44 protein-coding genes (2 of these 44 running past the window's edge) are annotated in these 57,671 nt (G+C 42.4%); 21 read left to right on the plus strand and 23 right to left on the minus strand.

The genetic code is table 11. From position 1 onward, the window contains the following. From AHMF7616_RS08620 to AHMF7616_RS08630, 3 genes are all read left to right on the plus strand, one after another. Nucleotides 1-171 carry the end of a TonB-dependent receptor gene (locus AHMF7616_RS08620; RefSeq protein WP_115372521.1) on the plus strand. It extends 2,187 nt beyond the left edge of the window, so only the last 171 of its 2,358 coding nucleotides appear in the window; its start codon lies off the left edge, out of view; its stop codon occupies nt 169-171. 2 nt (nt 172-173) lie between these two features. Further along, on the plus strand, nt 174-1,109 hold the full coding sequence (locus tag AHMF7616_RS08625) for a DUF4249 family protein (RefSeq protein ID WP_115372522.1): 936 nt from the start codon (nt 174-176) through the stop codon (nt 1,107-1,109). Between the two features lie 411 nt (nt 1,110-1,520). Next, entirely contained in the window at nt 1,521-1,787 is a 267-nt protein-coding gene (locus tag AHMF7616_RS08630; protein ID WP_115372523.1) for a hypothetical protein, read from the plus strand. A 111-nt stretch (nt 1,788-1,898) separates the two neighbouring features. Here AHMF7616_RS08630 and AHMF7616_RS08635 read toward each other — a convergent pair whose 3' ends face one another. Together AHMF7616_RS08635 and AHMF7616_RS08645 are read right to left on the minus strand one after the other, a co-directional pair. Further along, the gene (locus AHMF7616_RS08635) at nt 1,899-2,483 is read right to left on the minus strand and encodes a riboflavin synthase (RefSeq protein WP_115372524.1); all 585 of its coding nucleotides are present in this window, start codon (nt 2,481-2,483) and stop codon (nt 1,899-1,901) included. A 591-nt stretch (nt 2,484-3,074) separates the two neighbouring features. After that, a complete protein-coding gene (locus AHMF7616_RS08645; RefSeq protein ID WP_233507414.1) occupies nt 3,075-4,514 on the minus strand; it encodes a sugar transferase in 1,440 nt (479 codons plus the stop codon). Nucleotides 4,515-4,726: 212 nt separating this feature from the next. Between AHMF7616_RS08645 and AHMF7616_RS08650 the strand changes: the two genes are divergently transcribed. The 3 genes from AHMF7616_RS08650 (at nt 4,727) to AHMF7616_RS08660 (ending at nt 6,702) form a co-directional block, all read left to right on the plus strand. Beyond that, nucleotides 4,727-5,380, plus strand: coding sequence for a protein-L-isoaspartate(D-aspartate) O-methyltransferase (locus AHMF7616_RS08650; RefSeq protein WP_115372526.1), 654 nt, complete (start codon nt 4,727-4,729; stop codon nt 5,378-5,380). A 167-nt stretch (nt 5,381-5,547) separates the two neighbouring features. After that, nucleotides 5,548-6,087 carry an acyl-CoA thioesterase gene (locus AHMF7616_RS08655; RefSeq protein ID WP_115372527.1) on the plus strand — a complete coding sequence of 180 codons (540 nt, stop codon included), beginning with the start codon at nt 5,548-5,550 and terminating at the stop codon, nt 6,085-6,087. A 57-nt stretch (nt 6,088-6,144) separates the two neighbouring features. Next, nucleotides 6,145-6,702, plus strand: coding sequence for a hypothetical protein (locus AHMF7616_RS08660; RefSeq protein ID WP_115372528.1), 558 nt, complete (start codon nt 6,145-6,147; stop codon nt 6,700-6,702). 136 nt (nt 6,703-6,838) lie between these two features. Here AHMF7616_RS08660 and AHMF7616_RS08665 read toward each other — a convergent pair whose 3' ends face one another. From AHMF7616_RS08665 to alaS, 3 genes are all read right to left on the minus strand, one after another. Next, nucleotides 6,839-7,963: a TlpA disulfide reductase family protein gene (locus tag AHMF7616_RS08665; protein ID WP_115372529.1), complete on the minus strand. Its 1,125-nt coding sequence runs from the start codon at nt 7,961-7,963 to the stop codon at nt 6,839-6,841. A 64-nt stretch (nt 7,964-8,027) separates the two neighbouring features. Then, entirely contained in the window at nt 8,028-9,485 is a 1,458-nt protein-coding gene (gatB, locus tag AHMF7616_RS08670) for an Asp-tRNA(Asn)/Glu-tRNA(Gln) amidotransferase subunit GatB (protein WP_115372530.1), read from the minus strand. 408 nt (nt 9,486-9,893) lie between these two features. Further along, a complete protein-coding gene (gene alaS / locus AHMF7616_RS08675) occupies nt 9,894-12,536 on the minus strand; it encodes an alanine--tRNA ligase (protein ID WP_115372531.1) in 2,643 nt (880 codons plus the stop codon). 287 nt (nt 12,537-12,823) lie between these two features. On the opposite strand from alaS, the gene AHMF7616_RS08680 reads away from it, so the two are divergent. Continuing rightward, nucleotides 12,824-13,162 carry a MerR family transcriptional regulator gene (locus AHMF7616_RS08680; protein ID WP_115372532.1) on the plus strand — a complete coding sequence of 113 codons (339 nt, stop codon included), beginning with the start codon at nt 12,824-12,826 and terminating at the stop codon, nt 13,160-13,162. A 574-nt stretch (nt 13,163-13,736) separates the two neighbouring features. On the opposite strand, the gene AHMF7616_RS08685 is transcribed toward AHMF7616_RS08680, so the two are convergent. After that, nucleotides 13,737-13,934 (minus strand): hypothetical protein, encoded by a 198-nt coding sequence (locus AHMF7616_RS08685; protein ID WP_115372533.1) that lies wholly within the window; start codon nt 13,932-13,934, stop codon nt 13,737-13,739. Nucleotides 13,935-14,269: 335 nt separating this feature from the next. Here AHMF7616_RS08685 and AHMF7616_RS08690 point away from each other — a divergent pair, with 335 nt between their 5' ends. Beyond that, the gene (locus AHMF7616_RS08690) at nt 14,270-14,476 is read left to right on the plus strand and encodes a hypothetical protein (RefSeq protein WP_115372534.1); all 207 of its coding nucleotides are present in this window, start codon (nt 14,270-14,272) and stop codon (nt 14,474-14,476) included. A gap of 56 nt (nt 14,477-14,532) precedes the next feature. Here the strand turns inward: AHMF7616_RS08690 and AHMF7616_RS08695 are convergent, their stop codons facing one another. After that, nucleotides 14,533-14,832 carry an ATP-binding protein gene (locus tag AHMF7616_RS08695; RefSeq protein WP_115372535.1) on the minus strand — a complete coding sequence of 100 codons (300 nt, stop codon included), beginning with the start codon at nt 14,830-14,832 and terminating at the stop codon, nt 14,533-14,535. Nucleotides 14,833-15,303: 471 nt separating this feature from the next. On the opposite strand from AHMF7616_RS08695, the gene dprA reads away from it, so the two are divergent. The 3 genes from dprA to AHMF7616_RS08710 all read left to right on the plus strand — a co-directional run bounded on the left by dprA (nt 15,304) and on the right by AHMF7616_RS08710 (nt 18,723). Beyond that, complete coding sequence (gene dprA / locus AHMF7616_RS08700; protein ID WP_317047592.1) at nt 15,304-16,464, plus strand: DNA-processing protein DprA; 1,161 nt, start codon at nt 15,304-15,306, stop codon at nt 16,462-16,464. A gap of 149 nt (nt 16,465-16,613) precedes the next feature. Beyond that, the gene (locus tag AHMF7616_RS08705; protein ID WP_115372536.1) at nt 16,614-17,453 is read left to right on the plus strand and encodes an aminotransferase class IV; all 840 of its coding nucleotides are present in this window, start codon (nt 16,614-16,616) and stop codon (nt 17,451-17,453) included. 82 nt (nt 17,454-17,535) lie between these two features. Continuing rightward, the gene (locus tag AHMF7616_RS08710; protein ID WP_115372537.1) at nt 17,536-18,723 is read left to right on the plus strand and encodes a class I SAM-dependent rRNA methyltransferase; all 1,188 of its coding nucleotides are present in this window, start codon (nt 17,536-17,538) and stop codon (nt 18,721-18,723) included. A gap of 748 nt (nt 18,724-19,471) precedes the next feature. Here the strand turns inward: AHMF7616_RS08710 and AHMF7616_RS08715 are convergent. Further along, entirely contained in the window at nt 19,472-24,232 is a 4,761-nt protein-coding gene (locus AHMF7616_RS08715) for a CheR family methyltransferase (RefSeq protein ID WP_115372538.1), read from the minus strand. Nucleotides 24,233-24,516: 284 nt separating this feature from the next. Here AHMF7616_RS08715 and AHMF7616_RS08720 point away from each other — a divergent pair, with 284 nt between their 5' ends. Next, nucleotides 24,517-25,575 carry a chemotaxis protein CheB gene (locus AHMF7616_RS08720; protein ID WP_115372539.1) on the plus strand — a complete coding sequence of 353 codons (1,059 nt, stop codon included), beginning with the start codon at nt 24,517-24,519 and terminating at the stop codon, nt 25,573-25,575. Between the two features lie 523 nt (nt 25,576-26,098). On the opposite strand, the gene AHMF7616_RS08725 is transcribed toward AHMF7616_RS08720, so the two are convergent. Then, nucleotides 26,099-26,563 (minus strand): SRPBCC family protein, encoded by a 465-nt coding sequence (locus AHMF7616_RS08725; RefSeq protein WP_115372540.1) that lies wholly within the window; start codon nt 26,561-26,563, stop codon nt 26,099-26,101. Nucleotides 26,564-26,851: 288 nt separating this feature from the next. Here AHMF7616_RS08725 and AHMF7616_RS08730 point away from each other — a divergent pair, with 288 nt between their 5' ends. Both AHMF7616_RS08730 and AHMF7616_RS08735 read left to right on the plus strand, forming a co-directional pair. Then, complete coding sequence (locus tag AHMF7616_RS08730; protein ID WP_115372541.1) at nt 26,852-27,544, plus strand: DUF421 domain-containing protein; 693 nt, start codon at nt 26,852-26,854, stop codon at nt 27,542-27,544. A 17-nt stretch (nt 27,545-27,561) separates the two neighbouring features. Then, a complete protein-coding gene (locus tag AHMF7616_RS08735; RefSeq protein ID WP_115372542.1) occupies nt 27,562-28,254 on the plus strand; it encodes a DUF421 domain-containing protein in 693 nt (230 codons plus the stop codon). A gap of 169 nt (nt 28,255-28,423) precedes the next feature. Here the strand turns inward: AHMF7616_RS08735 and AHMF7616_RS08740 are convergent, their stop codons facing one another. The 4 genes from AHMF7616_RS08740 to AHMF7616_RS08755 form a co-directional block, all read right to left on the minus strand. After that, on the minus strand, nt 28,424-29,689 hold the full coding sequence (locus AHMF7616_RS08740; RefSeq protein ID WP_115372543.1) for a polysaccharide lyase family 20 protein: 1,266 nt from the start codon (nt 29,687-29,689) through the stop codon (nt 28,424-28,426). Nucleotides 29,690-30,746: 1,057 nt separating this feature from the next. Beyond that, on the minus strand, nt 30,747-31,874 hold the full coding sequence (locus AHMF7616_RS08745) for an MFS transporter (protein WP_115372544.1): 1,128 nt from the start codon (nt 31,872-31,874) through the stop codon (nt 30,747-30,749). A gap of 12 nt (nt 31,875-31,886) precedes the next feature. Continuing rightward, the gene (locus tag AHMF7616_RS08750) at nt 31,887-32,681 is read right to left on the minus strand and encodes a thymidylate synthase (RefSeq protein ID WP_115375516.1); all 795 of its coding nucleotides are present in this window, start codon (nt 32,679-32,681) and stop codon (nt 31,887-31,889) included. Between the two features lie 317 nt (nt 32,682-32,998). After that, on the minus strand, nt 32,999-33,262 hold the full coding sequence (locus tag AHMF7616_RS08755) for a hypothetical protein (protein ID WP_115372545.1): 264 nt from the start codon (nt 33,260-33,262) through the stop codon (nt 32,999-33,001). A 105-nt stretch (nt 33,263-33,367) separates the two neighbouring features. Here AHMF7616_RS08755 and AHMF7616_RS08760 point away from each other — a divergent pair, with 105 nt between their 5' ends. After that, on the plus strand, nt 33,368-35,662 hold the full coding sequence (locus AHMF7616_RS08760) for an efflux RND transporter permease subunit (RefSeq protein WP_115372546.1): 2,295 nt from the start codon (nt 33,368-33,370) through the stop codon (nt 35,660-35,662). A gap of 53 nt (nt 35,663-35,715) precedes the next feature. Here the strand turns inward: AHMF7616_RS08760 and AHMF7616_RS27455 are convergent, their stop codons facing one another. After that, nucleotides 35,716-35,844 carry a hypothetical protein gene (locus tag AHMF7616_RS27455; RefSeq protein ID WP_262511715.1) on the minus strand — a complete coding sequence of 43 codons (129 nt, stop codon included), beginning with the start codon at nt 35,842-35,844 and terminating at the stop codon, nt 35,716-35,718. 41 nt (nt 35,845-35,885) lie between these two features. Here AHMF7616_RS27455 and AHMF7616_RS08765 point away from each other — a divergent pair, with 41 nt between their 5' ends. From AHMF7616_RS08765 to AHMF7616_RS08775, 3 genes are all read left to right on the plus strand, one after another. After that, nucleotides 35,886-36,443 (plus strand): hypothetical protein, encoded by a 558-nt coding sequence (locus AHMF7616_RS08765; protein WP_115372547.1) that lies wholly within the window; start codon nt 35,886-35,888, stop codon nt 36,441-36,443. 171 nt (nt 36,444-36,614) lie between these two features. Then, nucleotides 36,615-38,576: an AAA domain-containing protein gene (locus tag AHMF7616_RS08770; RefSeq protein WP_115372548.1), complete on the plus strand. Its 1,962-nt coding sequence runs from the start codon at nt 36,615-36,617 to the stop codon at nt 38,574-38,576. Nucleotides 38,577-38,649: 73 nt separating this feature from the next. Next, nucleotides 38,650-39,162 (plus strand): FKBP-type peptidyl-prolyl cis-trans isomerase, encoded by a 513-nt coding sequence (locus AHMF7616_RS08775; protein ID WP_115372549.1) that lies wholly within the window; start codon nt 38,650-38,652, stop codon nt 39,160-39,162. A gap of 242 nt (nt 39,163-39,404) precedes the next feature. On the opposite strand, the gene AHMF7616_RS08780 is transcribed toward AHMF7616_RS08775, so the two are convergent. After that, nucleotides 39,405-40,028: an acyl carrier protein phosphodiesterase gene (locus tag AHMF7616_RS08780; protein ID WP_115372550.1), complete on the minus strand. Its 624-nt coding sequence runs from the start codon at nt 40,026-40,028 to the stop codon at nt 39,405-39,407. A 170-nt stretch (nt 40,029-40,198) separates the two neighbouring features. On the opposite strand from AHMF7616_RS08780, the gene AHMF7616_RS08785 reads away from it, so the two are divergent. Both AHMF7616_RS08785 and AHMF7616_RS08790 read left to right on the plus strand, forming a co-directional pair. After that, nucleotides 40,199-40,693 carry a pyridoxamine 5'-phosphate oxidase family protein gene (locus AHMF7616_RS08785; protein WP_115375517.1) on the plus strand — a complete coding sequence of 165 codons (495 nt, stop codon included), beginning with the start codon at nt 40,199-40,201 and terminating at the stop codon, nt 40,691-40,693. A gap of 189 nt (nt 40,694-40,882) precedes the next feature. Beyond that, entirely contained in the window at nt 40,883-41,602 is a 720-nt protein-coding gene (locus AHMF7616_RS08790) for a spheroidene monooxygenase (protein WP_233507415.1), read from the plus strand. 118 nt (nt 41,603-41,720) lie between these two features. Here the strand turns inward: AHMF7616_RS08790 and AHMF7616_RS08795 are convergent, their stop codons facing one another. The 6 genes from AHMF7616_RS08795 to AHMF7616_RS08820 form a co-directional block, all read right to left on the minus strand. Beyond that, complete coding sequence (locus AHMF7616_RS08795) at nt 41,721-42,020, minus strand: SH3 domain-containing protein (protein WP_147275634.1); 300 nt, start codon at nt 42,018-42,020, stop codon at nt 41,721-41,723. Nucleotides 42,021-42,426: 406 nt separating this feature from the next. Next, nucleotides 42,427-43,101, minus strand: coding sequence for a hypothetical protein (locus tag AHMF7616_RS08800; protein WP_147275635.1), 675 nt, complete (start codon nt 43,099-43,101; stop codon nt 42,427-42,429). 229 nt (nt 43,102-43,330) lie between these two features. Next, nucleotides 43,331-43,888 carry a hypothetical protein gene (locus AHMF7616_RS08805; RefSeq protein ID WP_115372553.1) on the minus strand — a complete coding sequence of 186 codons (558 nt, stop codon included), beginning with the start codon at nt 43,886-43,888 and terminating at the stop codon, nt 43,331-43,333. Between the two features lie 106 nt (nt 43,889-43,994). Continuing rightward, nucleotides 43,995-46,328 (minus strand): penicillin-binding protein 1A, encoded by a 2,334-nt coding sequence (locus tag AHMF7616_RS08810; protein ID WP_115372554.1) that lies wholly within the window; start codon nt 46,326-46,328, stop codon nt 43,995-43,997. A gap of 675 nt (nt 46,329-47,003) precedes the next feature. After that, nucleotides 47,004-49,259, minus strand: a complete 2,256-nt coding sequence (locus AHMF7616_RS08815) for a DUF7133 domain-containing protein (protein ID WP_115372555.1) — start codon at nt 49,257-49,259, stop codon at nt 47,004-47,006. Nucleotides 49,260-49,926: 667 nt separating this feature from the next. Then, entirely contained in the window at nt 49,927-51,624 is a 1,698-nt protein-coding gene (locus AHMF7616_RS08820; protein ID WP_115372556.1) for an alginate lyase family protein, read from the minus strand. A 426-nt stretch (nt 51,625-52,050) separates the two neighbouring features. Between AHMF7616_RS08820 and leuS the strand changes: the two genes are divergently transcribed. Next, entirely contained in the window at nt 52,051-54,819 is a 2,769-nt protein-coding gene (gene leuS / locus AHMF7616_RS08825) for a leucine--tRNA ligase (RefSeq protein WP_115372557.1), read from the plus strand. Nucleotides 54,820-54,909: 90 nt separating this feature from the next. On the opposite strand, the gene AHMF7616_RS08830 is transcribed toward leuS, so the two are convergent. After that, nucleotides 54,910-56,619 carry a PAS domain-containing hybrid sensor histidine kinase/response regulator gene (locus AHMF7616_RS08830; RefSeq protein WP_115372558.1) on the minus strand — a complete coding sequence of 570 codons (1,710 nt, stop codon included), beginning with the start codon at nt 56,617-56,619 and terminating at the stop codon, nt 54,910-54,912. 34 nt (nt 56,620-56,653) lie between these two features. After that, nucleotides 56,654-57,671, minus strand: partial view of a bifunctional aminotransferase class I/II-fold pyridoxal phosphate-dependent enzyme/GNAT family N-acetyltransferase gene (locus AHMF7616_RS08835; protein WP_115372559.1) — the 3' portion only. The gene runs 1,424 nt beyond the window's last position; the window shows 1,018 of its 2,442 coding nt (coding positions 1,425-2,442); the start codon falls outside the window, past its right edge; the stop codon is at nt 56,654-56,656.

Here is a 57,671-nt window from a genome sequence, read left to right on the forward strand (position 1 = left end):
CAAACCAGCTGGACTTTTGCCGTTTATAATGCCTACGGCCGGCATAATCCTTTCTTTTATTACATCGATAACGAGGGAAGCCCTTACGCCGATTCTTTAACCATGCAGGCTAAAAAAGTAAGTGTGTTTCCTTTTCCAATACCCTCGGTAACTTGGAATTTTAGTTTCTGAACATGAAGTTTTTTTTAAATTTTTGGTTAAATCTAAGCTGTAGTTTATTGCTGATTAGTTGCGAAGAAGATATTGCCATTGATTTGGCCGCGGGCGAAGAAAAATTTGTGGTGCAGGGCCATATCGAGCAAAATGCGCCACCGTATGTTATTTTGAGCCGCAGTATTCCGGTATTTGGTTCGGCCGTAACCGAGGCATTTGTAAATGCTATTGTGCACCGGGCTGCCATTACAATACGGTCTGCCGGTAGGGTTTACCCTTTGCAAGAAGTGCTGCTCACTAGCTTACCCACTGACCAGCAACAAATTATTAGTGAACAGTTTGGCTTTCCTCTGCCCATTGAAACCAATTCGCCGCTAGCGAAAGTAACCGTTTATACTTCTCCGGATTTAAAAGGCGAAATTGGAAATACCTACCACCTGCAAATTACCGCGGAAGGTAAGACCTTAAGTGCCACTACCACCATACCCACTCCTACGCCGGTAGATTCTTTGTGGTTTCGGCCGCATCCTAATCCTAAAAACGATAGCTTGGTAACGTTGTGGTACCGGTACCCGGATCCCGATACGTTAGGTAATAACGTCCGGTTTTTTACCAGCCGGCCATCCGAACCGTTTTACCCCGGCTACCAGGCTTCGGTGTTAACCGATGAATTTGTAAATGGCCGCACTATTGAATTTCCTTTAGAACGGGGTTACCCGAAATCCGCGAAAGTAGACCTGGAAACCTACAGTTATTTTAAAAAAGGCGATACGGTGCGTTTAAAATGGGCCGCGATCGACTACCAACATTACCAATTCTGGTTTACGCTGGAGGCCGACCGGGCCAGCAATGGTAATCCCTTCGGCTTTCCGACTACCGTGCGCTCTAATGTTACCGGTGGCTTAGGAATATGGGGCGGTTACGGGGTAAGCCGGCATACGGTAATCAGCCGCTAATTGGTTGCAGGTTGGAAAGTTGCAGGTTACAGGTTACAGGTTGCAAATTACAGGTTGGAAGGTTATAAAGTTGAAAGGTTGGAAGGTTGGAAATAATCGGATTCGTTGTGCTTAGAGTTAGCGCAGCGTTCTAAGTACTTTTGGTGCAGCCAATCTCTGATTGGCGTTTACACGAACTCTCCGTATAACGAAGTAATATTTTCAAGATTACGCAAATCATAAATGGCTGTCCGGATAATACTAAGAGCCTGATTTTTTAAATTTTATTATTCGAACAACGAGCAACCAATAACGAACTCCGCAGGTTTGCATTTGGGCAATACTTTACACGGGTTATCTTAAACTTTTTTAAAAAAATAAACCTTACCTTAACTAGCCCGCGTATGGGTAATATCACCAATAAATAAACTTATGAGCGAAACAAAAAAAACCACTAACCGCAAAGAAATTGAAAAATGGGCCGAGCAACACGGCGGCGTTCCGTCTATAATAAAAGGTACCGAAGATGATGGAAAAGGTGACGGCGTCCTGCGCATCCATTTCCCAAAGAAAAGCAAAGATAACGACAGTTTCGAGGAAATTAGTTGGGACGAATTCTTCAAAGAATTTGAGGCTAAAAAGTTAGCCATCCTCCTCAGCGAAGACAGCAACTTCAGCAAACTCGTAAAGCGCGACTAATCAAAGCGAATCATTCATTAATATACGACAAATCCGGCGGATGTAAAACCGCCGGATTTTACTTGTAAAGCGTTGTTTTAAATTTTTTTATTTCTGCTACCTTATCCGGGGCTATTTGCCTAAAAGTTTAGCTACGTATTTACCAATAATATCAAACTCCAGGTTTACGGTGCTGCCGGCCCGCACATTTTGCAGATTAGTGTGCTCATAAGTATACGGGATAATGGCTACCGAAAATTGATTACGCTGCGAATTAACTACTGTTAAACTAATCCCATTCACGCAAATAGAACCTTTTTCCACGATAATATTGCCCGCAGTAGTATCGTATGCAAAGGTATACAGCCAACTCCCGTTCTGATCAACTACCGCTAAGCAAGTACCTATCTGATCTACGTGGCCCTGTACTACGTGCCCGTCGAAGCGGCCATTGGCTTGCATGCAGCGTTCCAGATTTACCAAGTCGCCGGGGTGTAAGCTATTTAGATTGGTTTTCTGTAAGGTTTCCTGGATAGCCGTTACAGTGTATTCCTGGTTTTGAATAGCCACCACGGTTAAACAAACGCCATTGTGCGACACACTTTGGTCGATCTTTAACTCCGGGGTAATCTCCGCCTGTATGGTAAAATGTTTATTCGTATTTTCTGCCCGGATGCTTTTTACACGTCCGAGGGTTTCGATGATGCCGGTGAACACAATTGTATATTTTAAATTGAATTATTTTAACTACTATAATTAACTAAAACTAAATATCTAATTCGATGCATTAGATTTTCGACAGTTGCTAAAACACACTAATACCAAACAGTATCAATATCAATAAACTTATTAATAATATGATTCCTGAAATTTTAATATAAGTAATTAAAGTAAGTTTAACTCCTTCCGAAATTTCTTTATTGTCAGGATTGTTTTTATTGCCATAATTAGTTGCTAAATAGAGGCCACCGAAGATTAAAGGTATAGCAAATATAGTTATCTTAAAAAATGTAAAATCTGCACTATTAGATATTTTCCAATTCCATTTAGATAAGCCTTGTATAAAACTACAGACCAACAATATCAATGATCCATTAAAAGTGAGATCGTGTGTTTTATTCCTCATAGAGTATTAGTGAAATTAATCTATTTGAAATATAAATCTATCATTCTCTTTATAAAATAATGTTGTTAATAAAACGAACTTGTAATCTTAGAATACACCTTATAAAGCTAGATTATTATAAACACATTGATTAACTTACTAATTCATCCATAACCTGCAACTTGTCACCTGCAACTTTCAATTTATTTCCCCCGGCCTTCCACAATCACTTTAATGGTATACAACAGCACCCGGAAATCCATGGCCAGCGACATGTTTTCGATGTATAAGATGTCGTATTTTAAGCGTTTTACCATTTCCTCTACGTTTTGCGCATAGCCAAATTTTACTAAACCCAACGAAGTAATTCCGGGGCGCACCCGCAATAAGTGTTTGTATTGCGGAGCCGCCAGTACAATTTGGTCGATAAAATATTGCCGTTCCGGCCGCGGGCCCACCAACGACATTTCTCCTACCAGCACATTATAAAACTGCGGCAATTCGTCGAGGCGTACTTTGCGCATAAAACGGCCCCAAGGGGTTACGCGGGGGTCCAGGTCCGAAGAAAGGGCCGGGCCGTTGGTTTCGGCATCGGCAAACATGCTCCGAAACTTATAAATGTAAAAAGGGCGGCCGCTCTTGCCAATGCGTTCCTGGCGGTAAATAATATTACCCGGCGACGATAATTTTACCAATAAGGCAATTATAAAATACACCCAGCAGAAAAAAAGCATAAAAAATAAAGAAACAGCAATGTCCGCAGCTCGTTTCAAGATTTCCTGCCAGACCGGCATTAAGTCTTGTTTTACTTCAATCAGCGGCGTACCGAATAAGTGATTTACCTTAACGGAGCCCAGTAAAATCTGGTAAACATCGGGCAATATGCTGATGCGTACATTTTCGCCTTCGAGTAAACTTAAAATTTCGGTAATTTTTTCGTGCTCCTGTGGTTCAATGGCAATAATTACTTCTTCGATCTGGTGTAATTTAATTAAATCAGCAATAGCGCGGTAAGGACCCAAATTGCATAATTCGTCTTCGTAAAAATGGCCGAAAGAATCAAACACGTGCACAAAACCTTTTATTTGTAAGCCTAAGTGGCGGTTGTTTTTTTCCAGTTCTTTGTAAACATCCCGGGCATTGCTGTTGGAGCCAATAATTAAGGTATTAAAATAAACTTTGCCTTGTTTTACTAAATTCTGGTTGTGGGTAATGGCTAGGGTTTTACATAAAGCCGAGGTAAAAAAATGAACAAATAAATAGGTGGCAATGGTTTTATAATAAGCCTGGTAATTATAAACGCCTTCATCGTCCAGGAGTAATACAAAAAAAATAATAACACCCCCAACGAACGAAATTTGCGCCAGGTTTAAGATTTCCTTCACCCGGGATTTGCGAAATACTTCGCGGTACTGACCCGTTAAAGCGTACAATAAAGTCCAGAAAGAAGCAATAATGGCGGCATTACTCAGCAAGGACCACGGGAGATGAATCACTCCTTCCTCCAGAATAATTTTGCGGAGAATAAAAAACAGAACCCAAGCCAAAAAAGCGGCTATGAAGTCGGTGAATACAAAAGTTATCTTGTTTACTTTACGCACAAACAGCGTTTTAAAAAAATGGTAGCCGTAAATGAAAGGCACTTACAACGCGGTAGCTAGCACAGATGCCAAGGGTAAAATTTGATAATACCGTTAACCTCATTTTTTATATCTAACCAGATTCCTAATTTCGCGGTTTAATTGCTTAAGAAATAAAGCCAAACCTGCAGAAGTGCCTTTTAAAATCTTGTTTTCAAAATTAACGGTAATTTCTTAACCGGAAAAAGAATTATTTATTTACTAATTTTTAACGCATGCATACAGATACGTACCGGCACAAAGGAATGCGCAAAGTTCTGGTAAAACTCCTGAAAGAAAAAGGAATTACAGACGAGCGGGTTTTACAAGCCATTGCCAAAGTGCCCCGGCATTTTTTCTTTGAAAAAATGTTTCTGGAACATGCCTATCAGGATAAAGCTTTTCCGATTGGGGAGGGCCAAACCATTTCGCAGCCGTATACGGTGGCTTACCAAACCGAATTATTACAATTAAACTCCCACGACAAGGTTCTAGAAATTGGCACGGGGTCGGGTTACCAATGTTGCATTTTGCTCGAGATAACGCCCTACGTGTATACCATTGAATACAACCAGGTTTTATTTCAGAAAGCATTGCAATTTTTTAAAAAAAACAACTTAAACCCACATACTTTCTGCGGCGACGGCTCGGAAGGTTTGCCCCAGGAGGCTCCTTTCGATAAAATTCTGGTAACCGCGGGGGCACCTGTTATTCCCAAAAGTTTACTGGCGCAATTAAAAGTAGGCGGGGCTTTAGTTATTCCGGTCGGCGATGAACAAAGCCAGAAAATGGTGCGCGTCGTGCGGGAAACCAGCGATGAATTTACCCGCGAAGTATTTAATAATTTTAAATTTGTGCCCCTATTGGGCAAATCAGGCTGGAATAAGTAAGGTTTTGGAGTTATGAGTTTCAAGTTATGAATTAAGAGTTATACGTTCTCTGATCTCTAAATATAATAATTGTAGGTAACTGCTAAATGGTACTTGGTAAATGGTAAATGCCAAGGGGTAAATGGTACTTGTTAAAATTAGGTATATTTGCGGCATAAATCGTATGTATGGCAAACCGGAAACAGAAGAGCGTTAAAGAATCATTTACTACCATGACGGAATTGGTATTGCCCAATGATACCAATACCATGAATAATTTAATGGGCGGTCGGCTGATGCACTGGTTAGATATTGTTTCGGCCATTTCGGCCCAAAAACATTCTAACCGCATTGTGGTAACGGCTTCCGTGGATAATATTTCTTTTAAGCAAAGCATCAAATTAGGCAATGTTATCACCATGGAAGCCCAGGTAACCCGTTCTTTTAATACCTCCATGGAGGTACACGTAAATGTGTGGGCCGAAGATATTCCATCCGGAACCAAAACAAAAAGCAACGAAGCTTTTCTTACTTTTGTGGCATTAGATCAAACGGGTTCCCCTATTGATGTGCCGGAAGCTTTGCCCGAAACAGATAAAGAAATTAGTTTGTACGAGGGTGCTTTGCGCCGCCGCCAGCTGCGCTTAGTTTTGGCGGGCCGCATGAAACCGCACGAAGCCAAAGAATTAAAATCTATTTTTAACCTGGATGAAAAAGTACCGGAATAAAATTAGTTTCAGATTACAAGTTGCCGGTATTGTTCATTATCCCGTACTTTTAATGTTATGGCATTTAACCCATCAGTTTTAGCTTTTTATCAACAGCTTTATACCGAGCATTTATTTATTTTACCTGAACCGGAACTGGAATTGGCGCAAATTACTCCCTTGGTTGCTCCTGAAGTAATTAGCCCGGAAGAAATAGATCGCTTGGGCAGTATTGCTCTTACTCCTAAATACCCGGTTCTGGGCGAAAATAAAAAAGGTTTAGTGTTGCTGGTGTCCTTGCCGGAAGCAGCCTTTCGGGCTTTGCCGAAGAATGAATTTTTAATTAAAGTATTAGGAGCAATCCGGTATACACCTTCTGACGTGGGCTACGTAAATGCCTTACAGGTTAAACCCGTAAACATTCACGAACTTAGTAAAGAGATAAATGTAAACCATTTACTCGTGTTCGGTAAAAATATCCTGGATATGACGGCCGATTCCCGGGTGGGCTACTACAAACCGGCTAGCATCGGCCGCACTCCTTTGTTGGTAGTGGAAGAACTGGAAGCTATTGAGCTGGACGTAAACAAAAAAAAGCAGCTCTGGGCCGCTTTACAACAAATGTTTCTGAAGTAAAAAGGAGTTCAGAAATATTTAAATTAATAATACTTAATTCAGCAAAAATTAAAAGACCATTTGGAGCACCAGATGGTCTTTTCGTTTGAATATTCAAAAATTAAAAAACAGGAACAATTAGCCTTATTTTTTTAGCTTAGTTTAACAATTCGGCTACTTTCGCTTCCAACTCGGGGCCGCGTAAGTTGCGGGCAATAATTTTACCTTCCCGGTCCAGCAATACCGTTTGCGGAATAGCCTGTATGTTATACAGTTGCGCGGCAGCACTTTCCCAGCCTTTTAGATCCGAAACGTGTGGCCAGGTAAGTTGATCTTTTTGGATGGCACCCAGCCATTTTTCGCGGGAGTTATCCAGCGAAACCCCAAAAATCTCGAACCCTTTGGCTTTGTATTTATTATACATCCGGACCACGTTGGGGTTTTCCTGACGACAAGGCCCGCACCACGACGCCCAAAAGTCTACTAGCACGTATTTGCCTTTTAAGGAAGATAAGGACAGCGATTTACCATCGGGCGTTGGCAAAGTAATATCGGGGGCAGCTTTGCCCACCGCCAGCGTTTTAAGCGGTTCCAGCTTTTTGACTAATGCTTTGGTGTACTGCGATTCGGGCAGGTTTTTGTTAAACAAAGTCGCCATGCTATCGGCAAAAGCTAAATCGGATTCCGGATTTAACAAGTTTAAGGTAGCAAAAGCCGAAACTGCGGTTTTCTGGTGCTGCCGGATAAAGCTCTTAATCATGGAGGCATTGCTTTTTTGCATGCTCATGTAAGCTCCCTGGATAACTTTAATAGAATCTTCGTTATTGGATTCGTTAGCCTTCGTGGAACGTTGCTGCAACTGCATGCCAGCCGTCTGCATTTTATCTAGCTTATCGGTGAGTTGCTTAAACAACTGCGCTTCTTCCGATCCTTTAATGGCGTAGGTCTTCCGCAAATCTTTGGCATCGGCTTCTACTTGTATTTCTTTATTGTCCAGCATTAATAAAAGCATGTTCTGGTCAGTTAAAGAAATGCGGTATACGGTGGGCTCATTCACTTTACCTTCGAAGGTAAATGAACCATCGTTGAGCACGGTAGCCGTATCTTTATAAACAAATTGCTGCTCCCCTAGCTCGCTCAAATATACTTTACCCGAACTTTGGTTATTTAATTTGCCGTAAATTTTATAGCTGCCACTATCTACCCCGTTTTTAGAACCTATTTTATTACAAGCTCCTAAAAAGGCCAGCGGCACAGCCAGCACTAACACTACTTTTTTCATCTCTAATTTTTTTAAATTTTTTACTGGTCGGCATTAAAATTTATAACCTGGTAAAAAACAAAACTTACACTTTGGCTAAGCTTTCCTGCAACAATTTATTTACGGCTTTTGGGTCGGCTTTGCCTTTGGTTAATTTCATAATTTCGCCCATAAACATGCCCACTAAGGCAGTTTTACCGGCTTTATATTCCGCTACTTTTTTCGGATTACCCGTCAGAACCTGGTTGATAAAGTCCTGTAACTGATCACTATTAGACTCCTGGATTAAGTTGAGTTCCTCTGCAATGCTTAACGCCGATTTGGCCGGATTTTGTATGAGCTCCGGGAAAATAGTGCGGCTCGCCGCCGTATGGTTTACTTTACCGGTATCTACCAAACTAATCAATTCGGCGAGTTGTGGCGGTTGCAGCGGAAAATCACTGATGTGCAAGGCCAGCTCATTTATGTACGATTTCACCGGACCCATCATCCAATTGGAAGCGGCTTTGTAATTGGTAGTATGCTGGCACAATTGATCGAAGTACAAAGCAATTTCTTTTTGATCCGTTAATACGTTGGCATCGTATTCCGGTAATTTGTAGTCGCGGGTAAAACGTTCGTACAACTCGTGCGGCAAGCTCGGCATTTCGGCTTTAATAGCCGCCAGCATTTCTTCCGAAACTATAACCGGGGTTAAATCCGGCTCCGGAAAATACCGGTAATCGTTCATGGTTTCTTTGGAGCGTTGTCCGCTGGTAGTGCCGGTTACCGCATCAAAACCCCGCGTTTCCGACTCAATCACTTCGCCGCGTTCCAACATTTCAATTTGCCGGTCTATTTCGTGTTCAATGGCGCGTTGCACATTCCGGAAAGAGTTCATGTTTTTTACCTCTACCTTGGTGCCGAACTGCTTGGCGCCTTTCAACATCACCGACACGTTGGCATCGCAGCGGAGCGAACCTTCTTCCATGTTGCCGTCGCAGATATCCAGGTACCGCACCAGTTTTTTAATTTCAGTCAGGTAATTATACGCTTCTTCGGAAGTATGAATATCGGGTTCCGATACAATCTCGATGAGGGGAACCCCGGCCCGGTTTAAATCGATTAACGATTCGGTTTCGCCGGCTAAGTGCATGGATTTGCCCGCGTCTTCTTCCATGTGAATGCGGGTAATGCCCACGCGCTTTTCGCCTAGGCTGGTTTGAATCCAAACAAACCCTTCCCGACAGATTGGGGTTTTATCCTGGGTTATCTGGTAGCCTTTCGGTAAATCGGGGTAAAAGTAATTTTTACGGGCGAAAATATTCTGGCGGGTAATCTGGCAATTGGTAGCCAAACCCATTTTTATAGCATAATCCACGGCTTTGGCATTGGCCCGCGGCAAAGTACCCGGGTGCCCCAAAGTAATCACGCTGATATTGGTATTGGGCAAAGTGCCGTACTCCGTAGAATCAGAAGCAAACATTTTACTTTCCGTCAGCAATTGCGCGTGTACTTCCAAACCAATGATCGGCTGGTATTTATCTCGAATATTCTCTTCCATTTGTTTTGTTGGATACTGGTATCAAAACACCAGTATCAGGATTGTTTGGATTAATGCCTTTTTTTAAAAATTTAACTGTGTTCTTTTAAGTAGATAAATTTTGGGACCACCTAATTATTTAAACTGCTTTCTAATGAGCTGGTACAACTACTACGATCCACTCGCTTGTCATTCAGCGGCAAGCTAATTGGCAACAGAGCTCGTATCAAAAATTTAGCAGGCCTTTTCTTTTGTTCAAAAGCTATTTACAACAATTAGAACTCTTATTCAATTCCCTTAACTTAGTATCTTACCGGATTTCAATGATCATCAAAAGGAAACTTATGGCGGGGTAGCTCAATAGTTTCCTTTTGAATGACACCGGTTGTAGTTGGAACCAAGAGCCACTGAACACTTCGTTGAACTAGCTTAGTTTTGCAATTGCGCCTTAAGAAGCTCTGCCGCTTTAACTGGTATTGCGCTTAATCCGGCAATGTCTTTGCCGCCGGCGGTAGCGTAAAACGGTTGACCACCGCCGCCGCCTTTTATTTCTTTCGCCAATTCTTTCACCAAACTAATTGCGTTCATTTTTCGGTCCGATACCAAATTATCCGACAACATGACCGCGAGCTGGGGTTTGTGGTCAATTTCAGCGGCTAATATCAGGCATAAGTTTTCGGGTAAAGCATTTCGACTATCAAAGGCTAATTTTTTTAAATAATCCGCTGAGCTCACCTCTACTTTTTCGGCAATGAGTTTAACGCCGTTTATTTCCTGAACTTTAGTCAATAGAAAATCTTTTAAAACGGTAAGTTGCTTTAATTCAAATTGTTCCAGCTGCTTTCTTAAAGTGTTATTTTCAGTCGTTAACTTTTCAATAGCAGCCGCTAAATTGGTTTGAACACCTAAAGCTTCTTTTACTGCGTCTAGCTGAGCAAGTTGCTGGTTGATATAATCCTGGGCATAACCGGCAGTGTAAGCCTCAATGCGGCGAACTCCGGCAGCCACCGAACTTTCCGAAATTATTTTTAATATACCAATTTCGCCGGTGTTGGGCACGTGGGTTCCTCCGCAAAGCTCCACGGAATAATCTTTATCAAATGTAATCACCCGCACAAACTCCCCGTATTTTTCGCCGAACAAAGCCGTAGCGCCGAGTTGTTTAGCTTCAGCGATCGGAACGTTGCGTTTTTCGTCCAGCGCAATGCTTTGACGGACGTGTTGGTTTACGATAGATTCAATGTCACGCAACTGATCGTCGGTAACTTTGGTAAAGTGCGAAAAGTCGAAACGCAGTAATTTCTCATTCACCAAAGATCCTTTTTGGGCCACGTGGCTGCCTAATACTTCTCGCAAAGCGGCGTGTAATAAGTGCGTAGCGGAGTGATTTTTTTGAATTAAACGCCGGCGTTCTTCGTCAATCCGGGCCAGCAAAGGCGCTTCTAAATTCAGTGGTAAATCAGTGGTGATATGAATAATTAAATCGTTTTCTTTTTTGGTATCCAGCACTTTTACTTTACTCAAGTCTGATTCCAGGAAACCACTATCGCCTACCTGGCCGCCACTTTCGGCGTAGAAAGGCGTGCGGTCGAGCACTAACTGGTATTCTGTCTTATTCTTCGCTTTAACTTGGCGGTATTTTACCAGACGCGCTTCCGTAGATACCGCATCGTAGCCAATAAACTCGGTGGGCACATCTTCGCTCACCAAAACCCAATCGCCTTGTTCGGTTTGGGCGGCGTTGCGGGAGCGGGTTTTCTGCGCCAACATTTCGGCCTCAAAACCAGCTTCGTCTACGGTAAAGCCTTTTTCTTTGGCAATTAAAGCCGTTAAATCAGCCGGAAAACCAAAGGTATCATACAGTTCAAAAGCGGTTTTTCCGTCAATGCGGTTCTGGTTAGCCACAAAGGATTCGTTTAAAGCATCTAAGCGTTTCAACCCATTTTCCAGCGTGCGCAGAAAAGCCAGTTCTTCTTCTTCAATCACGCGCTGCACAAACGCTTGCTGGGCTTTTAACTCTGGAAACACATTCGCTAACTGGTCGGCCAGCACCGGCACCATCTGGTAGAGGAAAGGCTTCTTAAAATTTAAAAAAGTAAAGGCGTACCGTACCGCCCGGCGTAAAATACGCCGGATCACGTAACCGGCTTTATTGTTCGATGGTAGCTGCCCATCGGCAATGGCAAAGGCAATAGCCCGGATATGATCCGAAAGTACCCGGATAGCAATATCGGTTTTCTCGTTTTCACCGTAGATTACGTCGGCTTGTTCGGCCACAAATTGAATAAGCGGCTGAAAAACATCGGTATCGTAATTGGATTGTTTGCCTTGGATGGCCATGCACAAACGCTCGAAGCCCATGCCCGTATCTACGTGTTGCGCAGGCAGTTTTACCAATGAGCCATCGGCCAACCGGTTAAATTCGATGAATACGTTGTTCCAGATTTCTACTACTTGCGGGTGGTCGTTGTTTACGAGTGCCTTGCCGGGAATTTGGGCTACTTCTTCGGGGCGGCGCAAATCAATGTGAATTTCGGAACTCGGGCCACAAGGACCGGTATCGCCCATTTCCCAGAAGTTGTCTTTCTTAGAACCAAACAAAATGCGGTCTTCGCCGCCTAATATTTTCTTCCAGATTTTAAAAGCTTCACTGTCTTCGGGTAAGCCGTCTTTTTCGTCGCCGCCAAACACGCTCACGTACAGGCGTTCTTTCGGCAAGCTATATACTTCGGTGAGCAGTTCCCAGGCCCAGGGTAAAGCATCTTTTTTAAAATAATCGCCAAACGACCAGTTGCCCAGCATCTCGAACATGGTGTGGTGGTAGGTATCGTATCCTACTTCTTCCAGGTCGTTGTGTTTACCCGAAACGCGCAAACATTTCTGCGTATCGGTTACGCGGGGCCAGGGTGCTTGTTTATTGCCTAAAAAATAATCTTTAAACTGGTTCATGCCGGCGTTCGTGAACATGAGTGTAGGATCATCTTTCACCACAATGGGGGCCGACGGAACAACATGATGGTTTTTAGAAGCAAAAAAATCAAGAAACTTTTGTCTGATCTCCGAAGAATTCATTTATATTCTTTAAGTATTAATGCAGGTTTAAGATTTGATCAGGTTGTTTATCAGCAAAAAATAATTCAAATTCGCTAATAAGAACCGAACCGAACTTAGTCCGTAGAACGGGATTGGGCAAAAGTAGTATTTTTTAAAATTATTCGGTAACCTTATTCTTATTTTATCCTCCTCGTAATCTGCTACTGATTTTTTAATAAAGTGCAGCTAATTCGAGGAATAACCAGCTAGACTTCGGTAAGCAGAACAAAATAGAAAAGGTGGCCCGCGATTAACTAACCGAGATTATGCCTTTTAAGGAAAAAGAAATAGAGAAACAGTACCATAGTATCGGCGAAGTAGCCGCGATGTTTCAAGTGGCGCCTTCCCTCATTCGTTTTTGGGAATCTGAGTTTGAGGTGTTAAAGCCTAAAAAAAGCAAGAAAGGCAATCGTCTTTTTTCCAAAGCCGATATCGAGAATTTACGCATGGTTTACCATTTAGTAAAAGAACGCGGTTATACCATTCAAGGAGCCCGCGAAGTACTTAAAAACCGGTCGGTACAAACCAAAGACAAAATGGAAATTGTCAAATCTTTAGAGAAAATTCGGGAATTTTTGGTAAGCTTGAAAAGTGAGCTAAAATAACTGGCTTCAGTCTATCTGGTTAAAGATAAAAATGCAAGCTTTTACCCGCCAAAATAGATTTTAAAAGCAAAAAGCCATTATAATTGTTTGCCTTCATTTTAATCTTTTATTAAAGTTTAACAAAGATTATTTTTTAAATATTTAGGTTTTCAAGCTGCTCAATTGCTCTATTAAAGCTTTTGCGTTAACACTACAAAGCGTTGTATATCAGTTTATTGCTAGGCCCATTTAATCAATTTCAGAAAAAATCAAACCATAAAAACCAGCGTTCCAATACTTCATTTTAAAACAGAACTTTAAATACGTACCGCTGATTACATTTTTCAATCATAATATTGCCTAAAGACCCCGCTCCCAGGTATTACGAACATGGAACCTCTTGCTAGAGATTTTTTAAATTTTCTTCCTGCGGGTTCCCTTTACCGGCCTTAGTTCTTATTAGAATTAACTTTTAAGAAGCCGGTGCTTAAAAGAATTTTACTTTGAGCGCCATAATGTTTTTCGGTACCAGGCATTTGATAAAATACAGAAGGGCTAGCATAATGGCCGCCCTTCTGTATTTTAATCTGGTAAATTACTTTTGCCTACCCAGAATTACGCCATATACCACCAAGCCGGCTGCTCCGGCAAAAGCCAGGTATTGCTTGTTACGCGTAGAAAGCGATTTGTAAAAATCTAAACCAAATTTACTCGGGTTCTTAAAAGCTTCCATTAACGCATTTGGGTTTTTCAGAAGCTCTTTAATATTATACTGATTTTGGGCGGTTTCCATAGTTTTATTTATAAGAATTTGGTTCTGCTTACGTGAATGCGGTGCGTACGTTTTTAAAAATGCCGGAATAATAATTCCTCTCGGGTAAAAATTTTACCGGTAATTTTCTAACCTGGTTTTTCAAAAAATTAAAAATAGGTACAATTACGCGGTACTTTTACTGATTTTCCTGAAAATAATTTTGCTCTGTTTATGTAACATCTTAAAAATCAGGATGTTATTTTAAAAACAAATTATTTTGAAGTACCCCAGCCTTTGAGATAAATACGGAAAAACTATATTACTAGCATCTGTGGCGTATAAAGTTCGTAATTTCTTTATTATAGCGGGTATTTATGAAGAGTGGACTCTTAGATTATATATTTAGCCAGGTAGATTTTCATACCCTTAACCGGCAACAAGTAAAGGAATATCTCGCTTATTTAAACGAGATTATTAATAAAGATATGTCCGCGGACGATCGGCATAAGTTTTTAAAATGTAAAGTAGATTTGAATAAACGCCTATTGGAGTTAGATATAAAAAATTTAGGAAAAACGTGAACCAGCCTTATTGCTGAAGCAGGATTTTGATTTAAAACGTTGTTCCGGTATTCTCCTCACGCGTAAACCACATTTTGCCCTGGTGCCATTCCACAATAGTTATAATAATCGGCGTGCCTAAACCAACGGACGGCTCCCCTTGTATATCGGGGCCGGCGGGCCCGGGTAAATTTATTCAATAGCGTATCGTGGTACTTGGCCGGTATGCCAATGCCCGTATCGGCTACAGTTATTAAAACATTGTCGGGTTTTTGTTCCAGGTTAACTGTTATTTCGCCGTTGCAGGGCGTAAACTTAAGGAGTTTTAATAGGGATTGCGGATTATTCCGGACACTGCGCTGTGTTTTCTGCCACATCCTTTTGAAGGCAGCATTTAAAAAACTAAAGCCTATGGCCGTTAGATCGTAAGCGAAAATAACCTGGTCCGAGCTTTTAATAAAAGCTTCTATTTAAATACTTACTGAAGGAGATAGTGTCATAAATCACAAGAAGGCGCATACTCCAGGAGCCGTTCTGAGGCATGATTTTACGAATATTAGGTAAAATCAGGTATATAAAGGCCGATAAAACCCGTGCTTATCGGGGCTTTATGGCGCTAAATACCAATTGGGCATAGTAGTTTCAGATTCTTATGTACTCTTAAAAGCCTAATGATTACTTAACGACCCACTTAACACAGTTTTTTTTAATTTTTTATAAGAAAGTAAGGCGGAGCTCCTTAATTTTAAGTTTAAATGAATGCTAGTTGCTATAATAATTGGATATACGAGTAGTGGGCGTGTTCATTTGTTTAGCTTAGCTTTTAAATTGCCGTTTATTCGTAACCCTTGGCGAATACGTACATTTGTTTTTTAAATTTAATTTTTGCGCTGTTGTTGTCAGATTCATTGTTATACGAAGTGGCCCTGGGTTTGCTGCCGGGCGTAGGAGATTTGCTAACCCGGCAGTTGATTAGCTATTGCGGTTCGGCTAAAGCTGTTTTTACCACTCCCAAAGGAAAATTATTAAAAATTCCGGGTATTGGGCCATTGTTTGTGCAAAACTTTAACCCTACGCCGGCCCTGCAACAAGCCGAAGCTACATTAAAACTGGCCGATCAGCAGCAGGTACAATTATTATTTTATACTCATCCCCAATACCCGGCCCGTTTAAAGCAAATGGCCGATGCACCTTGTTTATTGTTTTACAAAGGCAGCGCCGACTTAAATCATCCGAAAATAATAAGCATTGTGGGCACCCGCCAGGCAACGGATTACGGCAGACGCATTACCGAAAAAATAGTATCGGATTTAAAAAAGCACCACCCCGTTATTGTAAGTGGCCTGGCTTACGGCATTGATATTTTTGCGCACCGGGCGGCGGTTGCAGAAGGCTTGCCTACTTTGGGTATTATGGCCAGCGGCATAGATATAATTTACCCAGCTACGCACCGCAAAACAGCCGAAAAAATGCTCGAAAACGGCGGCTTAATCACCGAAAATACTTTTGGCACCAAACCCGATGCGCCCCGATTCCCGGCTCGTAACCGGATTATTGCCGGCCTCGGCGATTGCACCATTATTGTGGAAGCCGCGATTAAAGGCGGTGCCCTGATAACCGCTGATATAGCGCACAGTTATAACAAAGACGTAATGGCCGTACCTGGCCCCATTGACGGCAAAGTTTCGGAGGGCTGCAATCATTTAATTAAATCGAACAAAGCGGCGATATATACCGAGCTCCGGGATTTAGAAGAATTGCTGAACTGGGATAACGCCTTAGCCGCACCTGTATCGAAGCCCAGCAAAGCCCCTTTGTATAATTCCGCCGAATTTGAGCCGGAAGAATGGCAAATTATTCAGCTACTTTTATCCTCAAAAGAAGAATTAATGGATAATATTGCCTGGAAAGTGCAAGTTCCGGTAAGCCGCTTGGCTTCGGTATTATTAACCCTGGAGTTTAAAGGCGTGGTAAAATCCTTGCCGGGCAAAAAGTTTGCTTTGGTGTAATGAGGCTATACATTTAAACTTTTAAAAGCTTAAAAGTTTGGAAAGTTGGGTAGAATAATATTATCCTAAATAGCTGCCATTCAGCAGGTAACTTTTAACTACGCAGCATTCCGGTTATTTTTAATAGCAAGTTTTTTTAAATTTTACGCATGCACCTGCTTTACAATTGGCACTTAATCCGGGAAGAAGACTTAATTATACCTTATAGCAACCGGGCTTTCCAGTACAACGATGGACTTTTTGATACGCTCGTAATGGAGCAAGGTAAGATCCGGTTTCTAACAGATCACTTGGCGCGAATACAGCAAGCCATGCAGGTGTTACAGTTAATCTTACCGGAACCTTTCCGAAATGCAGAAATTTTAGCAGCTTACCTCACCCAACTGGGCGAACAGAATAATTTAAAAAATAAGTTAGTGCGGGTAAAAATACATATTTGGCGTGCGCCCGGCGGCTTGTTTACCCCGGAACAAAACGCAGCGGAATGTTTAATTTCGGCACAAGCCCAGAACCCAGTGGCCGTGGTTATTGCGCAAGCTGGTTTTGCTACTACCGTTCAAAATAACTTTTCAGCGGTATCTTTTTTTAAAGGGCCTTTTGCCACTAAATACGTGCTGGCCAGTCTCGAAAAAAAACAAAGAATGCTGGACGAACTTATTTTGTTGGATGCGCAAGGCCATGTTTCGGAAGCTTTAGTCGCCAATGTTTTCTGGGTGAAAAGCCAGGTTATATTTACTCCCGCGCTCCAAACCGGCTGCATTGCGGGTATAACCCGGAAAAATATACTGCGCCTCGCCGCTGATCAAGAAATAGAGGTACAAGAAGGCTTTTATGCGGCCACGGATTTAGAAGCGGCGGAAGTTGTTTTTACTTCTAATGTAACGGGTTTGCGCCCGATAGCCGCTATGGGTTCAAAAAAGTTTATGCTGGATCATGAATTAATAACCAGGCTACAGGCAGTTCTTTTCCCGGCCACCAATCCCTCCTGATTGGTCTGTTTGCCCGATAGTACTTATTTCCCGCGGAAACTGGTACCTTTGCGGTTTATTCATACAAGCAATTTTTAGCAACATGACCGATCGGATTCAGATTATTTTACACGCCGGTAAAGAACAATCTCTCAAAAGATTTCACCCTTGGGTATTTTCGGGAGCCATAAAAAAAATGACCGGCGTACCCCAGGATGGCGATACGGTGGAAGTGTATTCGAGCCGGAACGAGTTTCTGGGCGTGGGTCATTACCAAAAAGGTTCGATTACGGTCCGGGTTATTTCTTTTGAACCTACTCTAACGGACGCTACTTTCTGGCGCCGGAAAATACAGCAAGCGTATAATTACCGGCAAGTTTTAGGGTTTATAGATAACCCACACACGAACGTGTACCGCCTGGTTTTTGCCGAAGGCGATGGTTTACCCGGGTTAATTATTGATGTGTACGGCGATACCGCGGTCATGCAAGCCCACAGTTTGGGCATATACCGGGCCCTGGCGCTTATCGCGCAAGCATTACAGGAGGTGTACGGCCAAAGCTTAAAAAACATTTACGATAAAAGTGCCGAAACGCTGCACTTACAAGATACTGGAGCGCCGCTCAACAGCTATTTGCTCGGCAGCGGCGAAGAAGCCCGCATAGTAACCGAAAATGCGAATTCTTTCTTCGTAGACTGGATTACCGGCCAGAAAACCGGCTTTTTTATTGACCAACGGGAGAACCGGCAATTACTGGCTACTTACGCCGCAGGCAAATCGGTACTGAATACTTTTTGTTATACCGGCGGTTTTTCGGTGTACGCTCTAAATGCGGGGGCTACCCTGGTGCATTCCGTAGATAGCTCCAAAAAAGCCATTGAACTCACCGACCGCAATGCCGCTTTAAATCACGCCGGTGCCCGCCACGCTTCTTTTGCGGTAGATACGTTTAGTTTTTTTAAAAATCAACCGCAGCCCTACGATATTATCATCCTGGACCCGCCCGCTTTCGCCAAGCACCACAACGTGCGCCACAATGCGGTTATGGGTTACAAACGCCTGAATGCCGAAGCCTTAAAGCAAATTAAACCCGGTGGCATTCTGTTTACTTTTTCCTGTTCCCAGGCCGTTGACCGATATTTATTTAATAATACCATTATGGCCGCCGCCATTGAAGCCGGCCGCAATATTAAAATCATGCACCACCTCTCCCAGCCCGCCGACCACCCGGTTTCTATGTATCATCCCGAAGGAGAATACCTGAAAGGGTTGGTTTTGTTTGTGGAGTAGTTGCATCTGGTAGACTCCTGTAGTTAGTAGTTTTTTTAAAAGTGTTTCCTGGCCTTACTGGCTGATCTTCGGGTCCTTATTAAGGCTCCCTGTTCAGGTACTATTTAACTGGTTAGCTACACGTTTGCCGGCACCGGCAACCCCTCCACCTTCCGGGCACCTCCCCTAAAAACAGGGAAGGTGATGCCAGCATAGCTTCTTACTTTCTTTTTTCGCTCGCTAATAGGTTTACTTTCCACCCGAAAGAATGTATTATGCCATAAGTCCGTTTAACTTTCTTAATGAATATGTTTAGGTGAGATTAATTCGTGTAATGGGGTTGTTATTTGTAAAAACTTTCGTTTCGGATAGGAAAGCTTTTTTAAAAATTAATGCTCAATAATCTTACATCTTTGTAGATAAATTTTCCTACTGATTTTAACAACTCTTAATTATTAAAAGCCGAAACCAAAAGTAAACGATACTATTTTGGCAGTGGAGGGCATCGTGTGTTTCCTTGCTCAGCTTAGCATTTCTGTAGCAGCAAAAAAGGAAAATAGAAGCTATAGCCGCATCTCCTCCCCTGTTTTTAGGGGAGGTGCCCTTTAGGGCGGTGGGGTGAAACAGGAATTGCTCCAAAGATCTACTTATAAAGCCAGGAAACTCTTTGCGCTAGCTACTGTTTCCAAATCAGTAAAGAGCATTAAAAAAGCGATCATGAAAGATTCTCATCATTGCTTTTTTTAATTATTAAACAACGAGCAACGCCTTATTTATGTTTGTTGGCAGGAATAATAATGGTGAACCGGCTGCCCTGGCCAGGTTCCGAATCGATATTCATGCTGCCATCTACCAGTACCAGGCGGTTCCGGATGCTGCTCAGGCCTAGACCGCCCAGGCCTACTTTTTGTACCTCAAAACCTTCGCCGTTATCTTCTACACGCAATACTAATTTCGACTTTTGTTTTACCACCTGAATATTGGCTTCGGTAGCCTGCGCGTGTTTTAAGATGTTGTTAAGTAATTCTTGGCTTATTCGGAACAAGGCCGTTTCCAGAACATCATCGAGCCGTTCTTTTAAACCGATTACCTCGCATTGCACCTGCAGTTTAGAAGAAGATACGCGTTTACAAATTTCGCCCAAGGCAGCTTCCAAACCAAAATCCCGAAGGATAGATGGCATTAATTCAAAAGAAAGTTGCCGGGTTTCCTTAATCGCATCGTCGAGCAAATCATCTACTACGCGTTTTAATTCTTTATTATGGGCGCTTTCTAATTGTAAATCTGCTATTTTTAATTTGGTGGCATATAGCAATTGGCCCAGCCCGTTGTGCAACGATTCCGAAATCCGTTTCCGTTCGGTTTCCTGCGTTTCCAGAATGGCATTTAAAACAGCTTTCTGTTGGTGCAAACGTAAGTTTATGCGTTCATCTTCCAGGCGTTTGCGCTCGGTAATGTCATGAATAGTACTTAGGCCGCCAATTACCTCGCCTTTATCGTTAAACAGCGGAATGGTGCTGGTTTCGAAATAGCCCTCGCGCAAACCATACGGATGATCGTGCAAAACGGTTTTTTCGCCATTTAAAGCCTTGTGAATAGCCCTACCCTCATCATTAAAGTGGTATTCCGGGAATAAATCAAAAATGTTTTTACCAATTACTTCTTCTTTTAAAATGCCGTTGAGCACTTCCATCATCATATTCCAGGAAGTAATGCAGGCGTTTTTATCAAAGGCCACAATGCCGTCGATGCTGTTGTCGAGCAAATTTTCCGAAAATTCTTTTTCGGATTTTAGTTGCTGCTCCCACATAATACTCTCGGTTACATCCTGGGCAATCCCTACAACCTGCCGCGACTGGTTATTTTCGTCGTGCAAGAAAACCATAGCCCGGTCGCGAAACCACCGGATTTCTCCGGCGGCATCTATTACCCGGTAAAAGATTTCTTTGATTTCTTTTCCGACCAGCGAATGGAAATTTTTAAAAAAATCCTGCACCTGCGGTAAATCTTCGGGATGCACCAATCTAAAAAGCGAAAATTCGCTGGTATCCAGAAAGGTGTTAGGATCATAGCCCAACATTTCGGCTAAATTGCGGTTTAAAAACACGTTGTTGTTTTGGGCCAGGTCATACACGTAAATAAAGTCGGGCGAAGTTTCGGTTATTTGCCGGATAAAGTGGCGGTTTTCTTCCAGCTCCTGTATCAGCACTTTTTGCTCATGAATATCGGTAGCAGTACCAATCCAAAGCGTTATTGCACCTTCTTCATTTTTAATGGGCACGGCGTAATTTAAGTGCCAGCGGTAAGTGTTATCGTGGCGGCACAGCAGCGTTTCTACCCGGTACGTTTCGCCGGTTTGCAATGACTTGCGGTAGGCACTGATTACTTGCTCCCGGTAATCCGGGTGAAGGGCCTGGGTCCAGCCCCAGCCAATGGATTGTTCCAGGGTAAGGCCGGTATATTGGTGCCAGTTTTGGTTGTAAGAATTAGCATAACCATCGGGTAAGGTGGTCCAGGTGGGCAACGGTATAGCTTCGGAGAGTAACCGGAACCGTTCGGCACTTTCGCGGATTTCGTCGGCTTGTTGCACTAATTGGTGCTCGGCCTGTTTGCGCTCTGTAATGTTTTCGAGGGTTAACACCAAACCATCGTTTAATTTTACCGCTATCAAATGAAACCAGTACGTGTGGCCTTCGTGGTCTTGCTCTACTTCCAGTTCCAGTGGTTGTTGGGTTTCTACTATCTGCACCAATCTATCAAACAGTTCGATCCGCAACATTCCCGGAAACTCCCGCCGGAAACGTTTACCGATTACCTCTGCTTCGGGCCGGTTTAAAAATTCCTGGGCTTTGGCATTGACCATCGTCCATTCAAAATCTACGATGTGGTCGCTGCTCCCGCGTACGGCTTTAAAGACCTGAATCATGCTCATCGAAGAATCCAGAATGCCGGTTTGCAGCAAATGCAGGTTTTTCAGTTCGTTTATTTTTACAAAAAGAATAATGGCCCCGTCTATTTTACCGGTTTGGGTAATGTAAGGCAGAATGCGCATTTGGTACCAAATGCCTTCTTTATCCTGCACTTCTTTTTCGATGGTAGCGGGGCTGGCAATTACCCGCCGGATATCTTCTACCAGGCCATCGTATTTCAGGTTATTCGAAATTTGGTAAATGGAGCGCCCGATATCGCTTTCGATGAGGTTAATCTGTTGGGTAGCCGCCGGCGTGTATTTCCGGATTTCAAGGTTTAAATCCACGAAAATCTGGCTGATGTTGGTGCTCCGGAAGTAATTATTCAGATCGTCGTCGAGCTCCATGAGTACTTTAATTTTGTACTGGTGCTCGGCGTTAATGGTGTGCAGTTCTTCGTTTAACGATTGCAGTTCTTCGTTGGTGCTTTGCAGCTCTTCGTTCGAGGAGAGCAGCTCTTCGTTGGTGCTTTGCAGTTCTTCGTTGGCCGTTTCGAGTTCTTCTACTACCAGTTGCAAATCTTCTTTGGTGTGCTGCAATTCCATTTCCAGTTCAGAAACGCGGCCTTCGTTTTCCTGTTCGTACCAATAGCGCTCCGGATCCTCAATGGTTAAGGGTTCCGATTTTTCTTCGCTCAGCAGCACCAGTACAAATTTTTGCTGCAGCCTTTTGTCATCCAGATAGGGTTTAATGACTACATCCAGCCGGCGCAGCAAACCCTTATCGCGCACCTGTACCCCTTTCATACTTATTTTTTCTTTATCCCGTACCGCTTTCCGCAGCAGCGTACCCAGATTCAGGGCCAGGTCGGGGGGCACCATTTTGAGCAAGTTCATGGTCAGGGCCTTATCGGGTAGTGTCAGGTATTTATTATAGTCGCCGGCCCCGTGAATCACGTCAAAGTTCTGGTTAACGTACACGGCGGCGTACCCGAGTTCTTCCAGAATGGTTTCGTTCAGCGTCTCGGCTACCAAGTGGGTAAGCGCAACTTTGGGGCTTAGCTCGCGGCTATGCCGGGGAAAGTCGAGCTGGTAATTACTGCGGCCCACGCTAGTCGAAAAATTTTCGAGCCCCAAAGGGCGCGCTGGTTCTACGTTGCGGAATATTTTCCATTTTTTATTTACCTCCACAAAATTTTTCAGGTCGCCCACACTCTCGCTGGAACCTAAAAACAGGTAGCCGCCTTCTTGCAGAGCATAATGAAACTTGGTAATTATTTTTTTTTGCAACTGGGGGTTTAGGTAGATAAGCATGTTGCGGCAGCTCACCAAATCCATTTTACTGAAGGGCGGGTCGCTAATGATATTGTGGTGCGAAAAAATAACCATTTTCCGGATTACCTGGCACACCCGGAACTTGCCGTCTTCTTTCACGAAATGCTGCAAAAGCCTATCCTCCGATAGTTCGGTTAAAACATTATAGGGGTATAAACCACGGCCGGCAAATTCCAGGGCTTCGCGGTCAATGTCGGAGGCAAATATTTTAACTTCTATTTCGGATTTAACTTTTTCCAGGTATTCGCGCGCCAGAATGGCCAGCGAGTAAGCTTCTTCGCCGGTAGAACAGCCGGCCACCCACACGCGCAATTGCTCTTTGGCGCTTTTTCCTTCTACCAAATTAGGAATTGCCTTGCGCTGGATTACTTCGAAAGCCTCTTCGTCGCGAAAAAATTTAGTTACCCCAATTAAAAATTCTTTACTGATGGTTTCTATTTCTTCGGGGTGCAGTTGTAAATAGTCTAAATAATTGGTAAGGCTGTTGAGGTTAGTAATAGCCATGCGCCGCGATATGCGCCGGATAATGGTCGGCCGCTTGTAATTTAAAAAATCCAGGCCGGTACGGTCGTGTACCAGGCTTAAAATCTGGTTTAACGTTTCTTCGTGCTGGTTATCAATAAATGCAGTTACTTGCTGGGTGAGGGGCGCTATTTTTACGTGATTAAAAATTTCGTCGGGCATGAGCTCGGGCGGCAAAACAAAATCGGTGTAGCCCGATTGGATCGCATGGCGCGGCATGCCGTCGTACTTGGCAGTTTCGGGGTCTTGCACCAGTACCAGGCCGCCGGCTTTTTTTATTGCCACTATTCCTCCGGAGCCGTCGTTGCCGATACCGGATAAAATAATACCGATGGCTTTTTTACCTTTATCAACGGCCAGCGATTTAAAAAAAGTATCAATACTGTACGGGATCGCTGGTTCGGCCGGCCGAGCTGCGAGGTGCAAAATATTATCCTGGATGGTAACCTGTTTATCAGAAGGCATAATGTACACCTGGTTTACTCCCACGGGCATACCGTCCTGCGCTTCCTGAATTTTTAATACTGATTCGCGGGCCAGAATTTCGGCTAATAAGCTGCGGTGGTCCGGCGACATGTGCTGCACCACCACGTACGACACACTATCGGGGGGGATATGTTCGAATAAAACGTGCAGCGCCTGCAAGCCGCCCGCCGAGGCACCAATGCCAATCACGTACGGCTCGTTATGATTAACCTCGCGCGTAGCACCAGCGGCTTCTTCCGGAATATTTTCTTCGGCATTATTATCTTTGTCAGAAGTCATTAGTAGTTATTATTAGGTGCATTACTATAGCTATTACTGCCCGGATGAAGCTAGTACCTTTGGATTGATAAAGAAGTAAGTAGAAAATACTAATTATTTAATCAGTAAATACTTATTATTTACGTATAACACACATCATACACATTGTAATGATGCAGTATACGTTAAAAACACGTATTTAACTGTTTTCCGGCCTAAATTTTATCCGGCTTGATTCTAATTACGTTTAACAAGAAGTTAAGCACATTTAATAATTAGCTAAAGACTTATTAAAACCCAACAGGATGCTGGCACCCGGACATAATATTATCGTGATTGGTACTTCGGCCGGCGGCATGGAAGCCCTTTGTAAGCTGCTCGACCAGCTCCCGGAAAAGCTGCCGGCGGCTATTTTTATCGTGCAGCATTTAAGCATGGATTCCTCCAGCGATTACCTGGTAAAACGCATGGCCAAACATACCAAACTGCAGGTAAAAGTAGCCGAAAACGACGAAGTGTTTCAGCGGGGCACGGTGTATATGGTGCCCGCTGACCGCCACTTGCTGCTTACTAATAAACGTATTCTGGTAGCAAAAGGCCCCCGCGAAAACCAGTTCCGGCCCGCCGTGGATCCTTTGTTCCGGTCGGCGGCAGCTTACCACGGCTCGCGGGTAATCGGCGTTATTTTAACCGGTATGATGAATGACGGCACCGTAGGCATGGATGCCGTAAAACGGAGCGGCGGGATCACCGTAGTACAAGACCCCGACGATGCCGAACATCCCGATATGCCCCGAAATGCGTTGCGCAACGTAAGCATTGATTATGTGGTACCCATCCGGGAAATGGGCGCCTTGTTATATTCTTTAAGCCAAACTCCTTCCGGGGATAGTATTACGGTGCCGCAGGATATATTAAACGAAGCACAAATGGTGGAACGAATAATGACCAATGGTGTTATGTCAGATATTAAAAAAATGGATGATTTGGGGGAGCGTTCCGGTTACAGCTGCCCCGATTGCGGCGGTGGCCTCTGGGAAATAAATCAAGGCACAGTAAAGCGTTATCGCTGCCACTCCGGCCACGCCTACAACGAGGAGAGTTTATTTAACAGCATGAATTCCGCGTTAGAAGAAACCTTATGGGTATCGATGCGGATTATGGAAGAACGCCGTAACATGCTGGAGTCCATGGCTAACATGGAAAGAAGCAAAGGCCAGAGCCGTTGGGCGGTCATGCAGCAAGAACGCGCCGAAGAAATGAAAATACATGTGGAACGCCTGAAAGAGATTCTGTTAAACCGCAATTCGGTGGCCCATAACCTTAACATGCGAAACGGGGAAAACACGCCGGGTGCGAGTTGAGTTGCAGGTTGAAAGGTTAGAAAGTTGGATGGTTGGAAAGTTTTACAGTTGCTGGATGGGAGGTTGAAAATTTAGAAAATTGACAGGTAAAAAGGTTGCGAAGTTATAGTGATTAGTAATTTTGTGTAGCTTTTAATAAAGAAATTGTCATTCAGGAGGAACCTATTGGGCTACGCAGCAGGAAAGATAGTTATGAAGGATGGCTTGTATGGGAATTGTTTTGGCTATCAAAATACAATTTTTTACAACATACAGCTTACCTCGTTTAGTCTGATTTATGAAGCGGAATCAAGTTTTTTAAATTTTAGTCCTGTTCCGGTCACCAAAATTTCACTTTCCTGCTGCGTCACCCAATAGGTTCCTCCTGAATGACATTCCCGCCAATAGAAAGCTTTTCCTAAACAATCAACCACCCAACCAGCAACCTTCTAACCTTCCAACAATCTACCTTTCAAATGTCCCAACTTTTCAACCTTCAACTTTTCAACCTTCTAACTTTTCAACCTTCCAACTTTCCAACCCTCTAAAACTTACCAAACTTCTTTTCCATTACCTCGTTGCGGTAAGCGAAAATTCCTTCCAGTTGTTTTTTCACGAATAAGGCGTGCGCAATAGCTCCTAAAAAACCGAAGGGTAATTTATAATGTACCTGGTCGCGCATTTCTACGCCGCCCGGAATTTTTTTAAAAAAATGCGAGTGGTGCCACAACGCATACGGCCCAAACCGCTGTTCATCTACAAAATATTGCTGGGGCGCCACGTGCGTGATTTCCGTCATCCAAAAAATCTTGATACCGAAAAGCGGTTTTACATAGTAAGTGATAATCTGGCCTGGGTACATTTTCTCAGAATCTGAATTGCTCAAAACTTCAAAGCCCATGTACGCAGGCGTAATTTCGGCCAGGTTATTCGGCGACGAAAAATAATCCCAGGCTTGTTCTAGCGTAATGGGTAATTTCTGGATGCGTTTTAATACGTAGTGGCTCATGCCCCGCAATGTTAATTTTAGATAAAGAATAGAGTTCTTGCTTTTCTCAACCAAAAGCCTCTTAATAAGTTTTAAAATTTAAAAAAACGCTCCCTCCTGGGCAAAACTTTGCTTCTACCTCGCTCAATCAGTTGAAATGAACATTTTTGGTTTTTTTAGAAATAAGGCTATTTGAATGAAAAAAAAGTAAATACCGAGCGTTTTATTGCGTAAAATCGCAGCGTTTTCCGTATTTATCGCTAAAACTCCGCATAACCTCTTCTGCATCAATGCGTATTTGGGAAAGCTATGAAGAAAGAGGAAATATTATTGGGGGACTGGCAACGCTTATTGTTAGGGAATGCCCCCTGGGAGTTTATGCTGGAAGTATTTATCCGGACGATTATTGTATATATCGCCGTTATGATTACCTGGCGGTTGTTGGGCAAACGCATGAACGCGCAATTAACCATTACCGAATTAGCTGTTATGATTACCCTCGGGGGTATTGCCTCCGTGCCGATGCAATTACCCGACCGCGGTATTTTACTGGGCATTTTGGGTTTGGCTTGTGCCGTTGTATTTCAGCGGGTGTATAACTTAATTACCTTTAAATCCCGGAAAGCCGAGGTAATGGCTTACGGCGATGTGGGTTTACTGGTAAAAGATGGGGTATTGCAACTAGACCAGCTGAACGAATACCGCATCTCGAAAGAGCAGGTTTTTGCAGGCCTGCGTTCCCAGAAAATCACGCATCTGGGCGAAGTGAAACGCTTGTACCTGGAGTCGTCGGGGCTGTTTAGTGTATTTAAACAAGATAATCCGCCGCCCGGTTTATCCGTCTTACCCGAAAAAGACGAGCAACTGCACCAAGGTGAGCCCCACGACCAAGCTTTTGCCGCTTGCCTGCACTGTGGCAATATTGTAAAACAAACCGAACTAAAAAACAAAGCCTGCTCTAATTGCCAGGAAAACAACTGGACCTACGCGGTTGCGGCCTAAAAATTTAAAAATATTTTATGAAACCGGAAGATATTCATATAACCGATTATATGCGCATACTTTTAGGCGAAGTGCCCTGGATTTTTTTATTAGAAGTTGTATTCCGGGTATTTTTCATGTACCTGGTGCTTATTCTAGCCCTGCGGTTTATGGGCAAACGGATGGCAGCTCGTTTAAGTCGCTCCGAAATGGCGGCATTAGTGTCGTTAGCAGCGGCCAACGGAGTAGCCATTTTAGCCCCCGACCGCGGTTTACTGCCGGTGGTTATCATTGCCCTTGTTATTATTGGTTTTCAAAAGTTTGTGGCTTGGCGTACGCAAAACAACCCTCTTGCCGAACAAAGAATTATGGGTGATATAGATGTACTGGTGAAAGACGGGGTATTGCAACTAGCTTGTATGCAACATTGCCGCATGAGCCAGGAGCAGGTTTTCGCGCAGTTCCGGTATGAACAAATAGACAACTTAGCTAAAGTTAAACGCGCTTACCTGGAAGCTAACGGCGCATTCACTATTTTAAAAACCGAAGATAAAAAAGCCGGTCTTTCAATTCTGCCCAGTTGGGATAAAGAATTCCAGGAAACACAAAATAAAGCGCCCCATGTTTATGCCTGCTGCAATTGTGGCAACACCGTAAATAGTCAAAATTTAACCCAAGCGCCGTGCCACGTATGCCAGGAAAAACAATGGAACGAGGCTGTACTATCGTAGATTTTTAAAATTTTAATTTTTTGCTGTTCCATTCTCAGCATTGTAATTTCGTACAACCCAAAAAACAACCGGCAAAACATAAGAGCTTTTCCCGAAAAGGCTCTTATGTTTTGCCGGCTGATTAGTTGGTTGGTGTTGTGAGAATAGAGATTAAATAAAGCAATTAAAATTAATTTTGTACGCTAAAGTTAATGCTAGTAGTCGTACCGGACGAAGTTGTTGCATTTAAAGTATACCGGCCAACTACGGGTACCCACGGTTTATAATCGCCGTTGGTATCGCCAAAAACAGCGTAAGGAGCGGTGCCTTCGTTCCGGGAATAAGTTTTGGCTCCCGATAATTTAAATGTTACGGCGCCATCGGTAGTATTGGTATTAGCCCGGATATTTAAGTTTTTAGTAGGCAGATTGGAGAAGTCCAGAAGAGCGCCGTTTGTTAAGGTTTGAATAGGCTGATCGGTGTCGGCATTAATTAAGGTAAAGCTTTCTACTTTCTGGCCGGTAGTAGGCGTTTCCGGATCGGGAGTTGGATCGGGCGTTGGAGTTGGATCCGGTTGCGGAGTAGGTGAAGGCGAGTTACTGATGGGACGCGGAGCTACATCATTATAAGTAGCATTTCCGTCTCCTACCCGGATATCGTCTACGTAAGTAACCCGCTTAGATACACCATGCCAGTTTCTTTTGTAAATTCCTAAATGCAAACGCGGTAGTTTCACATCGTTATAACAGTTAGGACCCCGGTAATTTACCACCTTTACGCCATTCTTCCATACTTCAATAATACCATCCGATAAATAAGAAAACTTAATATGATACACCATATCCAGCCATTTATCTTTCTCCAATGGTCCTAAATCAAAGGTGGTTCCACCAGATCGGGTAGCATTGGTACTGGTTGACCGGGTGGCCCACCAAACTACCAATGTTAACTGATTTTTTATAACCGCTAAGGATATAGGGGGAGTACGGCCAGTCTCCGTTGAATTATCATCGGTAGCGTGTAACTGCGTAATGATATCCCAACCACCCTTTACAGCGTCCGTTTGCCAATAGGCCGACGGTAAATAAACAGGTACACTGTACCAACGCTCCTTGCTAGTTTCACTGTCTCTCCATATTTCCGAGCGCACGCCAGGGTCGCTGCTTCTAAGCTCAAAACGCATGGCTTTTTGGCCGGTTCTCGACATGGCCGTCGTTTCGCTGTAGGCGTGCGATGTATAATTTTGCTTGCCAAAAGCACTGCTTAGCGTTGGTTCAATTCTTTCTTCTACTAATAAATTGCTTCTGCTTGCATCAACGGAAGTTACATAAGCAGCACTAGAGATAGCGGTACTAAGTTTTGATACTTCTTTAGGCTCTACCGAGTCTACGTTTTCGCAGGCTACGTTTAATAGAGAGAGTAAAGAAGTTGAAAAGAGTAGTAGTTTAGTTCTCATTAGTTAGATTATTAGGTTAGAGATAAGGAATAGAATTATACAAAAGCTTATCAAATTAAGTCTGTTGTACCGTGTATAAGCTTCTTAGACATAATTGTATATTTATTGTAAATGCTATTTATAATTTTTCATTGAAAATTGAATTAAATAGAATTAAAAATAAGCGTAGAATGCAGTTATTTACACGAAAGATAAATTATTAATGTAATTAAATTAATAATAAATTAAACTTATTCTAAGCGCTTTGTGGAGCCAAACTTAAAACTAAAATTTATTACTACCAAAAAAATTTTATATTTTGTTGAAACACTGCAATATTGTTGCGAAAAATTTGAAATAACTTAGTTGCATTAATAATTATTTAACAAACACGCCATACAACCTATTACAGCTCCAAAGCTTAATTTCTGGATTAAAGTTATAACCAAAATTTTTATACGCAAATGGTGCAACCAAATTAAATTTGTATTTATACCGTAAAATGAGGAATAAACAATTAATAAATTTTTCTTTATAATTGCATTATTCTAATATCAGTTTAGCGTAACATGGTTCCGGATTATATGGTAAGTTGTTACATTTTCAAAAATTTTGGCCGACTCACATTTATTATGCCAAAGCACTTTTTAGTAGATTAATATTTGCACTAATAGCTTATAGCATAATTTCTAAGAAATGTACTATTTTGTGAACTGTGGAATTTTTCTACACTTTGCGGATTAATTACCCAATAAGTTCAGCTAAAAATGTTTGGTATTAACTGCTCTAGAAAACGGTTGTGATTTATATATAAATAAGAGAATTGGATTTAAAGGGAATACATAAACAAGAATAAGGGGGTAAAATATTTCGGTATTAAAATTAATTTATCCATTAAACTTTAATGGTTTTCCCTTGTAAAAAGCTTTTTAGCAAATTTGATTGCTACTAAATAGATGGTTTGCATACCAGGCAGGTAATAGAAGAAAGGTCGTATTGTCGAAGGTTTTTCGGGGAAATGAAATAAAAGGTTTATAAAATTTAGTTCAGTAACAGCCCAGCACTCATCATTCAAAGCTTAGAATTTACTTCTAAAACTTAGGAAAGTCATTACTGTAAATAAAAAAACCACAAATAGTAAGGCTACTCGTAATGATTGCCAATCGGCTAAAAAGCCAATAATCGGGGGACCAAATAAAAAACCTGCGTAACCCACCGTTGTAACCATAGATAAACCTACTCCGGGCGGTAAGCCAGGAGCATTGCCCGCAATGCTGTAAGCTATGGGTACCACTGTAGCCAAGCCCAAGCCAATTACTAAAAAGCCCGTAATAATCATTAAAGGCGCGGGAATCGCCAGGGCTAGCGCCAAGCCAACAAAAGCAATGCACCCGCTGTAAATTAGTAAACGTTTATCTCCTAAACTTTCCCGGATTCTATCGCCAAAAAGTCGGCCAATGGTCATGGCCAAAGAAAAAGCAGCTAGAGCCAATGGTGCTAAAGCTTCGTTAGCTTTAGCTACATTTTCCATGTAGTTAGAGCTCCAATCAGCAATGGCTCCCTCGCCGGTCATGCCGCAAAAAGCAATAATGCCAACACTCAGAATAGCCTTGGTGGGCAACCGGAAACCGGCGCCTTGCTCCGCGGCTCCGGCCTGGGGGGCGTCTGGAATTAAATGTCGCGCGGCCCAAAGAATTAAAACCAGGCAAACTCCTACAATGCATACTAAATGAGTAAACAAGGGAATATTAAATTTAGCAAATAAAGCGCCACTGCCAGCCCCCAGCATCATTCCCACACTAAACAAAGCGTGAAAAGACGACATAATCGGCTTTTGATATTTTTGTTCTACTAATACGGCTTGCGCGTTCATGGCCACATCCAATAAGCCCGCCGATACTCCTACCAAATAAAATAAGATACGCACTTGCCAAACCTCCGGCAATAAAGGAATACCCGGTACTAACAAACAAAAAGCAATGGCCCCAAATAAAGTTATGCTGCGGCTGCTGTTTTTATGAATGAGCCAGCCTGTAAAAGGCATAGAACTGATGGCCCCCATGGATACAAACAACAATACCAATCCTAAGGCTTGGTTGTTCAGGTGGTAAATTTCCTGCACGCGCGGCAAACGGGCGATCCAATTCGCGTAAATAAAACCGTTCACCATAAAAATAAGGTTAACGGCTAACCGGTTTAATTTCATAGTTCCGGCGCTTTAAACGGCTACGGGTGCTTTTATGGCCGGATGCGGATTATAGCTTTCCAGTTTGAAATCGTTGTAAGTAAAATCAAAAATAGAAGTAACCTCCGGGTTCAGGAGCATGCGCGGCAAAGGCCGGGGTTCCCGGCTTAGTTGCAACTGGGCTTGCTCCAGGTGATTGGTATATAAATGCGTGTCGCCGCCGGTCCAGATAAATTCGCCGGGCTCTAACCGACACACCTGCGCCACCATTAAGGTAAGCAAAGCATACGACGCAATGTTAAACGGCACTCCCAGAAATACATCGGCGCTGCGCTGGTACAACTGGCAGCTCAATTTGCCATTGGCCACGTAAAACTGAAAAAAAGCATGGCAGGGCGGCAGCTTCATTTTATTAATTTCGGCCACGTTCCAGGCACTTACAATCAGGCGCCGTGAGTCCGGATTAGCTTTTATTTGCTGGATGACCTGGGTAATCTGATCGATGTGGCCGCCGTCCGGGGTGGGCCAGCTCCGCCACTGGGAGCCGTAAACCGGACCTAAATTGCCGTTTTCATCGGCCCACTCATCCCAGATAGATACGCCGTTTTCTTTTAAATATTGAATGTTGGTTTCGCCTTTTAAAAACCACAGCAGCTCATGGATAATAGATTTTAAATGCACCTTTTTGGTAGTTACTAACGGGAAACCATCGGCCAGGTTAAAGCGCATCTGGTAACCGAACACGCTGCGCGTACCCGTACCCGTACGATCTTCTTTAAATGTACCTTTGTTAATAATGTGTTCCAGAAGGTGAAGGTATTGCTGCATAGTAAATTTGGCAAATAGAAGGTGACAGAATAAGGTTAAGGAACGAGTAGAAATTTTAACGGTCAAAACCACTAAGGTTTTTTCCTTATAAATTTTATCCCCGGCAGAACAGGAACCTATTCCGGCCAAAAATAAAAAAAGTCCGCCAACAATAGCAGACATCAGACGAGTTTATATTTTAAAATTTTTGATACGCAACAATCTTCAGGCGGTATTTACCGGCCCGAACCAGTGTTATAAGGCAAGTAAGGCCATATTTCAATTATAATGAGATTCTTTAAATTTTTAAAATTTGAAGACCATCCTTACAAAGTTTGTCAACGATCGGTGGGGCATGCATTCCATTTAACCGGCTTGTTGAAACCGGTTGATTTTGCAAGTGTTTTTACCGGACCGGAGCAAATTAAGGGAACTGAATTTGATTTTGCTGTACGCGCCAGCTTTGTTTTATTGCTTTGTACTACTGGTTTATCCGGCAGATCGGCGAAAGAAACCGTATTCACCAGAATAGAACCTTTTAGCGAAGAATTTCCGGTAAAAGCCAGCAGCAGAAAAGCCCCGGCAAGAACAATTTTTTTCATGATAAAATCCGTTAAAAGACAAACAATGAAGGTAAAATTCGGGTTATTACCTGAGAAAGGCGGTGCTTCTTTTTAGAAACGCCGGTGGATGCATCCTATTGTAAAATGTTATATAAAAAAGTTAGTTATTTCGTACTTTTCTTTATTTTTTTATTTACCTGCCTTAGTTTATTTTTTATTTCCCGGCTGCAGTTTGATTATAACTTCGATCATTTTTTTCCGAAGCACGATCCGGATTTAAAATTTTACCTGGATTTTCGGGAAAAATTCGGCAACGATAACGATTATATCTTACTAGCCTTAGAAAACAACGCATCTATATTTGAACCAGTTTTTTTAAAAAAAATAGATTCGCTTACCCAGCAAATCAGTAAAATGCGGCACGTGGCGCAAGTGCTGTCGCCCACCACCATTAGTAGCCCCATTATCGAATCTTTTGGTTTGTTTGAAGTACCTTACCTGCACGTAAACGAACCGCAACGGTACGCCCAGGATAGTTTGGCTATCTACCAATCCCCGGGTCTGGCAGGCACTATTTTCTCGACTAACGCCAAATCGGTATCGTTACTAATTCAAACTTCTCCGAACTTAACCAAATTACCCAGCGATACTTTACTGGCTTCCATCCGCAAAAACGTACATGCGCTTGGTTTACCCCGGTATCACATTGCCGGCAAGGCGGTGGCGCAATCTATTTTCGTGGACCGCATGCAATACGAGCTGGTTTTGTTTATGTCCATTTCCATCGTAATGGTGATTATTTTTTTGTACATCACTTTCCGGACCTGGTGGGGCGTAGTGATGCCCTTGTTGGTTGTTTTAATTTCGATTTGCTGGTCGATGGGGATTATGGGGCTAACCGGTACTACCATTGATATCATGACCATGCTGCTCCCAACTATTATGTTCGTGGTGGGTATGTCGGATTCGGTACATATTTTAACGCAGTACGTTACCGAAGTGGCTGAAGGTAAACCTAAAACCGAAGCCATTATTACTACCGTGAAAGACGTAGGGATGGCAACTTTTATTACGGCCATAACCACGGCTATTGGTTTTCTCACGCTGCTTACCGCTGATATCGGGCCTATTCGCCATTTTGGGGTATATACCGGGGTAGCAGTAATGGTGGCCTATGTGCTTTCCATGACCATGCTGCCCGCCATGATGCTGCTCATGCCTCTGCCTCCCCGCACCGCTCCCCGTAGAGAAGCATTAACCTGGCCTTTTTTACTCCGGCGCTTACTTTTATTTGTTTTCCGGAACCGTACCCGCTTATTAATCTCCAGCGTGGGCGTAGTAATTGGCGCTATATATTGTATTAGCCTGATCCGGATTGATGCGACGTTGCTGGATGACTTAGCCGATGATGATCCGGTAAAGCTAGACTTTCAGTACTTCGAAAAAAACTTTGCGGGCGTACGCCCCTTTGAACTGTATCTAAAAGCGGCGCCAACCCAAACGCTTTATAGTTTACCAGTGTTGCGGGAAATTGAAGAAATTGAGCATTACTTAAATCATAGTTATGGGCTGAAATTTATTCTTTCGCCGGTAACCGTGGTTAAAACTTTAAACAAGGCGGTAAACGGTGGTTCCGAAACCGCTTATAAACTACCCGATACCGAAAAGCAATGGCACCAACTGCAAAAAAAATTAAAATTATTCCGGAAGAGGCCGGAACTCAACAGCTTGGTAAGCGCCGATTTAATTGAAGGTCGGCTGAGTGGCAAAATGGGGGATATTGGCAGCGCTAAAGCTACCCAATTAAACCATAAACTGCGGACGTTTATGCAGCAACAAACCAACCCGGCTTTACTGCAAACCCACATTACCGGAAGTTCGGTGTTAATTGATAAAAATAACGACACGCTTACCCGCGATTTAATGGAAGGCTTACTGCTTGATATTCTTTTTATCGGAGCTATTGTGGGAGTTATGTTCCGGTCTTTCAAGATGATTGTGATTACTTTGTTACCTAACATTTTACCTATCGTACTCATTGGCGCATTTATGGGCTTGGTGGGCATTAACTTAAAAGTATCTACTTCTATTATTTTTACAATTGCTTTGGGTATAGCCATCGACGATACCATTCACTTCATCAGTAAACTAAAGCTGGAGTTACTAACCGGCAAGCCTTTGTATTACGCCGTTAAAAGAACCTATATAACCACCGGCAAAGCAGTTATTATTACCTCTTGTATCTTAATGGCGGGCTTTTGCACTTTAATCTTTTCCAATTTCGAAAGCACATTTTACGTAGGTTTACTCATTAGCCTTACTTTGCTTTTTGCCGTACTATCCGATTTATTATTGCTGCCCATTCTGGTAGTTTACTTTTTTAAACCTAACGTATCATCTAAAGGCAAAAAAGCCCCAAAACACATTCAAACGCATTAAATACCAGGTTTTCTGTGGGTAAATAGCACTTATATATTAAGAAGAATAACCGGCTAACATTTTTTTAAATTTTTTAACTTTTCAGGAGTTAAAACGGCATTTATAATTTTATAAAGGTGAATTCTTATACCATGTTTTAAAAAGCCATTTTTCAAAAGGAAAACTTTTTCTTTATCTTTCAAGTTAAACAGCCGCCCATTTTTGTTACTCGCTTCCAATACGTATGCTTCGATTAACTTTCCTGATTTTATTTTTACTACTGGTCACTTTTTCCCGGGCTGCCCAACCCCAGGATAGTTTGCGCACCTTACTTACCCAGCGGGAGCAGCTCGTAAAAGATTATCAGTTTTATAATGCGCAAAACAGCAATTTTTGGGGTAAAAAATCTAAAAAAGATTTACTCCGGATTATTGATACCCTTAAAGAAATTATCCGGAAAGATTCGGAAATCATTAATACCATTAAAATCAGCACCCTCCGCAAAGCCGCTACGATTACCGTTGAGCAAAATAAAGTAGCCGAACAATTTAAAGGCAACCAGTTAGCGGTAAGTAATACTATTTACGATCTAAGAACGCAAGTAGCCAATTTAGAAAATCTGCAAAAATCGCGGCAACGAAGAATTACAGAACTTACCCACGTGGCAGAGCAAGAACAAAATAAACGAACCGATCGCGACAAAATAATTGGTTTGGCTGGTATGTTATTAATAGCCTTGCTGCTGTACACATTGCATCTGCGCCGAAAACTAGCGCGCGTTGCTACTAAAAAACAACGGTAAATCGCGGTTTAATAAAGAAGATCTATAAAAGAAAGGCTTGCACTATCTAAAAACAAATTAACCGAAACTTTTTGCTTGTAAAATAGATTATATAGTATTGCATAAAGTGTTATTTTACTTACCTAAGTTGCTGATCCTAACAAAATTAACGGCAGCCGTTTAAATAAATTAATGATAGCTATTCCAGAAGAATTAAGGCGTACCCAAGCCTTACTCAAAATAGAACAAGAAGAAGACTTAAATCAATATAAGTTAAAAAGTACCCGTAGCCCTATCTCTGAACGTAAAGAAAATGGTTTATGCTGGTACCCGATTGTTATTACCAAAACCGAAATCGGCTTTGGCAGTAAAGTAGTGGTGGAGTTAGAACGTACCCAGGGCAAAGATCAATTACATTTATTCCAAACCGGAAAAGCAGCTCAAATTTTTTCGAATGCCACGGGAACCCAGGGCCACGATGGCCAGGTACTAACCGGGGTTATAACCAGTCTGAAAAGAAACAAGCTGACCTTAGCTACTACTAAAGAAGATTTACCCGACTGGATCGACGAAGGAAAATTAGGCATCGACCTGACTTTTGACGAAATGAGTTACCGCGAAATGGAAATTGCCCTGCGCAAGGTAATTGAAGCCGAAAAAAGCCGTTTGGCGCAACTTCGCGATATCATTTTGGGCCAGGAACCGGCCCGTTTTCGTGAAATTTTATTTTTTCAGCTTGTTCCGGAGTTAAACGAATCGCAGAACCAGGCCGTAAAGAACATAGAACAAGCGCAGGATGTAGGTATTATCCACGGACCGCCGGGTACGGGTAAAACCACCACTTTGGTACAAGCTATTATGCGTACTTTGCAAAGCGAACGCCGCTTACTGGTTTGTGCGCCCAGCAATACCGCCGTGGATTTACTCACCGAAAAACTGGCCGCTCAGGCTATTAACGTTATCCGAATTGGTAATCCGTCCAGGGTGTCGGATCTGCTGTTGGAACATACCCTGGATGCCCAGATTATGGCGCACCGCGACTACAAGGATATAAAGTTGCTGCGCAAAAATGCCGAGGAATATAAGGCCATGGCGTTTCAGTTTAAGCGTAAATTTGGCTGGGAAGAACGGGAGCAGCGCCGCTTAATGAAAGAAGAGAGCCGCCGGATGCTCGCCGAAGCCGAAAATCTGGAACGATATATCATTGACGACTTGCTCGACCGGGTGCAGGTAATTACCTGTACCCTGGTAGGCTCGGCCAACCGCGTCATCCGCCATTTATCCTACGACACGGTGTTTATCGACGAAGCAGCCCAAGCCTTGGAACCCGCTTGCTGGATTCCGATTACGCGTGCCAACCGGGTTATTCTGGCGGGCGATCATTGCCAGTTACCTCCTACCATAAAATCTTTGGAAGCCGATAAGAAAGGTTTAAGTAAAACGTTGTTCGAAAAATGCATCGAGCGCCAATCCCGGGTAGCGGTTATGCTCAAAACGCAGTACCGCATGCACGAACACATCATGAATTTTTCGAATCAGCAATTTTATGGTGGCGAACTACTGGCACACAATAGTGTGGCTGCCGCCGACTTAGAAGCTTTTCATGCGATTTTTGCGGGTAATCTGGCGGTGGAATTTATTGACACGGCCGGGTGCGGGTACTCCGAAAAAGCATTTTCGGAAAGTTCCAGTGTGGCTAACCCCGAAGAAGCAGATTTATTATTGCAGCATATTCAGCATTTGTTAAAAGATTATGACGTGGCGCAAATGCCGGAACATGCCTTAAAAATAGGGATTATTTCGCCGTACCGCGCCCAAATTAATTATCTGAAGGACGAGATTGAACACCAACCCCCACTGGCCGAATTGCAAAACCGCCGCTTATTAACGGTAGGTACCGTTGATTCTTTTCAAGGGCAGGAACGCGACATTATCTACATTAGTATGGTACGGAGTAATGATGCCGGCGAAATTGGTTTTCTGGCGGATATCCGGCGCATGAACGTAGCCATGACCCGCGCCCGCAAAAAGTTAGTAATCGTAGGCGACAGCGCTACTTTAACGCGCCATCCTTTTTACAATAGTTTTTTAACGTATACCGAAAGCATTGGGGCCTATAAAAGTGCCTGGGAACTCACCCATATTTCAGAATAACCGTATACCGAAAATAAAACAAGTAAAAGGAGATATATTCTTACCTTTGCCCACTTAAATCAAAAAGACTGTTATGAAGATCAGCAATAATACGGTGGTGTCCCTCACCTATGACTTAAGCGTAATAGATGAAAACGGCGAAAAGAGCCACGTAGAAACGGCCGGTGCGGATAATCCGATGGTTTTCCTGTACGGCGTTAGCGGGCTACCCGATAAGTTTGAAGAAAAATTGAACGGTCTGGAAGAAGGGACCAGTTTTTCTTTCGCTTTGGAATCAGAAGATGGGTACGGCGACTACGACGAAAATGCTTTGGTAAATATCCCCAAAAACGTTTTTGAAGTAGATGGTGCTATTCCGGATGGAATGCTGGAACCCGGCAACTTTATACCAATGGCCGACAGCGAAGGTAACCAAATGCAAGGCCAAGTGGTAGAAGTAAGCCACGACGAGGTACAAATGGATTTTAATCATCCGTTAGCCGGCAAAACTATGCATTTTGATGGCAAAGTAGTTAGCGTTCGGGAAGCCACTAAAGAAGAACTAGCCCATGGTCACGTACATGGCGAGCATGGGCATCACCATTAAAGTCAGGAAAATTTAAAATTTTACTAAGCGGGAGCCTATTCCCGCTTTTTTTATGTCGTTATGTTTAATATCTAGCAACTTCCGATTGTTTTAAGCCTGCGTATTAATAACATAGCTGTAAACATTTTACCCTTGCATTGTCGGCACTTTCCCCAGAAACTATTGGTAAGGTGATAACGCTACTCTGTTGGTTATAGCACTTGATAAGGTTTATAACCCTCAGTTAACAGAACATGATGGCATTAGCTTGGCACTTGGTTAGCTTTGTTTGTTGCATGGCTTCCATCCAAATCCAGACTCTGTTTAACATATGTTTGCAAATCAGGGAAAAATTGATAAAAATCTTGCTGGTATTCCGGATAATGTAACTCCAGCGCCTGCGTAGCGGTGGCCATGTTGGAAACGAACGTACTGCGGCGGCTCAGACCTTCCAGCGAAGATTTTATGCCGCTCACCTGTGCGTACCGGTATAACCAGTTATGCTTGATCATGTAAGGCAAGAAATACTGCACTTCTGTCGGCAGATAAGTGGCGTATTTTTGCACGGTGGTGTATACGTATTCCGTAAAGTGGAGCAGCGGCATGGTTGCAAACTGGTTAAAATTGGCGGCCAGAAAATGGTCGTAAAACATATCGGTAATAACGCCGGCAAACTTCCCGTACTCAGGACGCAGCCTTTCTTTCGTTTGCTTTACTATGGCATGGGTATCGGTAAAGGTATCGATGAGCCGGTGTAATTCAATGCCCTTCCGGATACCGACCGGATAAGCGTCTTTTTGCCGGCCTTTTACCGAGTCCGCAATAAAATTACCTACTAACAATTCTTCGTCGGATCCGGATAAATACGCGTGTGCTAGAAAATTCAAATTTTTTTAAATTTTACCTGCATTATAAACCAATTGCCAGCTAATTGGTTAAAGCTACAGAAATATATTTTAATCGGGCAGCGATCCGGTTAAAAGGTACTGCCGGAAGCGGAATAAGAACTTTTCGTTTTAGCAACCGTACTCAAACAAAAATCAAACGGAATACAACTATGGAAAATACGCCTAACCAGGACCTGGAAAAGCTCGTTACTTTAATTAAAGACATTAAAACGGCCATGTTTACCACTGCCGAGGTAGATGGTACTTTGCGCAGCCGGCCCATGCGCACGCAAGAAGTAAAACCCGACGGCATCCTGTGGTTTTTTAATGCCGAAGATTCTGCCAAAACGCACGAAATTAAACAAGATCGCAACGTAAACGTGAGTTTTATGGACGATGGTAACAATACCTACGTTTCGGTTTCGGGTAAAGCCCGCCATGTAAAAGATAAAGCCAAAATAGATGAACTGTGGCACGAACCTTTAAAGGCTTGGTTTCCGGAAGGCAAAGATGATCCGAATATTTCGCTAATTAAAGTTACCATTGATCAGGCCGAGTATTGGGATGCTCCTTCTAGCACTTTGGTTCATTTATACGGCATGGTAAAAGCTACTTTAACCGGCGAACCAGCTCATCCGGGCGAAAATAAAAAGATCAGTTTGTAAGTTTACCTATTATCGAAAGGGGCGTACAACGCCCCTTTTCTTGTAATTAAGTAAAAGGACAAATTAAAATAGGCATTCTTATGACAAAAATGCCAAGTGAAATGATTGATTATTAATTATGTATAACTTGTTTCGTCTTGATACGTGTGTCTTGTTACTTGTGTCCATTTACTGAAGTTTATTATCACCTTGCTCCCCTCTTACTCGCCTACGCCACTTACTACTTTAACTTTATTTGGTTTAATGCCCAAACGCGTTCGCTGGGGCCTAGCCCAAATGGGCACTTCACCACGCCAGTTGAAATTAGTACCGGGTATGCAATTTTTTAAATTATTGGGCAGCGGCCAAGGTCAGGTATTTTCTATAAAGCCTGATTTTAATCGTTATGGCTTATTTGCTACCTGGCACTCCAAAGCAGCTGCCGATGATTTTTTTCAAAAATCGGAATTAATGCAGCTCTACCGCGAAAATTGCCAGGAAATCTGGACGGTGAATCTGTTGCCGTACAAAGCACACGGTTTATGGGACGGCCTAAATCCTTTTACTACTTTAATTCCGGAACCTAACCCGCAACAACCTATTGCGGTTTTAACCCGGGCTGCCATTAACTGGCGATCTTTGCCTGCTTTCTGGAAAAACGGTACACTCACCAGCCAAGCTTTAGAGAAGGCTTCAGGAGTATTGGCCGCCATTGGTTTAGGCGAATTGCCTTTTGTGCGCCAGGCCACTTTTAGTATTTGGGAAAACCAGGCAGCCATGCAAACTTATGCTTACCAGAATCAGGCACATCGCTCCGTTATGCAGCGAACCCGCGCTGAAAAATGGTACAAGGAAGAGTTATTTGCCCGTTTTGCGGTGCTTTCCGCCGAAGGCACCTGGAACGGTATTAATCCCTTATCAAGAATATAAACGGTAAGCACTTTTACTTATAATTCTATTAACGCTAGGTACTAAATGGAATATGCTACAAACAAAAAAAGGTGAACTTACGGGTTCACCTTTTTTTGTTTCATTACGCTCTGCGTTCTTAGCGTTTCGCGATGGCTCTGGGTTCTGGTTTATCTTTTAAGTAAGTTAATTCAGAATGTAAAACATAACCAACTTTATCGTTCACCTTCACCATTGTCCAATGAGTATTCCATTTGCGAATAAGTTCTACGCGGTCTTCGGTAGTAATCGTGTAAATGACGGGGGTAGATGTACCTGCTTGTTGAAACATTTTTACATTTTCGTTTTTAACCTGTACTACCATTACGGGCTTATTATCATGAGCCATAACGAAACCTAACTGAATAAATAATACGAGAGAAAGAAGGAGCTTTTTCATAGTTTTAGTTTTTAAGTATTTTGATTTTTTTAATTTTTCCATTGCTAACCAGCTTTTGTTAACTGATTTCCTTTAATAGGTTTGCAACGGCTATGCCAAAACAAGAAAAAAGGTCATAACAGCTCAAAATCGCTGTTTTTGCGGGTTTGCTATTATACAACTGTTCGAAATCGGACGAACGCTGCAATTTTACTGTTCGGTAGCAGCACAGTTAGCAACGACTTACCTAAAAATTAAAACCGCTTGCTGAAGTTACAAACCGGTTTTTTGCTGTAACAGCTGGTTATTTAAAATAAATTTAAAAATATTTTTTGCGGGCAATTGAGCACTATGGATGTTTTACCACTAAAAACAGAAAGGCCGCTCTTTGCAGGAACGGCCTTTCTGTTTTTAGTAGTTGTGGCACTTATTGGCTGATACTGTTATAATGGCTGACAATTAATACCAAATCCCGGGCATTGTCATAATCCAGTTTGTTAGCGGAGATAAAAGCTTTCATTTCTTTATTTTGCTTTCCAAAAATTTCTTCTAGATCGCGTTTAGGCTTCCGGAGTGCCACAATGGTGTTGTCGGGCGTATGCAGGTAAAACAGTTCCTGCACTTGTTCCACAAAACGAGTAGCATTGCCATACCCGTACGGATCATAATATCGTCCGTAGCCGGCGTACATAGGCCCGGAGTTCATATTCCGGCGGACAATGGTTTCGCGTTTTACCAAACTAAATCTACCATCATTCAGTTGTTCAAAAAAAGAAGGAGCTTTGTAGTCGCTGTAATCGTTGCCCCGGTTCCACATATATGGCTTAAACGTTTGGGAAAACCGGCCATCCGAAACCGTAAAACTGGCCACATTCACCGGTGCAAAAGCTTGTATCGAACCATCCGGCGAAGTAATCCGGACTATATCTTCGGTGCGGTGGTAGGTTAATGGCCCCAGGAGCGTATCACCCGAAGTTAAAATCAGGCGACCTTTTGGCCATTCCTGAATATCTACCCGCTGCGCATTCGCGGCAACAGTAATCAAACTCAGACCGAGAAATAAATAAACAAATTTTATGGATTTAGATAGCTCTTTCATCATGGCACACGTGCTTTAAAACCAATTATAATACTCTATTATAACGTTTTTAGAGCAAATTATGACATAGAAAGTGAAGTATTTTTACCTCACTTTAGTAATTCAGATTAATTTAAAATCATTCTTATTTATTAAACCAAATGCTTGTAAAAAACTTGAATTTAAAACTAAAAAAAGCCTACTATAAAGCTGTTTTTACTGCTTTCATTCGCATCGGAGCCTGTTTTACTTCTTATTTAATGGCGTATTCTTTTAATGTTTTTATACCTACAATGCCTTGGTTAAAAGTGTAAGTAATTTGTTGCGGATAATCCGGAACATTCCTCGGATCTATTGTTCTAATTTTTTCTACTCCTGCGTACGCATCATTTTTTAAAATTAAGCCCACATAACTAAGCTCCATCCTTTTTTTGTATATAACAATATCGTAGGTGCCGGTTATGGAGTGCGTTTCCTGGTAAATAGCTACAGGCAAAAAGTAATTCAGAAGTAATAAGATTGAAATAAAAGCAGGCACAATAAACGCAAACCGAAGAATTAAGTCTTGTTCAAAGCGTAGGTTTAAAGCTTGCAAATACTTTTGAATAAATGGAGTAAAGGTTAATAAACCACCCGTAATCCATAAACCTGCTATTTGCAAGTTGCTTAATACAACAGAAGACCAGATATACCAATAAGTAAGTAAGGTGGCAAATATGCCGATTACTAAAACCCAAGCGATCACTTCTTTTGCCAACCAGTTGATACGGGCGGACTGATGTTTTGGTAAGGAGTTGGTATTGGTTGCCAATGGAATAAAATAATAGTATTAAATAATAATTGCTAATGGGTGTTGTTAATCACCAATATATAAAACAAATTATATTAAATAATATTATTTTACTATATTTTATTTATTAAATATCTGCTGGCAAGCTATCATTCAGCTTTTCGAGTAATTGATCCGTTGAAAGTGAATCTGACTTGGGGGCAGAATAGCGGGGCGTTGGGCAATAATAATCTTTCCGGATTTTAACCGTGGCTTTAGGGAACCGGCCCATTTTATAAGCCAGATCTTTGGCTTTGTATAGTTTCTCCATAAATAACCCGAATATGGGTAAAGCGGTTTTGGAGCCTTCGCCGGTAGAAGACGTGCGGAAATGAATGCTGCGGTCTTCACCGCCTACCCAAACGCCCGAAACTAAATCTTTGGTAATGCCCATGTACCAGCCATCAGAGTAATTAGAGGTAGTGCCGGTTTTACCGCCAATTTCGTTGCCGTTCTTCCACAGATCGTATTCCCATAAGGCTTGGGAGGTACCGCCGGGTTCTTCCATACCGCCTTTTAGCATGTGTACCATTAAAAACGCTGTTTCTTCACTAATTACTTTTTTCTGCCGGGGGCTAAATTGCTGAATAACGTTGCCGTTACGGTCTTCGATGCGGGTAACAAACATGGGATCGCTCCGGAAACCATTGTTCACAAAGGTTCCATAAGCACTTACCATATCGTACACCGATACATCACCACCCGAACCTAGGCCAATGGAGGGTACCGATTGCAAGGGCGTAGAAATACCTAAGCGATGCGCATATTGGGCCACCCGGTCCCAGCCTACTTGCTCGGTAAGCTGCGCCGTGACGGAGTTTACCGAACGCGCCATAGCTTGTCTTAAAGTCATATTAATGCCCGTATACGAACGGGTTACGTTATCGGGCTGCCACTCCATGGGCTTGCCGTTTTCCACGTATTTAATGGTTATGCGTTCGTCGCGAATGCGGTCGCAGGGAGAGTAGCCATTATCCAGAGCCGTTAAGTAAACAAACGGTTTAAAGGTAGAACCCGCTTGCCGTTTGGCTTGCCGGACGTGATCGTATTTAAAATATTTGAAATTAATACCGCCGACCCAGGCTTTAATCTGACCGTTGAAAGGGTCCATGGTCATCATGCCCGCGTGCAGAAACCGTTTGTAATGGCGCAACGAATCTAGGGGGCTTAGGGTCGTATCTTTTTCGCCTTGCCAGGTAAAAACGGTCATTTTCCGGGGCGTGTTCATCAGCTCATTAATTTTTGTCTGATCGTTGCCGTATAGCCGTTTTAATTTTTGATAATATTCCGTGCGATGCGCAATGGTTTCGATGAAGTTCGGGATCTCCTGATCTTTTTCATCTACCCAAGGGTTTTTACCTTTCCAGTGGCGATTAAATTTTTTCTGCAAATCGCGCATTTTTTCTTCTACTGCTGCCTCGGCCAAGGCTTGCATCCGCGAATCAATGGTTGTGTAGATTTTTAAGCCGCTGGCGTAAATATCATATTTATTGTAGCCGGCTTTTTTGTTTTCTTCGGCACACCATTTTTTCACAAAGTCGTTTACGGCGCCTCTAAAATAAGTAGCCGGACCTTCGTAATGCTTTTCTACTTTATACTTAAGGGTAATCGGTAAGCCTTTTAAAGAATCAGCGGCAGCTGGGCTAACAATCTGGTACTTGGCCATTTTGTCAATTACAAAATTGCGCTTGGCTAAAGCATTTTTAGGGTTAAACTTAGGGCTGTAGCGCGAAGGAGCATTTACCAAACCTACCATCATGGCTGCTTCTTCCGGCTTGAGGCTATCCGGCGATGTGCTGAAGAAAGTTTTGGAGGCTACTTTAATACCGTAAGAGTTGGAACCAAAATCTACGGTATTCAGGTACATAGTCACGATTTCTTCTTTGGTATAATTGCGTTCCAGCTGCACCGCCAAGGTCCATTCTTTCGTTTTGCTGATCAGGGTGTTTAACAAGGGAATGTGCCCCAAAGCCCCGCGGGAATCATCGGTACGGGTTTTATACAGGTTTTTGGCTAATTGCTGGGTAATGGTACTGCCGCCGCGTTTCTCCCCCCGTAAGGTAAAATAAAATATAGAGCCCAAGGCTTGGGGATCTATGCCGGAGTGCTGGTAAAAACGCACATCTTCGGTAGCAATTAAAGTTTTAATTAAAATGGGCGAAATTTTAGAATAAGAAACGGGGCTGCGGTTTTCCGTAAAATATTTGCCTATTAACAAACCGTCGGCGGTATAAAGCTCCGAGGCTATTTCACTACTCGGGTTTTCTAATTTTTCTAAACCGGGCGAGGAACCAAATAAATACAGGAAATTCACCGACACAAAAACCACGTAAATAAGCAGCAATGCGATACTTACCAGAAAACCCCGCCAAAGAAAATGAACACTTTTTTGGTAAACAGATTTATATTGCTTTTCAGCCATTCTATAAAGTCAAAATCTACAATAAAGAACAGTTTATACCCATTCCCCGAAAACCGGACGTAAATATACTTTATCCTGTTTACATAAACGGATTCGCGTTAGAAAAAATGCCATAGCTGTAAATGTTTGCTCTGTTAACGAATAGGAGTAAATTTTTAAGCTTTTTACCAAGCGTTTTTAAAAATGGATATAAATAATGAGACCGGAAGGAGTAAAATTTAAAAAAACACGGAGTCTATACCTGACCAATTGGGGAAAGAAGAATTCTTAAAAAGGTTGGAGTAAGTTGAAGAGGGTGGAATTATAGAAAGCTAAAATCAGCTTACATCTTTTTTGAGCAGGGTAAATTACCTGTGAGTTTTTATTAGTTATCATTTAGGAGGAAGTAAGTCATAGATCATACGGAAACCCAGACAGTGTAAATACCGGCACTTACTTATTCCTACAATTAATAATACCTGATCTGAAAAGGTAGATGCGCTATAAAACGTTGTTAACAAACTTACCTTTAGCCGAAAAAATTTAAAAAATCAGCCTGGTTTAACTAAAAGGCAGTTGCATAAACGGTATAAATATTTATTAAATTAAGAAGCCGCTGTAAAGAAAAGCCCTCTGAATAATTAAGTCCAGAGGGCTGAGCAATTCATGTGCTAGCCAAAATTATTTTTGGAAGGGCTATTTAGCCGAAGCTTCCAGGTCGTCGAGGGTCCAGTATTTTTGCCGGTTGGTAGTTTGTGACCTGATTTCTTTTACTTCTTCGGGTTTTACAATAGGCGCTTTGTTGTACATATCGTTCCGGACATAACTTAAAACGGCGGCAATCCATTCATCCTCGTTATGCCCCATCGCCGGCATTACATCCGGATAAGTTTTACCTTCTACCGGGCCGGATAAACCATGCAGTAAAATTCGGATAATGTTTGCTTTTTCCCCGTTAACGCGCTTTGATCGGGAAAGCGGGGGAGCGACCATATCGTTACTGCCCAAAGCAATACCTTTACCGTCTTGGCCATGGCAAGAAGCGCAAACCTGCTGAAAAATAACGGCGCCTTTGGTCAGCAAATTTCGGTCGTAAGAACTTAACTTCCGGTTTTCTTCTTTTCTCCGGGCAAGAGCTTCTTCGGTTTTTACCCGGCTTTTTTCTGATTCCGCCAACATGGGTACGTTGGGATTGCGCGCAATCAGCGCTTGCACCATTTGGCGTCCTTGCTCATTTTTCAGCGTCCGCAGCGACAAGGCCAGTTGAATTTTAACCTCGGCGTTCGGGTCATTCATTAAAGAATTTAATTGTTGAATAACTTCCGGATCGTTCTTTTTTAAAAATATCTCACTAATCCATACCGCTGTTTTTCTTACCTGCGCATTGTTGTCTTTTAATGCCTGTAACAAGGTGTTTTTATCAATGGCTTCCAGGCCTTCTAACGTCCATAGCGCATGAATTTTACCTAAATGGCTGGGTTCTTTCCGCCAAAACAAAAGTTTATCTAACCAGGAGGGTTTTGCCGTGGCTAAATTTTTTAAAGCGGGTACTACCGACAAATCACCGCGCACAATTAATAGCTTTTGGGCATTATCGCGCCACCATCCGTTGGGGTGGCTAAGGTAGGTTACTAAAGTGGCCGCATTTTCATTCAGCAAGTTGGGTTTATTCGGATCGGGTTTAAAATCATCGTGCACAATCCGGTAAATACGACCTCGTCCTTTGTTTTTGTCCATTCCTTTAGCTAGAATTTGGGGCCGAATGTAGCTGCCTTCTTTGGTCCACTCGCTTTCCTGAATAATGCCGTGGTACATATCCACCACGTACAACAAACCATCCGGGCCGGTTGCGGTATTTACCGGTCGAAAATTCATATCGGAAGAAGCTAAAAACTCGCTTTGTTCATAGGCATTTTGCAAGGAAATTTTGCCATTCTGGTTGATAACTTTGGCCCGGCGAATTAAACGGCCCACCGGCTCGGGTGTAAAAAAATCTCCCTGCAAATCCTGGGGCAAGCGGTCGCCGCGGAATATGGTTTGTCCGCCACTGGAGGTAAAGTGGTTGAGTGTATTATCTTCGGGGCGCATTCTTTTCCGGCCGCCTTGGGCATCTACCGTTCCAATAATGGGCCAGGTGGCTAAGAAAGCTTCGTTGTATTGCTCCTTAAAATCCAGGCGGCCGTAGGCTGGATTTTGCTGAAAAGAAACGGCCGGGCGTTCGGCGCCTCCTGCCGAGAAAAACAAACGGCCGTAATTATCCTGGGCTACGCCCCATTGTCCACCCGGATCTTCCACCAAAGAATCGGCCGCGATTATGCCGTTTTTGTACCGGAAACGAATAGGATCCCGGGACACGTAAATGTAATTATCCAGGTTCCAGATTAAGCCGCTTTTCTGGTGCTCCAGATTTCGGGTATCTACCAGGTTGTTTTCGTAAACGCGTATTTTTTCGTCCGCTACCCCATCTTGGTTGGTGTCGCGGTAACTCCACAAATGGTTAGTGTTGGTTTCGTTTACAATTAGCCGATCATCGAGGGGCAAAATCATGCGGGGCAATACCAGATTATCAATGTATACGGTGGCTTTATCCATTTTGCCATCGTGGTTGGTATCTTCCAGGAGTTTAATCCGGCTGATGGGCTTGTATTTATCGGTACCGTACACATCCAACATGTAAGTATTCATTTCGGCTACAAACAACCGGCCGTTTCCATCCCAGGCAATAGCTACCGGTTCCTGGATCATGGGTTCGCTGGCCACCAGTTCCAGATGATAACCGGGTGGAAGCTGCACTTTTTTTAAACTTTCTTCCGGTGACAAAGGCGCAGAAGGCGGGTCTTTGTCTACTACTTTTCGGACGGGTGCAATGGTTGAAGTGGCTGGTTCGGGCGTTTTACAAGTAAAAACGAACGCTAATACAACAACACTGAGACTCCAGGATTTTATTTTCATGAGAATTCAGAATATTACCAAACTCTAAAATACTAAGCTTTTGGTTGTTGAAAGTAATTTTTTTAAATTGTTTAACTACTTTGCGCCTACACGCCAGTTATGCTTCCGGAAGTTACCGGCGTAATAAATTTTAAAAGTTGCCCCTGTCCAATTAGCGGCACATTCAAGTATAATTCTGCTAACCAAAAGAATGGGTGGAACTAATCTTTTTTAAGGTCAGATATTTTAAAAATTAGCAACAGCCCGAATCTTTTTTAAAATAATTTACATCTACAAGGCCAGAGAAACCTTCGCCCCAATTAAGGATTTTACTTTTAGTTAAGTTCACGTACTCAGCCGAACTGATAATGGGCAAACAATCAAAGAGTTTATTTTAGAAATGCGCCGCCATAATCTTTTGGGGTAGCTAATGAACCTATGCTTCCATCGAAGGGATCTTTACCGCAGGGCCTTATTAAACCGAAAAGAATACCACTTTATAAGGGCATTTACCTTTGCCGGGTTGTGAAATCTTAATCTAGCGGCGAAAATTTAAAAAAGTAACCATTTAAATAAATCGGATTGATTTTAAATTCTAAAGGTTGTTAAAAATATACACATACAATGCCCTGCCACTAATTTGGCTTATAAAAGAAGCGGAGCCGTCTTCAAATTTAAAAAAAGTTGATTAAAACGTATAGCCTAGTTTATGGATGAGCAATTGCCAATCTAAGCCTTTGCGGTAGGCGACTTCAGAATATCCGGACTGAGCACCTACCAACTCATCCAATCTTTGCAGATAAGTTTGTACGTTATTTTGTAAAGTTTTATCCTGCAGCCAGGCGCCACTTGCCCGGCGTATGGTATGCCTAAAAATACGGTACACCTTGGGGTCGGCCAAGTCCTCGTTCTCGGAACGGGGCCATTCCTGCGGATTAATGTTGAAATACCAAATGGCTTCAATGGCTTTTTTTACGGAGGAGCCCCCCGGACTGGTGTAATTCCATAAATCTACTCCCGCGTTTTCGGCCAATACACAGAGCCGAAGCAGTAAATCCAGATTTTTCTGGCAATAGGTGGCTGGTTTAGCTCGCTTCATTTCTTTGGGCATTGTTCCCGCCGGAACCGGATACTCTTTTTCCTCTCCAGTTTTATCTTTTACTTTAAAAATGCCGTTCTCGGGTAGTATTTGCTCCGAAATTAATCCCAACTCCGTTTTACTATCTTTTAGGATGGCGTTTATTTCTTGCACCGCCCAAGCATTTTCACCAATAAACTGGGCATAACTTATCACCTGTAACTCGTACGCACAGCGAATATTGTTTTTAACGGTTTTAATTTCTTTCATCATTTGGTAATGATAAAAAGCTGCGCTGCCCTTAGGCGGCACTGTTTCGTAATGAGTGGTTAACCATTGCCAAAACTGACGAAACCATTCTTTCATGCCGGCGTCTACTTCCGGAGCAGCGATTAAGGCTGGTGATTCTTGCAATAATTGGTAACCATTTAATAACTCGGGTAATAATTCTGCATCAACAAAACCAATGCATCGGCCGTTGCCTTTATTAGCCCCCATAATAATCTGAGCGTATCTTAAATGCGGATTCATGCGGGTGATTGGATCGAGAAAAAAGGCGCGGAGTAAAGCAATGGCTTGAGCCGCATAAGCATCCTTCTTGGTAAAATAATATGCTAACCCTAAAAACTGAATATCGTGGCAGATGTCGTGCAGCAAAGAATGGTCCGGAATAGCCGTAGCTTCCGGATTGGGTTTTCCGTCATGCACGATATACGGTAATCCATCCGCTGAATTTAAATCAGGCCACCAATAAGTGGCGAGGCTTACATAATCATTCGGGGAATCGGTAGCTACCATGGGTTTCGTTATGGTCGAGCCATTTTCATCCAAGTAATTAAAAGTAGCCGGTTTAGGTGCTATTCCGTAGGGCGTTTTTTGCAATAAATTGCCATTTGCAATGATGGTTTCCAATCTTTCGACGGCTTTTTTTAAAAAATACTGGTTGGAGTGTCCCGATATTACTGCTTTATACAGATTTGCCTTGGTACTTAAAGACGAAAAAGACCAAGATAATGGGGGCTGACCATTCAGAAGAGTTCCCATGGAATTATCGGGGCCTGGTGCAACGGGCGGTGGTACCCGAGGATCATTATCAATATCTACCTGTAACAATAGTAAATCAAGGTCTGCTTCATATTCGGTTTGTAAATAAAAATCTTCATTCGGCGTTTCCGATTCTAAGTCGCAATAAGTGGAATTACTTGCTTGAGAATTACGGAGTTCCTCTGCGTTATTATCTATAGCGGGTAAATCTTGCGCGATCTGATCAGCGGAAATCATTTTAGGAGTAAAAGTACCTTTTCCCATATTGAACTAGTAAAAAGCGTTTGTTTTTATACAAGGTTAGCCTGATGGATTTACGTGCTTGTTATAGTGGTGTACAGCGTAGCCGTTTTAAATTCGTTTTTTAATTTGTATTAGATTTTCCCAACGAAATAGATTGGCTATTAACTGTTCGGCAACTAAAAAATAAATATAATTTTAAATTCTTGGTATATCATTAACCGTAAAGATTAAAATTATACAACCGAATGCTGATTTACTTCTAAATAGGTGTTTGTCTTGATCCGGGTAATTGTTTAGCTATAATTTAGAGCATTTTAGTTCTTTCATAAATTTCCGGCAATGTTTCGGCGGTAAATATAAATCCTCCGCAAAAAAAATTAATTTTGCGTTTATTCTTTATTTGTACTTGATTTTTTTACGCGCGAAATACCCAAAGAAAGCACCCCCATGTCGGAATACAACTTTAACCAGATAGAAAAAAAGTGGCAACAATACTGGAAACAACACCAAACTTTTAAAGTTACCATTGATGCAAACCGGCCAAAATACTATGTTCTGGATATGTTTCCGTATCCGTCCGGTGCCGGATTACACGTAGGGCATCCTTTAGGCTATATTGCTTCGGATATTGTAACCCGTTACAAGCGGATTAAAGGCTTTAACGTTTTGCACCCCATGGGTTTTGATGCTTTTGGCTTACCCGCGGAGCAGTACGCTATTCAAACGGGCCAGCACCCGGCAGTTACCACTGAGCAAAACATAAACCGCTATAAAGAACAATTAGCAAACCTGGGTTTTTCTTTCGACTGGAGCCGCGAAGTACGTACCTCCGACCCGCAGTATTATAAATGGACGCAATGGATTTTTTTAAAATTGTTTGATTCGTGGTACAACCAGGCCACCGATAAAGCCGAACCTATTCGCACCTTAATTCAAAAATTTGAAAGTTCCGGTACCGCCAACGTAAAAGCGGCGGGCCACGAAGAAGACAACAGCCAGTTCAGCGCCGCAGAATGGCATCACTCCAGCGAAAAAGAACAACAAGCTATTTTATTAAAGTACCGTTTGGCATTTTTGTCCGATGCTACCGTAAACTGGTGCCCGGCTCTGGGAACCGTACTCGCCAACGATGAAGTAAAAGACGGGGTTTCGGAACGGGGTGGGTATCCGGTCATTCGCCAGAAGATGAAGCAATGGAGTTTACGCATTTCCGCCTACGCCGAGCGTTTATTAAACGACCTCGAACAAATAGACTGGACCGAACCCATTAAAGAAATGCAGCGCAACTGGATTGGTAAATCCATTGGCGCTGAGTTAAATTTTAAAATTAAAGGTTCGGAGCAACAGCTTAAGGTTTTTACCACCCGCCCGGATACTATTTACGGAGTTTCTTTTCTGGTTATTGCTCCGGAGCACGAATGGGTACCCGAATTAACTTCTCCGGAACAAAAAGAAGCCGTAGAAGAATACGTAAATACGGCTAAAAACCGCTCGGAACGTGACCGCATGAGTGATGTAAAACACATAAGTGGGGTTTTTACCGGTTCTTATGTGATCAATCCTATCAGTGGCGACGAAATCCCTTTATGGATTGCTGATTACGTTTTAGCCGGCTATGGTACCGGGGTGGTTATGGCCGTTCCCGCCAGCGATAGTCGCGATTTTAACTTTGCCAAACATTTTAACCTTCCTATCCTACCCGTAATAGAAGGTTCAACTCCCGATGAAGTATACGAAGCCAAAGAAGGAATTATGATGAATTCCGGCTTCTTAAATGGTTTGCCGGTAAAAGAAGCTATTAAAGCCGCGGTGGCTAAATTTGCAGAATTGGGGGTTGGCCGGGGTAAGGTACAATACCGCATTCACGACGCGGTGTTTGGCCGGCAGCGGTACTGGGGCGAGCCTATTCCGATTTACTATAAAGACGATGTAGCTTACCCTTTGCCGGAAAGTGAATTGCCGTTAATCTTACCCGAAATCGATGCCTTTCTACCAACCGAAACCGGTGAGCCTCCCTTAGGTCGCGCCAAAGATTGGAAATACCAGGCCGAATATCACTACGAGTTGACTACTATGCCCGGCTGGGCCGGTTCCAGTTGGTACTATTTACGGTACATGGCGCCGGATAATGGAAAGCAGTTTGTGAGTTCGGAAGCTGAGAAATACTGGGGTAGTGTTGATCTTTACATCGGTGGTTCGGAGCACGCTACCGGTCACTTATTGTACGCGCGATTCTGGTACAAATTTTTGAAAGACCTGGGTTTGGTATCCAGTGAAGAACCTTTTAAAAAGCTGATTAACCAGGGTATGATCCAGGGTCGGTCCAACTTTGTCTACCGGGTAAGCAATACCCATCAGTTTGTTTCTTATAATTTGCGCCACCAGTACGATGTTACCCCTTTGCACGTCGACGTTAATATTGTAGAAAATGATGTTTTAGACATAGAAGCATTTAAAAAGTGGCGATCTGATTTAGCTGATTCTGAATTTATTTTGGAAAACGGTAAATACATCTGCGGCTGGGAAGTAGAGAAAATGTCGAAGCGGTGGTACAACGTAGTTAATCCGGATGACATCATACATAAAGTAGGAACGGATACTTTGCGGATGTACGAAATGTTTTTAGGGCCTCTCGAGCAATTTAAACCCTGGAATACCAATGGCATTGATGGGGTGCACAAGTTCTTAAAACGTTTCTGGAAGTTATTTTTCGATGCAAATAACCAGTTCTATGTTTCTAACGAGGAGCCAACGGCCACCGAATTAAAAACCTTGCACAAAACCATTAAAAAAGTGGAAGAAGACATTGAACGCTTTTCGTTTAATACTTCGGTAAGCACCTTCATGATTTGCGTAAATGAGTTAACGGCTTTAAAATGTACTAAAAAAGCAATTCTGGAGCCTTTAACCATTGCATTATCGCCCTACGCCCCGCATATTACCGAAGAGCTCTGGCACCTGTTAGGTCATGCGGATAGCATTTCTTACGCCCGTTTCCCGGCTTGGCAGGAAAAGTATCTTACCGAAAGTTCTTTTGAATACCCTATTTCGGTAAACGGCAAAATGCGAGGTAAACTAACTTTCCCAACCGACATGGCGAAAGAGTTAATTGAACAAGAAGTAATTGGTTCTGGATTAATTGATAAATATCTGGAAGGGAAAGCACCCAAAAAAATAATTGTAGTACCTAATAAAATTGTGAATGTGGTAGTGTAAAATGAAAGGTAGTCATAAAAAAAGCGGCTTCGAAGTTACCGGAGTCGCTTTTTTTAGGCTTGCATATAATCTACTAAAAGCAAAAATTTTTTAATCACCAATTACATTAGCCGGTGAACAGTATTTTACAATCCGGTTGAACAGTTCATCCGGATTAAATGGTTTACTCACGTAATCGTTCATACCTACTTGAAAAGCCCGGTCTTGGATGTCCAGCATGGCCGAAGCGGTTAACGCTATGATAGGTATTTTTTGAAATTTTTCATCGGGTAATTGCCGAATAGCTAAGGTGGTATCGTATCCATCTTGTTCCGGCATTTGCAGATCCATTAAGATTAAATCATAATCGTTACTTGTAACCAAATCAAAAGCAATCAATCCATTTTCCGCAATATCGTAATCTATTTCCCATTGATCCAGGAATTGCTTCACCAGAAAAATATTAATTTGATTATCTTCTGCGATTAATAAACGAGTGCCTTTTAGACTACGGGATACCGGAATTTCCAAAGCCGTATTAGCAGAAATTTGGCGGATACTATTATCAAAGGCTAAGTCAAAATAAAAGGTGGTACCTTTATTTATTTGACTTTCTACAAAGATCTCGCTGCCTTGTAATCTTAATAAATGTTTAATAATAGTTAAACCTAAACCAGAGCCACCGTACTCGCGGGTAGTATCGGATTTAGCCTGCGTAAAGCTTTCGAATATAATATCCAACTTATCCGCCTGAATACCAATACCGGTATCGGTGACTCTAAAATTAATAATGGTCTGTGTTTGATTACTTTTAACAACCTCGGCCGAAACTACGACACTTCCTTCTTTAGTAAATTTTACCGCATTACTAATCAAGTTGGTTAATATCTGGCTTAAGCGTACCGGATCACCCTTTATAGCAGCCGGTAGATCCTGATCTAACAACAGCTTTAATCGTAATCCTTTTTCGTCTGCTTTTTGCTGGAAGGCATTGCAAATACTACCGATCAGTTTTTTCGGATTAAAATCAATTTTCTCAAACTCAATCTTACCGGCTTCTATTTTGCTAAAATCTAAAATATCATTTATCAGGGTTAATAGATTATCTGCCGAAAACCGAAGTACTTTGAGGTATTCTTCTTGGTCAGCCCGGGGTTCATTATTCAACAACAAATGCGTAAAACCAATAACGGCATTCATGGGCGTACGAATCTCGTGACTCATTGTTGATAGGAATTGGCTCTTGGCTTCGTTAGCTGCTTCAGCTTTATTTTTAGCTTCAATTAACTCTTGCTCCGTTTGTTTTTGCCTAGTAATATCCTTGGCTATAATTAATATGCCGTCGGTGGTTTTTAGGTTATTTTTTAAAAAAGAAAAAGAGCAGGAAGCTGGAAGTTTAGATTTGGCTTTCGTAGTAAATATTAATTCTTCATTCAGGCATTTTCCCTCACTTTTAAATCGATCCAGTACCCGCAAAAACGAAGGATTATCAGACAAATTAACGAAAATAGAAAGCGGTTGACCCCGGAGCTCCGCTTCCTTAAAACCTAGTAATTCTTCAAATGCAGCATTAACATTCCGGATTGTGAAATCTGTGTTTAGAATCAAAAGCATATCCACTACTCCTTGGTAAATGCTTTGCATAAAATCCCTGGACACCGTCGAGTTCTTAAGCTCTTCTCCGAGCATATTTACGCCGGCAATAATGGCATCAAGCTCATCACCTGTATCGGAGGCATCCATTTTGTAATCAAAATTACCATTGGCTACTTCCGCGATTAGAGTAGTTATTTCCTCGATTCTATCGTTCAGAATATTCACGTATTTATTTTAACTTTTTAATTTTAAAAGGTTGTTATTCATTTTCTACGGCAATAGTGGCTTCTATCAACTCCATCGCATAATTATCTTTGGCTTGATAATAACCTACTTTCGGGTAAAGAGTAGCTCCCACCCTTTTCTTTTCGATAGTTGCCGAGATGCCAAAATTTACTTTGGTGCACTGCAAAGCACTGGCCCGCCGGATTACCTGGTATAATGTTTGGCGGTAAACACCAAATTCCATTAAGTAATTGTAATCCATACCAATTAACATGGGGCTATATACTTTAGCAGAATTAACGTGGCAAAAACAAACCGATACGGGCATTTGCGGCCCGGAAAATTCTTCTTTAATGTACAAAACCACAAACTCCCAATCTTTACTTTCGTTCATCAGATGAAAAAGCTTGTCTGGGAAAAGAAAGTTGTTTATAGCAAAATTGTTGTCTTTTACATTTTTGAACAAGCCAATGGCATGTTCTAGTTCCTCCGGTGTGAGACGCTGCTTAAATTTAACATCATAGTAATGTTCATTTCTTTTTATTTTTTGCACAAAGTGCCTTCTGTTTTTACGGGAAAGACTTTCCACGTATTCGGCCTCGGTAGTCCAGTTTAAATTTTCTACAACGCAGGATTCCGGCATGTCTACTTTCACGAATCCCAGATCCACCATAAACTCATCCATGGCTGTGTCGTCGGCATCAAAGTCTCGTAAAATTATATTGCTGGCATTTTCTTTTTCCTGCACCCGGTATAGTTCTTCCGTTATTATTTTAAAAGCCTCTTTCCAGTGGGTATTCTTCTTGTTTATAAAAATGTGACTGCCTTCGGTAAACAAGCTGCCCATTATCAGGCCGGTAGAAGTTAAATAATATGGATTGTATTCGCGTTCTTTTTCAATAACTCTCGACACCGAGGACTGCGAAAACATATCTTCTTTATGCAAGCCCACCACAAAGAAAGTCATTAAAATTACTTCACCTTGGGCGTCTTCTACTATATAATATTTAAATTTCCAATTATTTTCCTGCTCTTCATTATCCCGGAAGGCT

This window comes from Adhaeribacter pallidiroseus, from assembly GCF_003340495.1.
GTDB classification, from domain to species: Bacteria; Bacteroidota; Bacteroidia; order Cytophagales; family Hymenobacteraceae; genus Adhaeribacter; species Adhaeribacter pallidiroseus.

Coding starts and splice junctions, on each gene's coding strand:
- leuS (WP_115372557.1), top strand. CDS start 52,051: ATGTCGGAATACAACTTTAACCAGATAGAAAAAAAGTGGCAACAATAC.
- AHMF7616_RS08720 (WP_115372539.1), top strand. CDS start 24,517: ATGCTGGCACCCGGACATAATATTATCGTGATTGGTACTTCGGCCGGC.
- gatB (WP_115372530.1), bottom strand. CDS start 9,485: ATGGAAGAGAATATTCGAGATAAATACCAGCCGATCATTGGTTTGGAA.
- AHMF7616_RS08680 (WP_115372532.1), top strand. CDS start 12,824: ATGCCTTTTAAGGAAAAAGAAATAGAGAAACAGTACCATAGTATCGGC.
- AHMF7616_RS08715 (WP_115372538.1), bottom strand. CDS start 24,232: ATGACTTCTGACAAAGATAATAATGCCGAAGAAAATATTCCGGAAGAA.
- AHMF7616_RS08740 (WP_115372543.1), bottom strand. CDS start 29,689: ATGAGAACTAAACTACTACTCTTTTCAACTTCTTTACTCTCTCTATTA.
- AHMF7616_RS08725 (WP_115372540.1), bottom strand. CDS start 26,563: ATGAGCCACTACGTATTAAAACGCATCCAGAAATTACCCATTACGCTA.
- AHMF7616_RS08660 (WP_115372528.1), top strand. CDS start 6,145: ATGGCATTTAACCCATCAGTTTTAGCTTTTTATCAACAGCTTTATACC.
- AHMF7616_RS08810 (WP_115372554.1), bottom strand. CDS start 46,328: ATGGCTGAAAAGCAATATAAATCTGTTTACCAAAAAAGTGTTCATTTT.
- AHMF7616_RS08770 (WP_115372548.1), top strand. CDS start 36,615: ATGATAGCTATTCCAGAAGAATTAAGGCGTACCCAAGCCTTACTCAAA.
- AHMF7616_RS08735 (WP_115372542.1), top strand. CDS start 27,562: ATGAAACCGGAAGATATTCATATAACCGATTATATGCGCATACTTTTA.
- AHMF7616_RS08685 (WP_115372533.1), bottom strand. CDS start 13,934: ATGGAAACCGCCCAAAATCAGTATAATATTAAAGAGCTTCTGAAAAAC.
- AHMF7616_RS08665 (WP_115372529.1), bottom strand. CDS start 7,963: ATGAAAAAAGTAGTGTTAGTGCTGGCTGTGCCGCTGGCCTTTTTAGGA.
- alaS (WP_115372531.1), bottom strand. CDS start 12,536: ATGAATTCTTCGGAGATCAGACAAAAGTTTCTTGATTTTTTTGCTTCT.
- AHMF7616_RS08795 (WP_147275634.1), bottom strand. CDS start 42,020: ATGAAAAAGCTCCTTCTTTCTCTCGTATTATTTATTCAGTTAGGTTTC.
- AHMF7616_RS08745 (WP_115372544.1), bottom strand. CDS start 31,874: ATGAAATTAAACCGGTTAGCCGTTAACCTTATTTTTATGGTGAACGGT.
- AHMF7616_RS08705 (WP_115372536.1), top strand. CDS start 16,614: ATGCACCTGCTTTACAATTGGCACTTAATCCGGGAAGAAGACTTAATT.
- AHMF7616_RS08760 (WP_115372546.1), top strand. CDS start 33,368: ATGTTATATAAAAAAGTTAGTTATTTCGTACTTTTCTTTATTTTTTTA.
- AHMF7616_RS08630 (WP_115372523.1), top strand. CDS start 1,521: ATGAGCGAAACAAAAAAAACCACTAACCGCAAAGAAATTGAAAAATGG.
- AHMF7616_RS08755 (WP_115372545.1), bottom strand. CDS start 33,262: ATGAAAAAAATTGTTCTTGCCGGGGCTTTTCTGCTGCTGGCTTTTACC.
- AHMF7616_RS08815 (WP_115372555.1), bottom strand. CDS start 49,259: ATGAAAATAAAATCCTGGAGTCTCAGTGTTGTTGTATTAGCGTTCGTT.
- AHMF7616_RS08625 (WP_115372522.1), top strand. CDS start 174: ATGAAGTTTTTTTTAAATTTTTGGTTAAATCTAAGCTGTAGTTTATTG.
- AHMF7616_RS08710 (WP_115372537.1), top strand. CDS start 17,536: ATGACCGATCGGATTCAGATTATTTTACACGCCGGTAAAGAACAATCT.
- AHMF7616_RS08750 (WP_115375516.1), bottom strand. CDS start 32,681: ATGCAGCAATACCTTCACCTTCTGGAACACATTATTAACAAAGGTACA.
- AHMF7616_RS08730 (WP_115372541.1), top strand. CDS start 26,852: ATGAAGAAAGAGGAAATATTATTGGGGGACTGGCAACGCTTATTGTTA.
- AHMF7616_RS08775 (WP_115372549.1), top strand. CDS start 38,650: ATGAAGATCAGCAATAATACGGTGGTGTCCCTCACCTATGACTTAAGC.
- AHMF7616_RS08690 (WP_115372534.1), top strand. CDS start 14,270: ATGAAGAGTGGACTCTTAGATTATATATTTAGCCAGGTAGATTTTCAT.
- AHMF7616_RS08650 (WP_115372526.1), top strand. CDS start 4,727: ATGCATACAGATACGTACCGGCACAAAGGAATGCGCAAAGTTCTGGTA.
- AHMF7616_RS08695 (WP_115372535.1), bottom strand. CDS start 14,832: ATGTGGCAGAAAACACAGCGCAGTGTCCGGAATAATCCGCAATCCCTA.
- AHMF7616_RS08785 (WP_115375517.1), top strand. CDS start 40,199: ATGGAAAATACGCCTAACCAGGACCTGGAAAAGCTCGTTACTTTAATT.
- AHMF7616_RS08820 (WP_115372556.1), bottom strand. CDS start 51,624: ATGGGAAAAGGTACTTTTACTCCTAAAATGATTTCCGCTGATCAGATC.
- AHMF7616_RS08655 (WP_115372527.1), top strand. CDS start 5,548: ATGGCAAACCGGAAACAGAAGAGCGTTAAAGAATCATTTACTACCATG.
- AHMF7616_RS08800 (WP_147275635.1), bottom strand. CDS start 43,101: ATGATGAAAGAGCTATCTAAATCCATAAAATTTGTTTATTTATTTCTC.
- AHMF7616_RS08765 (WP_115372547.1), top strand. CDS start 35,886: ATGCTTCGATTAACTTTCCTGATTTTATTTTTACTACTGGTCACTTTT.